Source organism: Peribacillus sp. NPDC076916 (genome assembly GCF_050269675.1).
Lineage (GTDB): Bacteria > Bacillota > Bacilli > Bacillales > DSM-1321 > Peribacillus > Peribacillus aracenensis.
This window is the reverse complement of record NZ_JBNNIU010000002.1, coordinates 1-57671: the sequence shown is the minus strand read 5'-3', so window position 1 is coordinate 57671 and position 57671 is coordinate 1. Positions and strand designations below refer to the sequence as shown.

Sequence of the window (57671 nt, the reverse complement as noted above, 5' to 3'; positions counted from 1 at the left end):
TGGAGGTAGGCGCTTTTGATCATTGTGTTCACAACCTTTTAATCGAATGAGTCGATAGAAAAAGAGGCTAGATCTCCTCTACCCTCTTTTTTCTATCTATCGTTTATTTTATTTATTTTTTTGGTGTCGTATCATCCATTTTCAAAACAGCCATGAAAGCTTCTTGCGGAACTTCAACTGAACCTACTTGTTTCATCCGCTTTTTACCTTCTTTCTGTTTTTCGAGCAACTTACGTTTACGGGAAATATCGCCGCCGTAACATTTAGCCAATACGTTTTTGCGCATTGCACTAATAGAAGAACGGGCGATGATTTTTTGCCCGATCGCCGCTTGGATCGGCACTTCAAATTGTTGTCTTGGAATTAGCTTCTTCAATTTTTCAACAATGACCTTCCCGCGTTCATAAGCAAAGTCCTTATGAACAATGAAACTTAAAGCATCGACAGTTTCAGAATTCAATAAGATATCCATCTTCACTAGCTTGGACGGTTTGTAGCCGATCAACTCATAATCGAACGAAGCATAGCCTCTTGTATTGGATTTCAATTGATCGAAGAAATCATACACGATTTCCGATAATGGAATTTCGTAATGAATGCTCACACGAGTCTCATCTATATATTCCATATCAATGAAGTTACCGCGTTTATTTTGACAGATTTCCATGATCGTCCCAACAAACTCCGTCGGTGCCATCATCGTTGCTTTGACATATGGCTCCTCGACCCGTTCGATCTTTTGAGCATCAGGCATATTAGATGGGTTATCCACTTTTAGGACCGTTCCGTCTGTTTGGACCACATCATAAATAACACTAGGTGCAGTGGTGATCAGATCGATTTTGAATTCACGTTCAATCCGTTCCTGGATAATTTCCATATGAAGGAGTCCAAGGAATCCGCAACGGAAACCGAAGCCCAACGCTTGCGATGATTCCGCTTCGAACTGAAGCGCTGAATCGTTCAATTCCAATTTTTCCAATGCATCCCGTAAATCATTGAATTTCGATGCGTCAATCGGGTATAAACCGCAATATACCATAGGATTCATCTTCCTGTAACCCGGCAATGGTTCTGTCGCGCTATTCACGGCACTTGTAATCGTATCACCAACAGTCGTATCACCAACGTTTTTAATGGATGCCGTAAGGAAACCTACATCACCGACGTTCAGTTCATCCAACAGCTGGGTCTTAGGGTTGAAGACACCCAATTCGGTAACATCGAATTCTTTGCCAGTTGACATCATTTTGATTTTGTCGCCCACTTTAACGGAACCCTCGACAACACGGATATAGGCAACTACACCGCGGTACGCATCAAACAGTGAATCGAAAATAAGCGCCTTGAAAGGTGCATCGGGATCACCTTGTGGAGCTGGAACCAATTCAACGACCTGTTCCAAAATCTCCTCGATTCCGATTCCTGCTTTAGCCGAAGCCAAGACTGCATCGGAAGCATCCAATCCGATCACTTCCTCGATTTCTCCACGCACCCGTTCCGGATCTGCACTCGGCAAATCAATTTTATTGATGACCGGAATGATTTCAAGGTTGTTGTCCAAAGCTAAATACACGTTTGCAAGCGTTTGGGCCTCAATTCCTTGTGCCGCATCGACAACAAGGACAGCGCCTTCACACGCTGCAAGGCTTCGTGACACTTCATACGTAAAATCGACATGTCCCGGTGTATCAATAAGATGGAAGATATATTCTTCTCCATCTTTCGCGTTATATTTCAATTGAATCGCATTCAATTTAATCGTAATTCCGCGCTCACGCTCTAAATCCATGGAATCCAACAGTTGACTCTTCATTTCACGCTGAGTCATGGCGTTCGTTTTTTCAATGATACGATCCGCCAATGTAGATTTACCATGATCAATATGAGCGATGATGGAAAAGTTACGAATTTTTGATTGTCTTTTTAATTTTTCTTCTCTATTCATGACGTTCACTCCCACTAGTCGACACAATACACTATTTTTTATTATATCAATAGAAAATGCAAGATTCAACAGAATAGTTACAAAAGAAGCATCATTGCAGGGCAAAGGATAAAAAAAGGCTGCATTCCGGATTCGGATGCAGCCTTTTGGCAGGGCACACTCAACTTATTACATACCTAAATCATATCAATTAGTGCTTGAAAGGCACCTGATATGGACTCTCCCAGCGTTTTGCCGATCGATGAAAAAAAGTTGAAGGCTTTCATTTCTTCAAGTTTTTCTTTTTTCGTCTCCAAATCATGACTTGTTACTTTTTCGCCAAGGATATCCGCTTCCATCTCCCCTTGGTCCGATTGGTTAATCATGAATGCACTATTCAAAGAGGGATCTTCATACCCCTTCATTTTTTTCATCCCGTCGTTCGCTTGCTGCATCCCAATCAGAACACCTAAAAATAATACGAGCACGATCCCTGTACATTTCAACCAAAATCGAACCATGATAAGAGAACTCCTTTCAAATCACTTCGCTTCCGAATCCCCGGTCGGGTTATCCACTGCTTTGGCATCCCAGTAAAATTCACTGAAAACATCGGTAAAGGCATCAACGGTCAAGTACATTTCTTCGAAAGTATTATCAACACCGCCAACTTCAATGAGCATGGCATTGCCTGTTAAATCTTGATTATATATACCATTATGGCTAGATCCGCCTTGTTTCATAACCCCTCGTGAAATACCTGGGTATTTTTTCTCCAGTGCTTTATGAAGCTTATTGGCAAGCGCGGCATTTTTTTCATAGTTCGGGTTATTACCCCCGATCACGAAAGCGATTTTGGCATATTCTTTACCTTTAATCGTAATTGTCGTATCTTTTTTCCTCTTTGAATCGCGGTGAATATCGATCAGATATTCTAAATCTTTATTATTGGCCAATGCCGTCTGAACAGACCTTCGGGATTCTTGATAGGATTTGGTAAAATTCAAGCCCTTATTATTCAGATTTCCCATGATATCCGTTTTATCGAGCGAGGAACCAATCCCCTTATCGGCCAGATCTTCAACCATCCGTTCACCGAGTTTCGTAATATTGATTTTAGAATGGTAGGCCAGGTCCGGATTTGTCACGCCTTTTAAATATGGAAGATATGACTCCCGATTATGACTATGGTAAATCTCGACCACTTTCCGTCCATTGGTCGTTTGTTTCGGCTGATTGGCCGCTCCTTTTTCGGGTTCTTCAATCTCATCCAGGTTTTGCAGGGATGCATCCCTTTCTTCATTCAGGACGTCTACTGGCGGCGAAGATTCATATGGCATATTCGTATAGTTCGTTCCTTCCCCAGCAACGAGGATTTCATTATCAAAAATCGAAAAGCCTGGCAGCTCCCTTCCGAGTAAACTTCGCGGGTCCTCGAGTGAAATGTTTGTCGAGACTTTTATCAATTGATTCGTGATCACTGATTCCCGCTTCCCTTCCGGCAGGGCATTAAAAAGATAATGGTTTTCATTGGCCAGCATCGAGAACAGCATTTTTCCCGAGAATTGGTTGGCTACAGTATGTACGGAATTAGAAGATATCCGATACTCCGGTCTTAGGGAGGTCATGACCCCACTGACTGAAAAAACAAAAAGAAGCAAGGCGAGAATACCTAGAAAAGTTTTTATTATTGTTGATCCGTGAACGGCTGTTATGATTCCTGGGGAATTTCTTCTTTTCATCCTTCCACCCTCTCTATAGCTTGTCTATTAATACCTATGACTTTGCTAGAAAGGGTAGAACACCATTTTTGGGCACTGAAAGTGATTTAACGTGTGTAGTAGCCGGCATTATCCTGATTTATTGAATGATGCAAGGCTGCATTTAAACCATTGGCTATCAAATTGGCCATATCCTCAATGAAAACATCGACTTCTTTCGGTGTAACCATTAAATTTTGACCAAGAGGTGACAGCACTTCATAAATCAATTTCCGTTTCTCTTCATCAGGGAGTACACCTATCATTCCCAAGAAGGTTTGGCGCTCCTTTTCACCTGGCATATCCTCTTCGGTCAACTTCGTTCGCTTCCCGAAACTGAATCCAGCTGGTGCCAACGATCGTGATGGTCTGTCCCCTTCATTCAGTTCCTTGCCAAAGTGCTTCAAAATATAATCTATCGTATCGCTGGCAATTGATACGGCATCCACGACGGTAGGTATTCCAATTGCTATAACAGGAACTCCCAGTGTATCCTGGCTCAATTCCTTTCGTTTATTTCCAACACCAGACCCTGGATGGATGCCTGTATCCGTAATTTGAATCGTGGAATTCACCCGTTCGATCGAACGGGCAGCCAATGCGTCAACGACGATCAGGAAATCAGGTTTACTTTTTTCGATGACTCCTTTAATGATGTCACTCGTCTCGATTCCCGTAATCCCCATCACACCGGGGGAAATCGCACTGACCGGCCGATAGCCTTCCTTGACGGACTCCGGCTGCAATTCGAACAAATGCCTTGTGACTACAAGGTTCTCAACGACTGCTGGTCCCAGAGCATCGGGAGTAACATTCCAATTACCAAGACCGACAACCAAACAGCTGCTTTCTTTGGTGATCTTATTCCGTTTCAAGAAGTAAGCCAGTTCGTTGGCGAACACCTTTTCCACCCGTTGCTGCGTTTCCGTATCCTGCTGGCGGATGCCCTGCACTTCGATGGTCAAATAACTGCCCTGTTTCTTACCGATTTCCTTTTCCCCCTCAGCCGTGACCTCGACCAAGGATACCTTCAGATCATCCACTTCTTTTTCCTTGATAATGACCCCTTCGATACGGGATACATCAACTTCCTCTACAACACCTTTATGTTCAAGGGCAATTTCCTTTGCTTCTATCGCCAAATCTGTACGAATTCCGTATTCTCTAAGGTCCAAATTATTTTCCATAACGGCCTCCTGATGTTTGAATTGTATCGAATCTAGTATTTTCAATAGTCTCTCTTAAACATTCTGTCATTTTTGCTTTTTTATTATTCATTTTTTTGGTACAATGAGTGATGACGAGATGAATTTATTCCCGAAATTATAATTCCTTTTCGATTCTCAGTCTGAAGTATTGCATATTTATGAGCAGTCTGATAGAATATCACTTGTGCTATTTGATATGGATTTGAAAAGTCGAGTTCATATAATCTCGATTTCTTTGTAGGAGGTGAACGGAATGCCAAACATTAAATCTGCTATTAAACGTGTGAAAATTAACGACAAAAAACGCGTTCATAACATTACTGTTAGATCAACTATGCGTACTACAGTGAAAAACGCTGAAGTTGCATTAGCTGGTGAAAACGTTGAAGCTGCTAAAGAAGCTCTTTTAACAGCTGCTGTGAAATTAGACAAAGCTGCATCTAAAGGATTAATCCATAAAAATGCGGCAGCCCGTAAAAAATCTCGTTTAGCGAAAAGACTTAACGCTCTTAACGCATAATGACAAAAAATAAACGATCCAATCGGATCGTTTTTTTTGTGCCGTTTTTTCATAAAAAAGGCGACAGGATATCTGCCACCTATTTTATCATCTAATTTTTAAAAGCAGCAGCTCAAGCGTGATTGCCTTATCCGCTTGGCCGGTCTTCATTTTATAATCCGCTTCCGCTAAGTCGTTCATGATGCTCAACAGCTCGCGTTCCTGGAATTTCCCCGTCTTTTCAAGTGCCAGCTTTACCCGGTAAGGGTGCACCTTCAGTTGACCAGCAATTTTTTGCTGGCTATAACCTTGACGGGAAAGCTCCTTCACTTGATACATGAGCCTGACCTGGCCTGCAATGACACTCAAGATCTTGATGGGTTCTTCATTCTGCCTGAGAAGATCGTGCAGAATCGTCATGGCACTCTCCATCTTTCGCTGTAACACATGATCAACAAGCGTGAAGATATTCTGTTCAAGGGATTTAGCAACCAGCTTTTCCACTATCTCGACCGTTATATGTTTATCAGCTTCTGCATAAAGCACCATTTTATCCAGTTCATTCGTCAGCATCATCAGATTCGTTCCTGCAAGTTCAAGTAAAAGCTCTGTAGCCTGCTCATCTATTTGGACTGAAGAAGTTTCGACCCTCTCCTTCACCCACCCCTTTAATTCATGATCACCAAGCTTCTTCGCTTCAACGAGAACCGCCTTACGCTTAAGCTCCTTGGTGATTTTTTTCCGTTCATCCAGTTTCTCATAAGGTGCGGTCAATACAACAATAGAATAAGGGACCGGGTCAGCCAAATACGCTTCCAGTCTTTTTACATTATGTTCAACTCTTGACTTCGTTTTTTCAGCTGTCAAAAAAAATGGGTTTTGCATGAAAACAAGGCGCCTTTCCCCGATAAACGGGAGGGTTTCGACATCTTCAAGCGCAGTTTCAACAGGCGTCTCTTCTAAATCAAATTGAGCAAAGTTAAAATCCATCTCATCTTCGTGAAGGATATTCTCGATCAATAGCTGCTTTGTTTCATTAATTAGATAGGCTTCTGTTCCATATAACAAGTATACTGGAGCGAATTGCCCTTTTTTTATACTTTTCCAAACGTCTAATACCAATAGAATCCGCCTCTTTACTATGTATTCTTCTCTAATGGTATAGGTGGATGGACCATTTGACAAGCTATAAAGGGAACTAACCCTTAAAAAGGGCTAGTTCCGGATCTATATGAACACTTTCAAGAAAGGCCCGGGTAATCTTTCTTGAAAGCGGGTAGTGTATTCATGTAGAACAAAAAATGAGCTTTTCACTTTCGCTTGCTTTGTTTGTACTTATATTTTGACCTCAAAAATCTAAACTATTTGTGTCAACTCTTGTCAGTAAAGGAAATGAAGAATGAAGCCTGTAGATTTTTTTTTGGTAATGTTTTATACTATTAGCAGAAATAGGAGGGGTAAATAATGAACGAATTCGAAAAGAATGTTCAGTCAAAAACAGATGACGTCGCTGATTCCGCTATAGGATTCATCGGTTCTTTTGTATTTTTCGCTGCCATGTTCACCATAGCTGTCGTCATTAAAGCTGTCGGATCCTGATTTCTTTAACTACATGCACTTATTTTTCCTGATGGAGGCTGCCGCTGCAGTCTCTTTCTTTTTGATTTTCTACATACTATGGGAGTATCTTCCGAAAGGTTCCACTGCTTTTGTAATACTTGTAAATAATAGAACCATCCTCGTCTGTCCTGAACACCTTTATGCCATTTTTCTCAAGATTCGCAATTACGTCTCCATGAGGGTGACCGTAGCGATTATCTTTTCCAACTGAAATAAGCGCCGCTTTCGCCTGTATCTGTTCAAGGAAGGCCGCGGAAGAAGAAGTTTTACTGCCATGGTGTCCAACCTTCAAGATATCCGCCTGCAACTGCGGAAATGTGCTCAATAATTCCCTTTCCCCTTCTTCTCCCATATCACCGGTTAATAACCAGGACAATCCCCCAAGCTCCGTGAATAGAACTATGGATGAATCATTCTTATTTTCCTCTTTCTTATATGGACTGAGAACAGCAAACGGCGCTCCTCCTCCCAACCAATTGTCCCCCCTTCTCAGTTCAGTCATTTTCAATTTTTTATCTCTTGCCACCGATACAAAATCCATATCCCCATATTGCTCTTCACTCCAGCCTCCAATGATGATCTCCCCAACTTTAAAATTTTCAATCAATTCTTTTGCACTTCCCATATGATCTGCATCCGGATGGGTTAAAATGAGTTTGTCCAATTGGTGGATTCCCTTACTTTTCAATAATGGAATGATGATATCATCCGCGGTGTTGAACTTCTTTCGCTTTTTTGCCCACGTGTCGATTGGAAATGTAATTTGCCCACCCGTATCGATCAAATAATTGCCGCGATTGAACGGCAGGATAATTAAAATGGAGTCACCTTGTCCAACGTCGATGATCTGCACTTCACCAAAAGGAGAGAACCTTTGTAAATTATATTGAAAAAGCAAAAGGACAATCATTATTCCGCACCAGATTTTACTTTTTTCAAAAGATATATCCCAAGTCAGGTATAACCCTAAAAGGGAAATAACAAGTAATACCATCATGATGAAAGATGGTTTTCCAAACGGAATGGAAGCCAGCGGCAAATCCGATGCTGCATCCGCAACTTTATTGCAGAGTACGAATGTGAAATTCAATAATGATATGAGGGGTTCCCCCAAGAGAGGCAGCAATAAATGAATAAGGAGGGAAATCAGCGAAAGCGGCAGCAATATGATGGAATAAAGCGGAACATACAATACGTTTAGAAACACGCCAAGAAAGGATACTTCAAAAAAGTGAAAAAGTAAAATCGGAAGGGCTGCCAATTGGCAGATGGAACTGATGATGAATAGCTGCGTTGTTTTCTTAGGATATTGTAAGAAAATGCTTGAAGACATGATAATGGAGAAAGTGACTGCGAATGAAAGCTGAAAACCTATATCATAGATCATATTAGGCCGAAAAAACAATAATGCCATATAAGTCAATCCGATTGCGGCACCCGCAGAGAGTCGTTTCTTGAATAACAGGAGCAGAAAGAAAAGCATAGCCATTAAACAGGACCTCACCACAGATGGACTTGCACCTGATAGTAACATGTAAACCGGAAGGAAGATTAAGATGGCCACCATCATTCTTTCCCGTGTAATCCCAACCCTGATGCCGAAGTAAAATAACATCCCCGTTAAAAAACTGACATGGAGACCGGAAATCGCAAGTAAATGAACTAGCCCCAATCGCTGGTAATTAGTAAGGTCGTCTTCATCTATATATGTCTGGTCGCCGAATATGAGAGCTGTGACAAAACCGCTTGATTCTTCTGGAAAGTGTTCCATAATATACGTAATTCCCTTCAGGCGCAAATTACGAATCGAAACCGGAATCGAGTTTTCAGCCTTTTTACATTCTTCAAAGGAAATGGAATCCGCTTTTAATATCCAATGGATGCCTTGGCGAAAAAGATAACGTTGGTAATCGAAACTGTTTTCATTCCTGTTTTTGTCGGGAATTTGCAATGTCCCTCCAGCCGGACATGATAAACCGATGCGCAGAAACCGACTCAGCTTTTCCTGTTCCAATTCGGTTGTGATTTTATAACGAAGCACTAGCCGTTCACCTTTCTCACCGCGCACGAATCCTTTTAACGAATTTCCATCTATATTCGGTTGGTCGGTAAATGTGATGATGAATCGGCTTTCCGTACCATGATAGGCAGTTTTGTTTAGGTGATCGGAGAAGGAGGCAGCCCCTAAAAATATCCCCATGATCACCAAATGAAAACATAGGGCCTTCACGCTTAACCCCACCGAAAAATAAAGGAAGCAGAGAAAAATAAGGATAATGATCAGCAGCCTTACATTTAAAAAAGAATGGGCCATAACACCAAATGTAGCCGAAACGGCTAGTAAGACAAGGTATCTAGCCATGCCTGCCCCCCGTCCTATTTAATTTTCAAATATTTGATTGGCCTGCTTTTCCAACTCCATTAAATCTTCTTTTGTCAGGTCTGTTCGTTCAAGCTGAGCCAGCAAGGAGAATACAAAGTCCTTTTTTTGTTTTCCATTAACATCGATGGCCCCTTTTGCTTCAACTTTCTCGGTCTTGACACCAGCCTGTTTGAATAATTCCAGGGCATATGGATGATTTTTGTAATCCTCCGCATAATAAACAGCCTTTATGCCAGCTTGGATGAGTGATTTACAGCACTGAAGACATGGAAAATGCGTTACATATATTTCTGCCCCATCAGTGGGCACCCCAAATTTCGCACATTGTAAAAGTGCATTCATTTCTGCATGTATCGTTCTGACACAATGATTATCAATTACATAACAGCCGTCATCAATACAATGCGTCCCTCCCGCAATGGACCCATTATATCCCCCCGCAATGATTCGGTTGTCCCTGACGATGGTTGCCCCTACAGTGAGGCGTGTACATGTGCTTCTTAAAGCTAATAAATGGCTTTGCGCCATGAAATATTGATCCCAACTAATTCTGTTCATGTTCTATCCCTATCCCCTTACCGCTAGAATGATTTTCTTCAATTTTACCCTCTTCCTGGCCATTTGTGTAGCATATTCAATCATTCATTTAACCGAAATGGAATCCCGTAACCTTTCAAACGTTTTATCGCCGATTCCCGTTACCTTCTTCAAGTCATCGACCTCCTTGAATTTCCCTACCGTTTCCCTGTATTCCAGGATCGCATTCGCTTTTGATGGTCCAATTCCCGTCAAGGTTTCCAATTCTTCCTGTGTAGCTGTATTCAAGTTCACCAGTCCTCCTGATGTCCTCCCAGAGACGGCATCACCAGACGGTCCGACTTGCATATTCTCCAACTTCCCCTCGTCTTCTTCACCTATTTCCGGAACATAAATGACCATTTGATCTTCAACGATTTGAGCAAAATTCACTTTATCTTTATCAGCCATGTCCGTAAAACTCCCCGCAGCCGAAATCAAATCGATCACCCGGTCACCTGCCTGTGCAGTGAATAGGCCTGGGGACTTGACCGCTCCTTTAACGTCCACTTTAATGATCTCAGGTTCGGCAGGCGTTTCCTCTTCACTTTGTTTAATTTCAGCATCTTTTGCAGTAATGGCAAAGATATCTTCCGTATCAGCCGGATCCTCCCCTTGTTGCAAAAAAAAGTAAATGCCTGCTGCCACAAATGCCACGGCAACAGTTACCATCATCAATTTCCGTTTAAAAATCGCTTCCATTTCTTTACCTCCTTGTTGGATTTCGCACGATACATTGTCATAGGACAGATTAAAAATACATAGTGTTTCTAGGAGAATCAATCGCTTTAAGTGAGAGGAGTTGATCGGAATTGAAGAAAATCGGTGTTATCGGAACCGGAAATATGGGAACCATTTTAATCGAGGCATGGCTGGAGGCAAAAATATTGAATCCGGCGGATCTAATCATTACAAATCGCACGCTTTCCAAAGCATTGGTACTGAAAGAAAAACACCCTGGTATCAAGGTTGCGGAAAGCGCAGCCGAAATCGTCCAACAAGCTGACTTTATCTTTCTCTGTGTAAAACCATTGCAAATTAACAGCCTATTACAGGAAATCAAACATCATATAAAAAGGGATCAGCTGGTTATTTCCATCACAAGCCCGCTTTCAGTCTCCCAGCTTGAATCCGCCGTGAACGCCCCTTGTGCCCGTTTTATCCCGAGCATAACGAACCGTGTGGGTTCAGGGGTATCGTTACTGAGCTTCAGCAAGAGCTGCAGTAAGGAAAAAGTGTCAGCTTTATTTGATTTGGCCTCTGCCATATCGGCACCGGTCATCATTGAAAACGATATCACCCGGGTAGCTTCCGATATCGTCAGCTGCGGTCCTGCCTTTTTCAGCTATTTAGCACAAGCTTTTATTGACGCGGCTTGCCAAACGACGAAGATAGATAAAGAAACGGCTACGACTTTGACTGAGAATATGCTGGTTGGCTTAGGGGAACTGCTCGGTAAAGGGGTTTATACATTGCCGACCTTACAGGAAAAGGTTTGTGTAAAGGGTGGAATAACAGGTGAGGGGATCAAGGTTTTAGAAGCGGAAACCGGGGAAATGTTCCATCATCTTTTTCAAGCGACACATGAAAAGTTTGCAGAGGATCTTCACGAAGTTGAAAAGCAGTTCGGCCATCCTTATTAATATTCGCAATCAATATCTTTAACTCCTTCTAAAAGTATAAAAAAGAAGAGGTCAGACCTCCGCTCGTACAAGTAAGATGTACGAACGGAGGCTCTTGACCTCTTTATCATTTACTGGCTACAAATAAGATTCTTTCGGTTTCCGCTACAAGCGGTGCGTCTTCAAGGTCCGCCAGAATTTCAGAAACCGTAAAACCTGCTTGCTCCAACCACTTTTTATATTGTTCAACCGGATAGGTCCGTTGATAATGCAACTCATCAAACCGGTCATACAGACCGCTTTCATCATCCCTTACGAAAAAACTTAAATCATGTTCCACACTGTAAGGTTCTTCACCTGGGAAGCAGTCCCATATATAGGATACTTCTTCACCATTGACAGCAAACGTATTATCACGAAAGATTTCTTCCATTTTATAAATGGAATGGACATCAAACAAGAATAATCCGCCATCCTTCAAATGCTCATGAACCCGGCTGAACGTCTTGACTATATCTTCCTCATTACGAAGGTAGTTCAGCGAATCACAAAAAATCGTGACACAATCAAATTGGCCAAGTCCTTCGAGTTCTGCCATATTCTGCTGGAAAAGCGGAATCGATAATCCAAGCTTAACCGCTTTTTCATTAGCAACAAGTAGCATTTCATCAGATAAATCCACACCGGTGACATCGAATCCGTGTTGCGCCAATTCAACGGTCATTTCCCCGGTTCCACACGCTAAATCCAGGACTTTCCTGCCGCCAATTCCGTACTGTTCCAGCTTCGCCGTAAGGATCATCAGCCATTTTTCATAAGGTGCGTCCTTCATCAGTTCATCGTATACATAGGCAAAGCGTTCGTACGTCATGAAGTCAGTTCACTCTCTAGATCTTCAAAAGGTGCATCTCCCCATAAACGTTCGAGGTTATAGTAATTTCTTTCATCCTTATGGAAAATGTGGGCCACTACATCGCCAAGATCAACAAGCACCCATTTCGCCTCGTCAAAACCTTCAAGACGTTTTACATTGATTCCTGATTCATCAGCTTTGCTCTTCATTTCACGAGCTATTGCTTGTACTTGTTTTTCAGAATTACCGTGGCAGATCAAAAAGTAATCCGCTACTAGGGAAATACCTTGCATGTTCAATGCCACGATATCCTCCGCTCTTTTATCGTCCGCCGCTTTTGCTGCAATTACAAGAAGTTCACGTTCAGTCATTACATCTTCTCCTTCAAATTCATGATCAAATCATTATATGTCTTAAATGTGTCAGGGTAAATTGCCTGATTTCTTTTCATTAAAAAAACAACTGTATTCCTTAAAGCCTGAATGACAGCATGATCCAAATTTTGCTTTGCCGTCTGCCTGACTTCATCGACACCGGGAAAAGAACGTCCCGGCTCAATATAGTCAGCAAGGTATACGACTTTATCCAATAGGCTCATGCCAACCCTGCCAGACGTGTGATAGGCAATTGCATCCAAGATTTCAGCGTCCTGAATGCCAGCTTCCTTTTTCACCAGATAAGCCCCGACAGGAGCGTGCCACAGCTCCATATTGTATTCAAGTAGAGCCTGGTCCATTTTTTCAGCGATTATTATTTGCTCCATTTCCTCTTTTGGACGAAATTTTGCATAATCATGGAAAATGGCTGCCAGTTCGGCTTTTTTGACGTCGGCACCATACCGTTCAGCAAGTTCTATCGCTGACTCGACCACACCCAATGTATGAATGTACCTGCGCTCGGTGATTTGTTCTTTGACCAGCGCCAATGCTTTCTCACGATTCATATAAACCATTCCCTTTAATATACTTCACCACTGGATCTGCTATTAAATATTTCACGGTTTTCCCCGTCCTTAACTTCCTTCGTATCATGGAAGACGAAATGAACATCTGGGGGACTTTCACCATCGTGATCGGGTATAAGGTCTTTTCGTTATATCCAGGGCGCTTCACACCGACGAAATTGACCATATGCACGAGCTCGTCGATACGATGCCAATTTGGTAAGTACTCAATCATATCTGCGCCAATTATGAAATAGAACTCATTGGTTGGCTCAAGTTCTTTCAGCAATTTTATTGTGTCATACGTATAAGATGTGCCTTTTCTTTCTATTTCAATACCCTCAATATAAAAAGATGGGTTTCCGGCTAGCGCGTTTTCCAACATGGCCAGCCTGTCCATATCGGTTACTTCCTCCGATTTTTCCTTATGGGGAGGAACGTGATTCGGCATGAACCTGATTTCATCTAGCTCAAGGGCATCCAGCACTTCATTCGCTATAATTAAATGCCCGATATGCGGAGGATTGAATGTACCGCCAAGAATTCCAATTTTTTTCATAGATAGGTTCCTTAAGGTAATTTAAGTTGTTTGTTTTCTTTTGATTCTTTATACAGCACAATTGTGTTGCCGATAATCTGAACCAATTCCGCCCGTGCACCTTTTGATAAAGAAAGTCCCACATCATCGCGGTCCTCTTCACAGTTTTGAAGGATGCTGACCTTGATTAATTCACGTACTTCTAGCGCCTCACCAATTTGCTTGATGAGGTTATCATTGACGCCGCCTTTACCAACTTGAAAAATTGGATTGAGGTGATGGGCCTTTGATCGTAAAAATCTTTTCTGTTTTCCTGTTAACATGTGTTACCTCCTAGTTTGTTCAAGACAATATCTGTCATTCTTGCTGTATCCGGCATAATGCCCGTCCATATCTCAAATGCGAGCGCAGCCTGGTTGATGAACATCCCCAAACCATTTTGCGTTTCCGCCCCTTTTTCCCCCGCTTCACGCAGCAGTTTGGTTTGAAGGGGGTTATAGATGATATCACTGACAATTGCACCGGTTTTAAGCTGGTCGACCTTTAACGGCGAATGATCCAATTCCGGGCTCATTCCAGAAGAAGTCGTTTGGATGATTAAATCATATTGTGATAAGCTTTCTTCCGCTTCGATAATCGAGAGTGCCTTCGATACTTTATCATATGGGCAATCAGAAACAAGCTGGGCCGCTCTTTCCTTTGTCCGGTTTGCAATATCAACTTGCTTTACCCCTTCTTTTACAAGGGTAAAATAAATCGCACGCGCAGCACCGCCCGCTCCGATCACTAACGTTTTTTTAGCCTTGATGTCACTTGATATTTCATCGCATAAAGATTTGAAAAATCCTTTTCCGTCTGTATTATACCCTATAAACCGACCATTTTTGTTAACAACCGTATTTACAGCCCCGATTGCAAGGGCCAGTTCATCCACTTCATCAAGGAAAGGAATGATTGAAGTCTTATGAGGAATCGTGATGTTAAACCCTTCTATACCAAGGGCTTTCATGCCTTTCACGGCATCGATCAAACCTTCTTTCGTCACATGAAAATGATGATAAACCGCTTCTATATTTTCTTTTTCAAATGCATCATTATGAATGTCCGGTGACATCGAATGTGCAATTGGATCTCCCATTACCCCATATATCTTTTTCATAGACTTGACGACCCCTATAATTAGATTAATGATTTGCGAACGATCACATTGACGCCCTTTGGAACATGTGCAACGATTTTCGCTCCCGGCTCATTGACCGTCACCCAGCCAAGACCAGAAAACACAATATCCATTTTACCATCTTTCAAGGAGAATTCATGTGGAATCAGCTTCGGAAACTCCTCGATTTGTTCAGGCCGTGGGGGCGTCAGTAATTCCCCGGCATGGTTTTTATACAATTCATCGGCATTTTCGAGTTTTGTACGGTGAATATTCAATTCATTCGAAAGGTAGCAAGTCAATGAACGCCTTCCGCCTGAGACATAGTCCAACCGGGCCAACCCTCCGAAAAATAGCGTCTGTGCTTCATTCAGTTGGTACACTCTCGGCTTGATTTCCTTTTTCGGCATAATCACCTTGAAGTCCCGTTTGTCCACATAGTGAGCCATTTGATGATGATTAATGATTCCCGGTGTATCGATCAACGCCTGTTCATCATCCAAAGGAATTTCGATCATATCCAAGGTAGTCCCTGGGAAGTGGGAAGTCGTGATGATATCACTTTCTCCGCTCACTTCTTTTATAAGACGGTTGATGAAAGTCGATTTCCCTACATTCGTACACCCCACCACATAGACATCTTTACCTCTCCGATACCGCTCAATCGCATCGGCCGCTTCAAGTATGTGCTTTCCCTTTTCCGCACTGACAAGCAGGACATCAACCGGGTTAAGACCCAATTCCTTGGACGATTGCTTCATCCAATTGATCAACTTGTTCGGTTTTACGGATTTAGGCAATAAATCAACCTTATTTCCGATCAGAAGAACATCATTTCTTCCTACAAATCGATGCAGGCCAGGCAGCCAGCTTCCATTGAAATCAAAAATATCGACGATTTTGACGATTAAAGAGTCGGTTTCGCCTACTTTATTCAAGATTTTCAAGAAGTCATCGTCTGTTAAGGAAACATCCTGAACTTCGTTATAATGTTTCAATTTAAAGCAGCGCTGACAAACGATGGTCTCCTTTTCCAGAGCTGATTTAGGGGCAAAGCCCAATTCCTTCGGATCTTCAGTCTGGACCTTCACACCGCAGCCGATGCACGCTAATTCTTGATGATTGTTCAATTGTGATCCTCCCATTCTATCATTCCTTTTCGTTTAAAAAACGCCATGATCTTTCTTTCAAAATAACGATTGATCCTTGTTCTGAATTCGTCGGTTTGTGCTACAGGGAGCACTAAGATCGTATGAAACCCGCCTCTGTTCCCTCCCAATACATCCGTCAATAACTGATCGCCGATTACCACCGTTTCTTCCAATTTCAACCCCATTGTCTTACGGGCCTTATGGAAAGCTCTTGCCATCGGTTTTCTGGCCTGGAAGATAAACGGAATGTGAAGCGGATCGGAAAAAGCCCGAACCCGATTTTCATTATTATTGGACACAATCGTCACTAAAATCCCATGATCACGCATATTGTCGAACCATTTGATTAAATCGGGGGTGGCAGTTGGCCTGTCCCATTCAACGAGAGTATTATCCAAATCGGTAATGACTCCCTTAATCCCTCTTTTTTTCAATTCTTGAGGATCTATATTAAAAATGCTTTTAACATGTTCACTCGGCAAAAATAATTTAAGCATATTGACACCTCTATATTTTCGTTAAAATTTACCGTCTCCATCATATCGAATTTTCATCACACTTTCAAAAATAATTAGGAAAGAAAGGCCGTCGGTAAAGAAACATCATAATGTATGTTTTCTGATATGGAAAGGCATTTTTCATTAAATACTGGGAAATTTGCAGTCTGACCAGAACAAAAGAACTAATTATTCATAAAAGATTTCGACAAAAATTTCATTTATTCAATCTGTGGATAACTTTACTAACATTTTCCATACTGATGTGCACCATTTCCCCTACCTTGTAAACAACTTAACCACAAGTTATCCACTTTCAACTGTGGATAACAGAACGATTGTTCTCCACGTTTATTTCTGATACAGTAGGGGTACATCAAGGAAGACTTATCAATATATGCAAGTAAGCACCAAATTATTCCCCGCAATCCCTACTGGAGGTGAGCAGCCGCAAATGGCGTTCTGATGCAAAAACTATCTGATGACCTGTTGCTTGAATCCTATTTTAAAGCACAGAATTTAAAGTTGAGTACCGATTTCATCCGCCTCATAGAAACGGAAATTCATCGAAGATCCCTGACACATAAAATCCGATCAATATTTTAATATGAAATACATAGGCTGACATCAATTGTCAGCCTCTTATTTTCATTTGAAGTTAGACGGCCCTCATGAATCCGATTGTTTCACCAACACGGACATCTGCGGGAATGGATATGTTTCCTTCAAGTTCGAAACTCCCTTTTTCAAAAAGAAGCACCACTGTGGACCCAAAGCTGAAATAAGAAAATTCCTGTCCTTTTTCCAATTCATCCGATTCATCAGTAATGACGATCGAATTTATGAACATGGCCCCGACTTTCACCATTGCCAGGCTTCCCGCTTCATTTTGAAGTTCAGTTATTGTCCGGTAATTTTTTGATAAAGGCTCTTTTCCATATTTCATCCCCCATTTATTAACGGGATACGATTTCCTTCCAAGGGTCCAACGTTTGACCACGGAACCCTTTATTGGTGCATGGATCCTATGGTAATGACTCGGGCTTAAGTATAGCACGAGATATTTGCCCCCTAAGTACTTTTCCAAAAGAAGCTCATCCCCGAGCATTTCCTCCATTGAATATACCTTTCCCTTAACGACGATATTTTTATCAGCGCGTATCTCCCCTGAATCCTCAAGAACACCGTCCACAGGACAAGCTACCGCAGAAGGAGCTGCCGTAATTGGCCTGGCACCCGCCTTTAACTGCCTGGTAAATAGCTCGTGCAGGCTCGTATAAGCTTTTACCTCCTTACCAAATTCCTGTTGATTAAGATTAAATGTTTTTACATAAAATAAAATTAAGGGCCTGCTCCAACGAGATTGGCTAAAATGCTTTAATAACCCTGATGAATACTGACCATTTGTCAGTTCAATAAGAATGCGATACAAAGACTGAAACAAATAAAACCACTCCAAAATGTAAAATTATTCTAAATTCCCCTTGCATAAATTGTGTTAAATAAAATATTATTATATAATAAATACTTATGTTTACTATATTTTGTTTTAATTTGTTTCATTTGAAAGGAGTGAAAAGATGTTTTTATTACACGCCCTAGATCAATCCATTAAAAAATTGAAAGCACAAACAGCAAATATACTTACTTTAATTAATTTATCCCTTGGTGGATTTGCGATAATTGCCGTAATGCACGGCCAATTGAATTTAAGCCTGTTATTAATTTTCCTGGCTGCCCTTGCAGATCGCTTTGACGGTATGGTTGCTCGGAAATTCAACATTGAATCGGAATTGGGTAAGCAACTTGACTCGATGTGTGACATCATATCCTTTGGAGTCGCACCAGCTCTATTATTATACCAAGGAATATTAATAGAATTCGGAGCACCTGGCACACTCTTCACGGTTTTCTATATTGGCTGTGGCGCATTTCGTCTCGCCCGCTTCAATATAAGTGAAAGCAATGGATATTTTACAGGAGTGCCAATTACGGTTGCGGGCTGCATCGCTACTTTAAGTTATCTAGCCATCCCGTATTTCCATCCGGTCTTTTTCTTATCCCTCATGATTATATTATCATTACTTATGGTCAGTCCATTTAAATTGAAGAAAGTTTAAATAAGAAAGGCGGATGTCCTATACCGGACATCCGCTTTTTTCATTCATATTCCCTCCGAAAACCCATCTCAAGCTTTTCGGACCAGGGGGTCGGTCAAGCGCAAGAATTCTTCTACATCCTCCATACAGGCATTGACCGCTTCTTCCCAAAAATCCCGGGTCTTCAAATCGACGCCTAAATGTTTCTTCGCCAAATCCTCGACCTTCATCGAACCGGTATCCTTCAATAGAGCGATATATTTTTCTTCGAATCCCGCTGGTTCTTTCAGGGCATTCGCGTATATGCCTAATGAGAATAAGTATCCGAATGTGTACGGAAAATTATAAAATGGTACACCTGTAATATAAAAATGGAGCTTTGAAGCCCAGAACGTTGGATTATAATCACTTAAAGCATCGCCATAAGCTTCTTTTTGTGCCTCGACCATCAGTTCATTCAACCGTTCGGCACTGACATACCCTTGTTTCCTCTCATCATAAAACCTTGTTTCGAACAAGTAGCGGGCATGGATATTCATCAATAATGCCACGGATCGCTGGATTTTATCTTCTAAAAGCACCAGCTTTTCTTCCTCACTGGCAGCTTCCTTCACAGCTGCATCCGCAACGACCATTTCAGCAAAAGTAGAAGCGGTTTCAGCAACGTTCATGGCATATGACCGATTCAATGGATGGATCTCCCTCATTGCATATGAATGGAATGCATGTCCCAATTCATGGGCCAATGTCGATACATTGGATGGGGTGCCCGAATACGTCATGAAAATTCTTGATTGCTTATTTAATGGAAAGCCGGTGCAAAAACCGCCTGGTCTCTTACCTGGTCTGTCCTCCGCTTCAATCCAGCTGTCTTCAAAAGCTTTTTGGGTGAAGTTTGCTAATTGAGAGCCGAACTTAGAGAATTGCTGTATGATGAATTCTGCACCTTCTTGATAATCCATTACTTTGGTCTCTGCTGTAACAGCGAGCGGTGCATCCAAATCCGCCCAACTTAATTTATCCAAATCCAGTAACTCCGCTTTCCTTTCTAAAAACCTCACAAGCGGCTCCTTATGATCGGCGATTACATTCCACATGCTTTCGAGGGTTTCTTTTTTCATCCTCCCTATTTCAAGAGGCTCTTTCAAAATATCATCCCAGCCCCGTTTTTCATTCACACTGAGACGAAATCCGGCCAAATGGTTCAAAGTCCGGGCAAAAAGGTCACTTTTTCCCTCCCAAGCCTGTTCCCACGCAGTAAATAATTCTTTCCGGTTCCTTTCATCAGGATCGGAAAATTTATTCGCCGCTTGGCCTACAGAAAGCTTTTCACCTTTATAAGGGATGGTCATTGAACCGACGATCGTATCATACATTTGGCTCCAACCTTCGAAACCGTCCATGGCCAATTGAGTGATTAATGATTCTTCCTTCACGGAAAGCTTTTCCTTTGCCTTTTCCCGACGTTCATTCAATACGAATTTCAATTCATTCAATGGTTCTTTTTCGAGGATTTTTTTAAAGAAAGCATCATCAAGCTGTATCAACTTTTCATCCAGCTTGCTTAACACCATTTTTAGTGAAGCGACTATCTTCATTTGTTTGATCCGCAGCTGACCGGCCTTTTTATCCTGTGCATTTTGAGCTTCAAGGCAGCCGATGAATGCACTTGCCTGCGTGGATTTCATATTTGTATTTTTAAAAAGATCAAATGCCTGGATTAAACTGCTCTCATCATTTCCTTCAGGATTGATATTGCTTACAATTCGGTCTAATTCTTTTACCTCGTCGTTTATTTCATCTAAAAAAATCAGGAACTCCTTAGAAGAGCTTCCTCCTTTAAAAAAGATATCCAAATCCCATGTCAAAGAATATCCCATCATGCATTGCCCCCTTTTTATCACTAATCCCATTATAGAGGTAAATGCAACATTTTTCTAATTAAAAGGAATTTTCAGTATTTTGTCGGAACATTTTTCTATATCCCGGATTAAAAGCATGTTATGATGTATATATTCTTGGGAAAGGGGCGGTTGATTCATATGAAATTCTTCATTCACATGTCTGCCATCATCCTGCTCCTTTGGACACTGCCCATACAGTTCCATCATCATGCACAGCAGCTAAACATTGAGGAACATACCGATGTTCACCATTGGGATAAGGCCGACAAGAAACAGCCTTTCGTGCCTTCCTTTAGTTCCTGGCAAACACTTATCATTATTCTCTTTTTCGAATTTTCCATTTTGGGTTTTCTTTATTTTCACTCAAATCTTCGCCGACGATATCTCAGCCCTGTTTTTTTCCAGGCGAATTACGTAGCCTTACGCTCTGACATTTTATAAAAATTAAAATGGAGGAGTGATTCATATGTGGTTTCGCTTTATTATGATAGGGTTCTTATCTTTAACCGCTTCACGCATGTTCCTTTTTCAAGGAATCGAGATTTATCACGCTTTTGCAGATATGATCAGAAATAAATATTAAAAAAAAGAGTGCGGGGAAATTTTCCCGCACTCTCTTTGCCTTTTACCATCCTATCCTTTGGCTTTCTTTTCCTTCTCTTTTTCTGCTCTGTAAAATTCGTGGAACATCTTCATTAAGGCACGTTTTTCGATCCTTGATACATAACTGCGGGAAATGCCAAGCTCTTTAGCGATTTCCCTCTGGGTTTTTTCCTTTTTCAAATCCAGTCCGAACCTGCCTACAATGACTTCCTTTTCGCGTTCATCCAAAATATCAATATACTTTTTCACTTTTTCAATTTCCATATTGAGCTGAATCGTATCGATGACATCTTCCGATTCCGATTTCAGTACATCGATTAAACTGATTTCATTTCCTTCTTTATCTTGACCGATCGGATCATGCAGGGAAATATCTTTCTTCGTTTTCTTTGTCGCCCGTAAATGCATCAAGATCTCATTCTCAATGCATCGCGCCGCATATGTGGCCAGCTTCGTACCCTTCCCATCCGAATAACTCTCAATGGCCTTTATCAAACCAATTGTCCCAATCGAAATCAGATCCTCTGTATCTTCGCCCGTATTCTCGAATTTCTTGACGATATGGGCAACAAGTCTGAGATTATGTTCGATCAGGATGTTACGGGCATCACCATCTCCCTCGCTCATTAGCTTCAGATATCTCTTTTCATCCTGAGATGACAAGGGCTGGGGAAAAGCGTTGTTTTTCACATAGGAAACGAATAAGTAAAATTCTTTGATAATATAACCAACAACTGTAAGTATTCCGGGCATTGGTTCCATCCCCCGTTTCTTTGGCTTCCCTATTTCATACCTATGCAACAGTGGGCTTGTTCGTGTCTGTCCCACTAAAAGAAATAATGAATGGTGTTAAATGTTCAAACCAGCCTGGTTGTATTCCCAAACGAACGAAGGAAAATGTTCATATAATGATAGGGAATTTTTTAGGGAAAGGGGGTTTTTTACGATGGGATATAACTATGGACCATACGGATGCAGCTATGGTTATCCGGCTCCTGCGCCTTGTTATGCAGGGCCCGGCTACGGCTTTGGTTATGGCCTGTTTATTGTCCTCCTGATTTTATTGCTCATTTTCGGGTTTTGGTGGCTGCCGGGATGCGGATGTGGTTTTGGAGGTTCAGGTCCGTGCTGCTGATACAGGCAAAGAAAAAAACTCGGCCCGAGTGCCGAGTTTTCCCATTTACATATTCACTTCTAACGTTGCAGTTCCGAATTAAGCAGCGTCATAACCATTAATCACCATACCTTCACTTTATCATGTTTCCAATGGCCTTTTTCCGCTGTATAACCATGACAATGCTTGAGTTGCACTGGCAGATCCGTTAGCCGGTATCCTTCTCCTGCCAATAGCAACGCTTCTCTCCTTTTACATATAACAAGTTCAACATATTAACCTCCACCTTTCTTAATTTTTTTTGAACGGAATACCAACCTCGTATATTTTTTAGAAAAAAGGACGATGTTTCAACGCTTTATCTAGATGTTCTTCTCGAATCTTTTGGATTCTCTCCTGTTGCAAACATTCCTCGGCAGTCATTTTTTTCATTTTAATCGTGATTGTGAAAAAAAGCATATTCAGTGTCATAATATCACCTCCTTTAAGGGAGCGGCCCAACAAAAAGGCATAAAAAGGCCGCAGAAAGTTACGTCCTCCTGCGGCCTTTTTTAGAAAATATAAAAAGGCCGCAGGATAAAACACTTCTCCCTGCGGCCGTTATGTCTGAATGATTAATAAAGCCAAATTGCTTTAGAAATATTCCGCTTGGCACAGGTCGAATGTTATGTGATTGTCAATTGAAACGGACCGGCTAATAGTGGCGACTCCATATAGATACAATGTCATTTTCTTCGACCTCCTTTGGAATATTTTTTATTACTTGGTAAGTATATCCACAAATTCGATATTTGTAAACGGTTTTTGCCTATTTTTTTGAAATTTCCATCTTTTTCCCCATTTTCAAGAGCTATTATTACCTAAAAAGGCAAGCAGTATGGTAAATCTGCCCCTATTGGGAAACAACGTTAGTAAAAAAAACCTGATTCCATTAAAGAATCAGGTTTGCTTCTATTATTGTAAAGAGTCTTGGTCATCCATTTCGGCCAAAGTCTTTTTGTATTTTTTGGATAATGAGAAAAATACTATGGACATGCACAGGAACGTTATGGTCGCTCCCATATAGACATATGTGTCAATCATCGCTTTGTCGCCAGAGGGAAGGATGGTTCCTAAATAGAAGAACGAACCCACACATAACAAAGTGATCGCAAATTGTTTAAAATCGACCATTTTCGAACGCAGCAATGCAACCGTTTGTTTTTTGCGGTTTTTCATGCCATTCCACCTTCTTTCAAGCTTATAAGATATCGATATCTCATTCTACCATATTTATTCCAAATGACAGGGGTGTAAATAATGGCAGTCAGCAATGAAGCGGTCCTTCTCCGATTATCCTTGCAGCGCTTGTTCCAAGTCTTCCAATAAGTCTTCAACATCTTCCAGACCTACTGAAATACGAATCAACCCATCCGTTATTCCTAGCTCTGCACGGCGCTCAGCCGGAATGGAAGCATGTGTCATCAAAGCCGGAATGGAAATTAAGCTCTCCACTGCCCCCAGACTTTCCGCAAGCGTAAAGAATTTCACTTTATTCAAAACGGATTCGGCTTTTTCGGCACTGCCAACGTCAAATGAAACCATACCGCCGAATCCACGCGATTGTTTTTTGGCAATATCATGATTTGGGTGGTTTTCAAGACCTGGGTAATAGATTTTCGAAACCTCTTTATGCCCGGATAGGAAACGGACGATTTCAGATGTATTTTTTTCATGTTCTTCCATCCTGATTCCCAGCGTCTTAATGCCTCGCATAAGCAACCATGAATCCTGAGGCCCTAGCACGCCGCCTGTAGAGTTTTGGATGAAATGAAGGTCATTGCCAAGATTCTCATCATTCACCACGACAAGACCCGCTACAACATCGCTGTGTCCCCCCAGGTACTTCGTGGCGCTGTGAAGCACGATATCGGCTCCAAGTGAAAGCGGATTTTGCCAGTATGGCGTACTGAAGGTATTATCCACAATGGTGAGGATACCGTTTTCTTTAGCTATTTTCGATACTTCTTCCAGATCGGTGATTTTCAATAATGGGTTGGTCGGTGTTTCAATGAACAATGCCTTCGTATTGTCCTTTATCTCTTTTTCGATCGAGTGGATGTCACTCGTATTGATGAACGTAGCTTCCACCCCGAAGCGGTTAAGCACTTTAGTGATGACCCGGAAAGACCCTCCATAAACGTCATCGGTCATCAATACATGATCACCTTGACTGAACAGCATCATAACCGCGGTCATCGCTGCCATTCCTGATCCGAAGGCGAAACCTCTTTTTCCTTCTTCGAGATCCTTGATCAATTCTTCGAGGGCATGGCGGGTTGGGTTGCCCGTACGGGAATATTCGTACCCCCGATGATTTCCCGGACCATCCTGTTTATAGGTGCTCACTTGATAAATCGGCACCGAAACCGCTCCTGTTTTTTCATCACCAAAAATGCCGCCATGGATCAATTGTGTTTTCTTTCTCATTTCATATACCTCCCTGATAAATTTTTTTGCTTAAGTATCGTTCACTGGAATCCGGAAATATGACGACGATATTCGACCCCCGGGGGGCCTTTGCTGCTTCTTTCATGGCCGCTGCAAAGGCCGCACCTGAAGAACTGCCGACAAGTAGGCCTTCTTTAATCGCCAATTCCTTTACCATATGGAAAGCATCACGATCGCTTATCGTATGGATTTGGTCAAAATACGTTTCATCCATATAGGCAGGTAAAAATTCCATCCCGATCCCCTCTGTTTTATGGGGTCCTGCCTTGCCGCCGTTTAAAATCGACCCTTCTGGTTCGACTATGACCGTTTTGACAGCAGCGTCCTTTTCTTTTAAATATCGCGATGTTCCCATGAATGTCCCGCCCGTCCCGGCACCGGCTACAAACACATCCACATCGCCTTCCATCTGTTCCCATATTTCAGGTCCCAGCGTTTTATAATATGCATCAGGATTGGATGGGTTGGCGAACTGCTGGGGACAATATGATCCCGGAATTTCAGCCAGCAGCGCCTTAGCCTTTGCGATTGCTCCTGTCATTCCTTCCTCTGTCGGTGTCTGGATCACATTCGCTCCAAGGGCACGCATCAATTCCTGTTTCTCGGCACTGAATTTCTCCGGAACGCAAAATATCACGTCCACTCCACTGTTTATCGCAGCCAACGCCAAGCCAATCCCAGTATTTCCGGCAGTCGGTTCGATGATCGTCCCGCCCTTTTTCACCTTCCCAGTCTGTAACGCTTGGGCTAACAGTTCTTGACCAAGCCGATCCTTCACACTGCCTCCCGGATTAAAGTATTCGAGTTTGGCAAAGATACGGACCTCATCCGGAAGCGGGAAATGGGTGATTTCCATCATCGGCGTTTTCCCTATCAACTCATGAATATTTTGAAAGACTTTCATACTCGGACATCCTTTCATAGTTATCCTACCAACTTAATGCGAATTATGCAATAAAGAATGATCAGCAGAAAGGCTTCCGCTGATCACTTACCATTCATTTCATTTTTTCAACCATTTTCAAAATCAGTGCCGCTGAATGGAGAGCCGCAGTTTCCAGGAATTTATCAAAGGAAATATTGGACTCCTTACCTGCGATATCCGAAAGGGAACGAATGATGACAAATGGTGTCTTGAATTGGAAGGCTACCTGTGCAATGGCTGCCGCTTCCATTTCCACCGCGTATAAATCGGAGAATTTCCCTCTGACAAATTCAACCCTGTCAGGATCATTCATGAAGGAATCCCCCGTCACGATCAACCCTTTTGCCACTTGTATATCCTCGATTTCTTTTGCCGCTTCTTCCGCTATCGCGAAAAGCTTCTCATCCGGAGTGAAAGCTGCAGGCAGCTGAGGGACTTGACCGTATTCATATCCGAAAATCGTCACATCGACATCATGATGGCGCACTTCCGAGGATATGACCACATCCCCTACATTAAGTGCTGGATGATAACCGCCGGCAGAGCCAGTATTGATGACCGCATCCGGTTTGAATTTTTCTAACAGGATCGCAGTGGACATTGCCGCATTCACTTTACCGATTCCCGATTTAAGCAAAATGACCTCGACACCATTCAATGTGCCTGTATTGAACTCGGAACCGGCAATGGTCACCTGCTCCAAACCTTCCAATTTATCACGTAAAATCGTAACTTCTTCTTCCATTGCTCCGATTATGGCTACCTTCATTAGTAAAAACCTCTTCCTATAATTTTTCCGCCTCCATAATCCAGACAAATTGATTGCAGCGTTCGAAGTTCACCTTATATCCGTTTGCTTCAAGCACTTTTTCCAAAAAAGGAATCGTAGTATAATATTCGGTTTGCAAATCGTTTGCCAAATTATGAAAGCCTGCCTCGCTTGCATCTTGAATCGCTTGTTCATGCGCTTCCCTTGATTGATACATCGTATCCGCAAACACTATTTTACCACCAGTATTCAGTAACTTTCCATAGTTGGCTATAGCTTTTTCTTTTTCTTCATCGGTTAAATGATGAAACGCGTACGTACTCACGATCGAATCAACCTGTTCCGGCTTCGGAAAATCGATGAAATCGCCATCCACAACTTCTGTTCTTCCGTCCAGCTTGCTTACCGCTATTTCCCTCATCGCAGGTGAAGGTTCTATTCCCGATACCTTCAGGCCTTTCTTCAAAAGTCTTTCCGTCAAGTTCCCGGTACCTACTCCGAACTCCAGCACATGGCCATGAGCCCGATCCGTGACGCTGTCCAATATACTATCATAATGTTTAAATACCTCTTGATACTCAATATCGTGTCCACCAACCGTTTCATCATACGATTTCGACCACTCTTCAAATAAATCTATAAATTCTCTGCCCATTTTTAATCACCTTTTATGATAAGATAATAAAACCTATAAGCATAGTATGAAATAGACACTGAAACAGTTCTTGTTTTTAGGCAAATCATTCATTCGGTTCAGATTCGGCCAAAATGGTGTTAAACTATCAGTAACTGAATGTTGGAGGGGAACAGTCATGAGTTTTCAACTCGACTTAAACTTATTCGAAGATAAAATAGAATTTTTTGAGGCAGAGAGCATTAAGAATCTTGAAGAAAAAATCCAATCACAAATTGAAATCAATAAAGCAATCATGCTTCAGGTGGAATCCGTGTCACACCAAATGTATGTAAGTGAAGAAGGCAGACGTTTTTATAGTGCAGTCGTCCACTTTAAAGCAAAAAAGTGATCACCATGAAAAACCCCCGAAAGTGAAATTCCTTTCGGGGGTTTTCTTATATAATTTTTGACCATTACCTTTTATCGTTTGTCTTCAGCTCTTCGACTTTTACAGGTTTCCAACCTGATCCGTCCACCCATTCAATATAAACGCGGTAGGTTTTAGGATTATCGCCTTCAGAAACGGTACCGATTGCCGTGCTGGGCGAACCGCCGTTTTGCAGCCACCATAGCTTCATGCTGCCTTCATCGATTCCAGCCCCGCTTGCTATGGCTTTACTCATTTCATTCCAATCGACCGAGCCCTTTTCGAAGCTTGTAGTGTGCTCCCCGGATTGCTGAGTTCCAACTGGTTTCCAGCCCTCACTCGTATATGTAGCCGCAACATTGCCATCGCCGCTGCCGTCCACTTCCACAAGTTCGGCATCTCCTGCTTTTTCTGGATCTGCACCATCTTCAGCTTTATCTTCTGCATCTTCCTCGGTTGCTTTACTATCTTCTTCTCCTGAATCTTCTTCTTTTGCTTTACTATCTCCTACTGCGTCTTCCTTCTCAGAATCCGTTTCTTCTTCTTTGCCAGATGGCTTGTCCGCTACTTTCCCCGAATCTGTATCGGCGATTTGCTTTGGCTCAGTCGTGGCTTTTTTTGAATCCGTGCCATCATCACTTAAGAAAATCGAGACTGCGACAATGACGATTAAAATGGAAACGATGGTGATTGCAATATTATATATTTTATTTACTTTTCTTTTTTGATCTCTCTGATTGAAACGTGAGCCCAAGGTCCATTCCTCCCTTACCATTTCTTACTGCCTCATTTTAACATGATTTAGCCCGAGATAGAAGGGAAGGGTTTCCTACACTTTTCGTCAATTCTCGTTTTTGTCCTGGTCCTTGGAGTACAGGACTTTTACAATATCTGAAAAAAGGGGCGTCATGCTGGAACTGTTTTCCTTCGTTTCAAAACTTACGGTAACAAGAGCATATTGGGGATCTTTATATGGAAAGTAGCCCGCAAACCATTTATTCAGCTGCCCTTTTTCGATATTGGTCTGAGCCGTTCCAGACTTGCCAGCGACCTCCACAGGCAAATCCCTCAACGATGCGCCCGTCCCTTTCTCTTCCGTCACGACCTTCCTAAGAAGATGCTGCATCTTCATCGTTGTATATGGAGACAGTGTCTCGCCGCCAATACTTTGATTCGGAAAATCGACTACGGTCGTACCATTGTTAAATTCGACTTTGGATACGGCTTTGACCTGTTCCTTCTTGCCGCCGCGGGCAATCGTTGCCATCATATTCGCTATCGCGAGCGGTGTCGTTTGGACATCCTGCTGGCCAATTGCTGTTTTGGAAATCATTTTAGGATCTTTTTTTAAATCGTCATCATGCCAGACCTTCCCGGTTTGTTCATGATGCAATTGAGTCACTTCCGTGTGATAGACGTCCCCTTGCCAGCCCGATTCACCAACAAGCCCTAACATTTTTGCATATTTGTCCAAAAATTCGGGATCCTTCTCTGCTATTTCCTGTGACAATTCGGCAAAAGTCCTGTTGCAGCTCTGGGCAAAGCTATTTTCAAAATTCAGCATGCCCAGTTCCCTCTGTTTATCCGTTTTGCCGTCTATCGTCAAATTACAATTGAATGTCCTGGTGGGACTGGCGGCTTCATAATCGATGGCAGCTGCTGCCGTGACCGTTTTAAAGACGGAACCCGGCGTTTTTTGAGTCAGCATCATATTGACGGCACCTTCGCCATTCGGATCTTTTATATTAAGCGCCGGACGTGATACCATTGCGACGATTTCACTTTTTTCGATATCGATCAGTACGAGACCGCCCTTTTTTATCCCGCGTTCATCGACGAGCTTCTCCGCTTTCTCCTGAATTTCTTTATCGATCGTCGTCACGACCTTCACCGGGTAAAGCGGATTTGCAGGTTCCACATATTTAACATCGACACCGAACATCGGGCCACCACTGGCGTCCACATGAAAAACGAGCTTGGATTCCCCAGCGGAAAGCAAGAACTCATCGAAGGTCCTTTGCAACCCCGTATTGCCTATTTTCGTTTCAGGAGATAAATTCATGTCCGGATAACGTTTTTTCTTTTCCGCATCCGATATATTCGTCGTTCCGATCAATTGCGCTGCAGGGGTTTGATCAGGATATAATTTCTCATTCACGGCAAAAACCCCGGGAATCTTCAATTCATTGATTGCCTTCGATTGACTGGGCGTCAACTCTATCGGTTCATCCCCGCCAAATACGAATGGTTCATCCGCTTGTTCTATCGCCCGTTTTAACTCCGCTTCCGATTTGCCTATTATCGAGGCCACTTCTTCTATGGGCCATGTCATTTTTTTTAAAAATGGAAATAGGACGAGCGTCGGGATTTCTTCATGTGCAAGCGGTTCACCATTTCTGTCATAAAACTTTCCGCGTCCATCATCAATCTTTAATATCTGTGAACGCTGATTCACGCTTGCTTCTAACAGGTTCACATCATGCTTTGAAAAAGATTCTGTCGATACAAGTTGGATGTAGGCAAGCCTGCCTATGAGCATCAGCATGAAAGTGGTCAAAAAAACAGCCAGCAACCTCATTCGTTTCTTTTTCATAAAATACACCTCGTAACCATTGTTGACGAGGTGCGAATTTTTAAACAATTATGAACAAATTTAACGCGGCACTTTTTTGATAAAAAAGAGGATGCCCCAAGGACACCCTCTTTTGCTTTTATTTAGTCGATGGATACAATCTTCACGCTCATTTCGCCGCCAGGTGTCATGATCGATACCTTGTCGCCGACCCTTTTCCCCATCAGACTTTTCGCGATCGGTGAATCATTGGAGATTTTCCCTTCGAATGGGTCCGCCTCAACGCTTCCTACGATGGAATATGTTTCTTCGTCTCCATTTGGAAGTTCCACGAATGTTACCGACTTCCCTAGAGAAACTGTATCTGTATTCGAATCATCGCCCTCAATGATTTTTGCATTGCGGATCATGTTTTCGATTGTTGTAATGCGTCCTTCAACGAAAGCCTGCTCTTCTTTTGCGGAATCGTACTCTGAGTTCTCGGAAAGGTCCCCAAAACTGCGGGCGATTTTGATTCTTTCCACCACTTCTTTACGTTTAACCGTTTTTAACTGTTCCAGTTCCTGTTCAAGCTTTAACTTACCTTCTTTAGTCATTGGATATTCTTTTTCAATTGCCAAAACCCTTCACTCCTTCAAATTCTTTACAGCAAGCTTTCGCTGTGACAAGTTTATGTACTATATAGTGCTTAACCCTGAAATCGAGTCAAAATATATAATTGCGCGACTTAAAAAGTACGCGCTTCGATACTAAGAAACAATCCGTTCCTTAGTATATAAACCGACTGCTGAGCAGCCGGTTCGTTCTGTATCAAGAATAGAGTATTGCGTTTTCCAACATTTGTCCAGTCTTTCCCAATAAATAAATGGGATTATTTAAATAAACGGAGGAAAATAGCACCTATCATTATTTATGCTATGTTATTACAAAAAAGACTTTTGTTCAAGGATTGTTTGAATTTTTGTCACCATAAGGTCAATCGCCACATGGTTCTGACCGCCTTCTGGAATGATGATGTCGGCATAGCGCTTCGTCGGTTCTATGAACTGATTATGCATCGGACGGACGACACTGATGTATTGCTCGATGACGGAATCTATGGAACGGCCGCGTTCTTTAATATCACGGGTCATCCGACGAAGGATCCGCAAGTCTGCGTCCGTATCAACATAAAGCTTCATATCCATAAGGTCCCGGAGGCGCTCATCTTCTAGCACAAGAATCCCTTCAAGGATGATGACATCCTGGGGCTCCACTGTGATGACTTCTTCTGAACGCGTATGGATCGAATAATCATAAACGGGTTTTTCTATCGTTTCATAGCGCAGCAATGCGTTAATGTGATCGATTAGTAAATCATTATCAAATGCAAGCGGATGATCATAGTTCGTTTTCAAGCGCTCTTCAAAAGGCAGATGACTTTGATCTTTATAGTAATAATCTTGTTCGATCATCAAGATGGAATGTCCTTGAAAGAATTCAAAAATGGAACGGGTAACACTTGTTTTACCTGATCCCGACCCTCCGGTAACTCCGATGACCACTGGTTTCTTTCTTGTCATATCAATTCTCCTTCCGCATCATATTGTTCACATGAACTCTATTATCTACTTGAATGCGGACAATTTGAAGCGGATGGCGGGCTGCCTCCAGCTCCTTACCTGACTCATCCCAGATCGTACCGATTTTTTGAGTGAAGTTTTCGATTTCCGGTCCAAAAAACTCCACTTCATCCCCAGGCTTGAAGAAATTACGCTGCTGCATGGTAACAATTTTAGTTTCCTCGTTGTAATCAAGCACCAATCCTGCGAAGTCGAAGCGAGTCTTTACGGTATGATTCCCGAACATTTGCTGTTTATACCCAGGAATTTCCCCTTCCATGAACGATGATGCCGTCTCACGATTCGCACATTTATCAAGCTCTTCCAGCCATTCTTGTTTAACCTTGAAATGGTCAGGATCGGCACAATACGCATCAATCACTTTACGATAGACGCTGACAACTGTTGCAATATAATGAATCGATTTCATTCTTCCTTCGACTTTTAAGCTGTCTATGCCAATTTCAATCATGCCTGGCAGTGATTCAATCAGCTTCAAGTCTTTTGGACTCATTGCGAATGGAGCATCATCTTTATCGAATAAAGCCTTTTCCCCGTCTTGATCCAACTCATATAAATCATAATCCCAACGGCAAGACTGACAGCAGCCGCCGCGGTTCGAATCACGCGCCGTCATATGGTTCGAAAGGGTGCAGCGTCCAGAATAGGCAATGCACATGGCCCCATGAACGAAAGCCTCGATTTCGATATCGACCTTTTCCTTCATTTCACGGATTTCATCAGCACTCGTCTCCCGTGCCAAAACGACACGCTCCAAGCCTTCCTCTTTCCAATACTGAACAGCCTTCCAGTTCGACAGCGATTGCTGTGTGCTTAAATGGATCTCGACGTTCGGAGCGACCCTTTTACATGTTTCGATGATTAATGGGTCGGCGACGATGATACCATGAACCCCAGCCTCCTGAAGACCTTCCAGGTATTCATCCAGACCATCGATATTTTCATTATGTGCGAAGATATTGGTTGTTACATATACTTTAGCACCATACTTATTAGCGAATTCGACGCCTTCCTTCATTTCCTCAAACGTGAAGTTGCCTGCATTGGAACGAAGACCATATTCCTGGCCGCCAATGAACACGGCATCCGCGCCGTAATGGACGGCAATTTTTAATTTTTCAAGGTTGCCGGCCGGAGCCAGCAATTCCGGTTTTTTTACAATGACTCTCTTTCCATCAACGATCTTGGAAATTTTATCAGCAATAGCATTCAAGGCTATTCCTCCTCTTTCTCTTACCCTTTTCTTTAATAAACCGATTCTTTAAAGAAGAACCCGGTATCCAACTCACGGTTATCCGGCTGAACCGCTTTGACTTTTTCAAAAAGTTCCGCTTTCACATCATCATAGCGGTCAGGGTCTTCAGCACATACGTCAATCGCTTCCCGATATAACTTTGTCATTTCAATGATATATTCGGGTGTTTGTAATAATCCTTCGATTTTCAGTGAATCGATTTCCGCTTCAATCAATTCCTGTAGTTCATCGATCATGCACATATCATTCGGACTCATGATATGTGTACCATTTTCATCTTCATAAATCGGATATTTATTTTCACGTTCCTTATCATGCAAGAACATATTTCGCTGTTCCTTCCGATTTTCCACTTCCAATGCCTTTCCTTGGTATTCAAAGTAATTACCAAGGAGCGTACGCTTCGATTGGAACATGCATGTCATGCCATGCACTTGGACTTCAATCTCCACTTCGGCATTTTCCTTCATTTCCACTATCTCGTCCAGACTTATCTCACGGGCAGCAACGGCACGGACAGCACCGCGTTTCCCCCAATAATTACATGTGTACCAGTTCGTTACCGTCATCTCTGTATTCCAGTGCAGGGGCATATCAGGTGCCACGGCACGGACAGCCATCAAGACTGCGGGATCACCGAATATGATCCGGTCGGCACAAGCCTCTTTAAGGAATGTGACGTACCCTTCAAGCTCGTCCACTTTTTCATTATGGAAAATGGCGTTCATCGATACGTACACTTTCTTGCCCGCGGCATGTGCAAGCTCAATCGCCTTCTCCACATCTTCACGTTTGAACTCCCCTGCCAGCCTAAGCGCATAACGTTGTTCGCCAATGACGAAGGCGTCAGCGCCAGCATCGATGAGTTCTGTTATATGATCGACACTTGTCGGAGTCACAAGTAATTCAGGCTTTTTCATTTTTGTCACCTCTATGTTTACTAATGGCCACACCATCACCAATCGGCAAAATTACGGTATCGAAGTTGGGATGGTCATGTAACCAGATGTTAAAGTCCCTTATTTTTTTAATAAGGGCTCGCTTTCTTCTCGTCATTTCCATTTCTTCAATGTTTTCGGCAACCAAGCCTTTGAATAAAACATTATCGGTAATGATAATGCCAGCACCAGCAAGGAATGGTTCAAACAGTTCAAAGAATCGCTTGTACTGCCCTTTAGCTGCATCAACGAAGATGATATCAAACGGCCCGTGTTCCATCACTTTCGGTCCCGCTTCAAGGGCATCCCCTTCAATGAGGGTGATCCTTTCCGACAGTCCCGCCTTCTTGAAGTTAGCCCTTGCCTGCTCAATACGGGCTTCATTCCGTTCAAGTGTGACGATTCGGGCTTCCGGAAGGGTCTCAGCCATCCTAATGGCCGAATAGCCAATTGCCGAACCTACTTCCAATATCGCCTTTGGCTGATGAAGCCTTAAAATCTGAAGCAGCACCTCAATGCCTTCGGGCTCCATGATTGGCACATTATTTTCCATCGCAAAATCTTCCAACTCCTTAAGCAAACCCGTACGCTCCGGAATTAAGGAATGAAGATATTGTTCTATTTTTCCGTTCAAAACGTTTCCTCCATTTATAAGGAAAACAAAAGCGCTTGGTCAGTAACATGAAAAAATTGATTGGACAATTTCTTCACAAGGAGCTGAAACAAGTATGCTTGACGATCTACATTTCCTTATCTTTCAAAATAAAACCCGGCATTCGCCGAGTTACGTCACCGATAAGAATCGGATCAAAAATTCACTTGTACTATTCTATCATAAAAACAAGGGGAAAGTAATATCTCTCCCCCCACAGTCTCATTGCTATTTTTCATTTAGGCTGTTTTCGCATACATTGTTGCTAACCAAGTATTTCGGTGTGGTTGATTTCCTCTCCATTGCCCGCTTTCCGCGGGGCGGGCGGTGAGCCTCCCCGGCGTAAACGCCTGTGGGGTCTCACCTGTCCCGCTGCTCCCGCAGGAGTCTCGCACTTCCGCTCCGATCAACCTTAAATCGTTTCGTTTTAAAAACAACAATCTTTACGAAAAGAGCTTTCATTTATTTATTGGAAATATGCTCTGCCTTTTTGTTATTGTGGTCATCCAAGGTCTTGGAGTAAAGGACTTCCCCTTCAGGTGTGGCCAAAAAGTACAGATAATCCGTTTTCTCAGGTTTCAGTACCGCATCGATCGATGTCGTTCCGGCATTGGCTATCGGCCCTGGCGGCAGCCCCTTGTTCTTATACGTATTATAAGGGGATTTCACCTCAAGGTCTTTATAATATACCCTGCTCTTATGTGAACCCTTCGCATACAAAACAGTCGGATCCGTTTGAAGCGGCATACCTTCCTCAATACGATTGTAAAAGACGGAAGCTATTTTTCCGCGATCGACTTGCGCCGTCGCCTCTTCTTCGACAAGCGAAGCGAAGGTCAGCATCTGGTGCACGGAATAACCGTTCTTGTCCATTTGGCTCTCGTAAGCCTGCAATGTTTCTTCGGTTTTCTTCAGCATCTCGATGACGATCGACTCCAGGGTCGGCTTTTCCTCATAAAAGTCATAAGTAGCCGGGAAAAGGTACCCTTCAAGCGGATATAAAACCTTTTCATTTTCAATTTCCGACGTCAAGAGCTGCGGAAATTTCTCTTGCATGGAATTTACGAACTTTTTATCATTCAATTTCTTAAAGACCTTTTTCGGATCTTCACCCGTCTTCACGGCGATGATATCAGCAATTTGGATCAGCTGCTTTCCTTCAGGAATCGTTATCTTCATTGCAGCTTCCTTCATTAGTTTTCCGGTTTTGATGCTTGTGACGATATCCTTAATAGGCATGGAAGGTGATAATTTATACTCCCCTGCCTGAAAACCGGATTCATTGCGGAATTTAATATAATATTTGAATACGCGTGCGTCCTTGATTATTCCCTGCTCTTCAAGCAACGTTGAAATTCCGTTAACGGAAGAACCGATTGGGATTTTCACTTTCTTGATGGTATCATCATCCGGATCGACTGGCTTCATGGCTGAGTTGATATATAAAAAGCCCACAAGACCAACGATCCCAATTAGTAAAATAAGCGAAGCTATCGTAATCATGATGATTTTACGAACCAGCTTGGCTTCTCCTTGCTGTTCTAACAATTTCATTTGGATATGTTCCTTTTTAGATAATTTTTTATCTTTTTCATCCATTTTCATTCCCCCTGCAAACTCACACCAACTACAGAATGGTTTCTTGGTGATGCTTTCTCTAATTAATCTTCGCTTCGAACATTATACTAAAATCAACAAATAATTACATGTTTTTTGCAAAACTACATTCATTAATACTCTATTTATGGCAAAAATGCACTTGTTTTGTCAATATTCAGATGTTATTTAACAGGAATATAGTGATATCATAATTTCTTCAGCTTAAAAGATGCGCTCTAATTTTTTTCCCTGCATGTGTTAGGAATTTCAGGAAATGACAGGAATATTCATGTAGGAATGGTACTATTCATTTAAGATGAGGGAAGGTGTGAAGGAGTTGGATAATTCTTATTTTGTAGGTTGGGGGACATTGGCACTCATAAACGCCGGACTTGCTCAAGGAAAAAATAGAACGGCATTGAATTGGTTCTTGCTATCCTTATTTTTGGGTCCGCTCGCTACATTTATACTGTTATTCGCAAAGAAAAGATAAGGGGTTACCGGAACATACATGAACATTTATGGAGGCGGGTTCAGACTGAAAATCGAATTTGAATACGGATTTTGAAGGGTTGTACAAACGATGGTTTTCACTTTAGGCACTCGCTTTCCCGCAGGAATCTCGCACACACATTTCAATCACCTTGTCCTTTTGTCAAAAAAAAACCGGCCTTTAAGGCCGGTTTTTTTCTAATCTTATTCTTCTTCTGCTTCTTCTTGGTCAAGGAATGTATTTAACATTTCTTCAACAAGATCCCATTCTTCTTCTGTTTCGATCGGTGTAAGTTCACCATCTTTATTATCTTCGCTTGGTACGAATGATGAAGCGTGGATTTCAATTTCTTCCTCGTCATCTTCTGCAGACATCGGATAGTAAAGTACATAAGATTTGTTGAATTTATCTGAATCGAATGTGAAAAGGATTTCGCAAAGCTGCTCGTTTCCGTTTTCATCTACTACTGTAATGTTGTTTTCGCCGTGTTCCATTAGTATTCACCTCATATTGAATTTGTTTGTCTGTCCAAGAATCCTTGCAGAATCATGACAGCAGCCATTTTATCAATGACTTTCTTGCGTTTGCTTCGGCTCACGTCCGCCTCAAGAAGGACACGTTCAGCCGCCATAGTTGTCAACCGTTCATCCCAGAGAAACACCGGCAGCTTGAATTTGTTTTCTAATCGTTTAGCGAAATCTTGGCTGATTTCGCCTCGCGGTCCAACAGTCCCATTCATGTTTTTAGGTAAACCGAGGACAATTTTAGAAACATCATGCTCTTTTATAATTTCATTGAGGCGTTTAAAGCCGAAGTCATTTCCAGCTTCGTTAATTTTGATCGTTTCCAATCCTTGTGCAGTCCAACCCATCGCGTCACTCAGGGCAACGCCTATGGTTTTTGAACCTAAATCAAGTCCCATTGTGCGCATTAGTATTCCTCTCGGTGGTTCTTAAGATACGATTTAACCAATTCTTCGATGATTTCATCGCGTTCAAGCTTACGAATAATGTTCCGAGCATCCATATGGCGCGGGATGTAGGCCGGGTCACCAGATAATAGATAACCGACAATCTGGTTTATAGGGTTATAACCTTTTTCCTGAAGTGCAACATATACTTGAGACAGTACTTCTTGTACATCTCTTTCGAATGGTTCTTCGGGAAAATTAAATTTCATCGTTTTATCAAAGGAACTCATTAACATGCACCTCTCCTCAGCGTCCAGAATCCACTATTACCTACATTGTACAACACTTTCCATTGATTATGAAATCGATAAGACCCATTCTTCAACAAAATTAAGTGCTGAATCCAATTTTTCAGGGTCTTTTCCGCCGGCTTGGGCCATATCTGGACGGCCGCCGCCGCCACCGCCGCAGCGGGAAGCAACTTCTTTGACCAATTTACCAGCATGGAAACCGCGATCGATGTAATCCTTGGTCACCCCGGCAATCAAATTGACTTTATCACCTTGGGCCGAACCTAATACGATGATGACAGAATCGAGCTTTTGTTTCAAATCATCCGCCATGGCACGCAGATTATTCATGTCGGTAGCTTGAACCTTTGCCACCAATACTTGAACCCCATTTACTTCTTTTACGTTAGAAACAAGGCTGCTTGCTTCGATATTGCTTAATTTTGCAGTAAGGCTTTCATTCTCACGATGAAGATCCTTCACTTCTGCCAGTACCGTTTCAATTCTTGAAGGTACGTCTTTCAAGTTTGTTTTCAATTTAGCAGCTGCGTCCTTCAAGACACCGATTTGCTCAGTCATCAATTGGTATGCCCCGGCACCCGTTACCGCTTCTATACGGCGAGTCCCAGCTCCGATGCCGCTTTCGGAAACGATTTTGAACAAGCCGATTACCGCTGTATTCGGAACATGGACACCGCCGCAAAGTTCTAGGCTGTAATCACCTATTTGAACGACACGGACAACCTTGCCGTATTTTTCGCCGAACAAGGCCATAGCGCCCATAGCTTTTGCTTCATCGATGTTTTTATAGTCCGTATTCACTTGTAAGCTTTGCCAAATCTTTTCATTTACAATCGTTTCGATTTGTTCAATCTCTTCCGCCGTTATCTGACCAAAATGAGAGAAGTCGAAGCGAAGGCGCTCAGCCTGTACGAGTGAACCAGCTTGGTTGACATGTGTACCAAGCACATCTTTCAACGCCTGATGCAGAAGGTGCGTCGCTGTATGGTTTTTCGTGATATGGATGCGGTTTTCTTGATTTACCGCAGCGACGATATTGGAATCTGCTGTTAAAGTGCCGGCAGTAACCGTTACACGGTGCAGGTTTTGGCCATTAGGGGCTTTTTGGACATCATGGACATCAACCTTCACGGATTCACTGGCCATCGTTCCTATATCGGCTATTTGTCCGCCGCTTTCCGCGTAGAAAGGAGTCTTGTTCAGTATCACTTGAACTTCTTCTCCTTCTTCTGCCTCCGTTACAAGCTCGCCATTTTTTACGATGGCAGCAACTTTGGCTTCGACAGCTACTTGATCATAGCCGACAAATTCACTTTCAACTTTTATATCGCCCAATACCCCGCCTTGGATTTGCATCGAATCCACATCTTGACGCGCTGAACGGGCACGTTCACGCTGTGCATCCATCTCTTTTTCAAATCCGGCTTGATCGACCGTCATGCCTTCTTCTTCTGCATATTCTTCCGTTAACTCAATCGGGAAACCATATGTGTCATATAAACGGAATGCATCACTGCCCGGAATGGTCGTACCGCCTTTTTCCTTTTCCTTTTTAATGACTTCAGAAAGGATGGACAGTCCATCATTCAGGGTTTCATGGAAGCGTTCCTCTTCATTTTTGATTACTTTTGCAATGAACTCTTTATTCTTGAGGACTTCAGGGTAGAAGTCTTTCATGATTTCGCCTACGACCGTCACAAGCTCAAACATGAATGGTCGATTGATGTTGATTTGCTTAGCATATCGAACCGCTCTGCGGAGTAAACGGCGCAATACATAACCGCGGCCTTCGTTGGATGGAAGAGCCCCGTCACCTACTGCAAAGGCTACCGTACGAATATGGTCGGCAATGACCTTGAAGGCAACATCTTTTTCTGTATCGGCACCATACTTCACATCGGAAATCTCTTCGACTGCCCGGATGATCGGCATGAATAAATCTGTATCATAGTTCGTCGCTACATCTTGAACGACGGAAGCCATACGTTCAAGGCCCATTCCTGTATCGATATTCTTCTTTGGAAGAGGTGTGTAAGAACCATCAGGATTATGGTTGAATTGAGAAAACACAAGGTTCCAGACTTCCAGATGACGTTCATTTTCCCCGCCAGGATATAGTTCCGGATCATTAGGATCATCGCCATATGCCGGTCCCCGGTCATAGAAAATCTCTGTATTCGGGCCGCTTGGACCCTCACCGATATCCCAGAAGTTTTCTTCCAGGCGAATGATCCTTTCAGCAGGAACACCGATTTTCTTATTCCAGAGTTCGAATGCTTCATCATCTTCAGGATGGATCGTTACAGCCAATTTCTCTTTGTCGAAGCCAATCCATTTTTCATCCGTCAAAAACTCCCAAGCCCATGTAATGGCTTCTTCTTTGAAGTATTCACCAATGGAGAAGTTTCCGAGCATTTCGAAAAACGTATGATGACGTGCCGTTTTCCCCACGTTTTCAATATCGTTCGTACGGATGGCCTTTTGGGCATTTGTGATCCTTGGATTTTCAGGAATCACCCGTCCATCAAAATATTTCTTTAACGTCGCCACCCCGGAATTGATCCAAAGCAGTGATGGATCTTCATGAGGAACCAATGACGCACTTGGTTCGATGTTATGGCCTTTTTCACTAAAAAAATCTAAATACATTTGGCGGATTTGAGCACCAGTTAAATACTTCATATATATCCTCCTTTTAAAATTATGTAATTTTGAGCACACAAAAAACCCCCATCCCAAAAACAGGGACGAGAGTTGACTCGCGGTACCACCCTGATTATGGACGCAAGAATTCACCTAGGCCCATCACCTTCATAAAAGCCTTAACGCGGCATGACGGCAGGTATTAGCTGCTCTCAGGACTAGCTTTCTGCTGCTCTTCACCTGGCAGTCCCTTTCAGCCTGGGGGACCCCTCTCTTTTAGATGGACTTCAGCATACTTCATCCTTCAACGAATTATCTTATGTAATGGATTATATTCACAAGACTTTTATTTGTCAATAAGGGGCGGCTTCTTTCTAAAGTGAACGCGGGCATGAAGTACAAAAACTTTCAACACAGCCAAGAGGGGAATCGAAACGACCATGCCCACGATACCGCCTATTTCGCCCCCGGCCAATAATGCAAGCATGATGAACAAAGGATGCATATGGAGGCTTTTACCGACTATTAACGGTGACAGGATATTTCCCTCAAGAAATTGAAGTACGAGCACGATGACCGCGATGATCAACACCATTTTAACTGACATTGTCGCTGCGATGACCACTGCGGGAATGGCCCCGATAATCGGCCCGAAATACGGGATGACATTCGTTATACCGATTATCGCCCCCAATAGAAGCGGATATTTCATTCCGACTATCCAGAAGAGCAGCGAGGAAATCAAACCGATCACGACACAAACGATGATTTGTCCGCGGATATAGCCGCCAAGCGACGCATCCACATCACGAATGAAAGCCCGTCCCTGCTTGCGCCATTTTTTCGGGGTCATATACCATGCCATTTTTTTTAACACAGTGAAATCCTTTAGGATATAAAAAGCAATGAATGGAATCAACGCAATCAGGACGATGAAATCAATCATCTTCATTGCATACTCCATCGCCTTTTCAGGTATACCCTTCAGCCAACCTTCGAAAAGGGTGACACCTTCTTCGAATCTTTCATGAATTCCGAACGGCCAGGCCGCCGTTTGATGATTGAGCTTATCAATCCTGCCCCGGTACTGTTCAACCAGTTCCGGCACGCTTTCCGACAGCTCGCGAACCTGGCTGACGATCATTGGAATACCTTTATAAACAGCAAAGCCGATCCCTCCGAAAAACAACAAATAGATGATCGTAATCGAAAGCCAGCGACGCATCCCTTTCTCATTTAAATATTCCACTACAGGGTGCAGCAAGTAACTGATGAACGCACCAATCAAAAAAGGCAGCAGTACCGTCACGCATACAGTAACGGCAGGTCCCCACATGGGTTTGAGTTTCATAAAAATATAGATAACGAAAAATAAGAGCAATAAAAAACCCAGGCGATAAAACCATTTTAAACGAATACTCACAATAAACACCTCCCGCTCATTTATTCTTCGAAAGGCGGAAGGTTTTCATACATAAAAAAGAGTGCCCTCATTAATTCAGGACACCCATTCCTGCTATAATAATGATTTTAATCTTTTGCGTATTTTCTTCATGTTCCGTTTGATCATCTTCGAGTTCATCAAGTCCGAACCCATATTCATTAGAGTATTGCGTGAACGTCTAGCCATTTGCAAACACCTCTTCCGTTAATTACATACTGAAGCGGCGGTCATTTTCCTCAAACAAATCGTCCAATGAGCTTAAACTTCCATCTTCCTCGACCTGATGCGTATTAATGAGCCCTTCGGATAGGGTCATTTCAATAAAGCAATTCCAACAATAATATTGATTTACACCAATCTTCCCGACATCTTTACTGCGGCAATTCGGACATTTAATTTCCAAAATGGACACCTCACTGTTCATAAACTGAAACAATGATGGTATCCTTCCCTAATGCTGGCGGCTGTTTTGATTCTATCACTGTCGACTCAGAGAAAAACCCATCCGTTGTTTCATACGCTATAATCGTGCCCATTTTCTCCTTGAAATATACATCCTGCAGTAAACCAAGTTCTTCACCCATTTCTGAAAAGAGCATGCGTCCCAATAACTCGTCCTTCGATAGGCAAATGGAATCCGCAGGCACTTTACTTAAGGCAGAATCTTGTTGCCTGATCACGATCCCATCCGGACCGAATGAAGAAATGCCGTCAAGTTCCAAATGAAAAGCTCTTTTGAACAATGCTTGTTGATGAACGACCAACCCTGTTACTTGTCCCATTTCAGAAATTGATAAATCGTGGACCGTGCCGATTCTTTCTCCTTTGATCGTAAAAACCGGCATTCCTTTCAATAAAGAAAACGTCCGCAAGGTCATCCCGCCTTTCCGAACATTTTTATTATCTCTTTCCTGCTGAAAATAGATGTGCTGAAAGGTTTTCCATTGTTGGTCCAACTTCCTTAAAATACAGGGACCAAGCATAAAAAAAAGACCGGTTTCCCGGTCAGACCCACTGCTTTACCATCCTCTGCTGGCACCTCCGCCACCGGAACTTCCTCCTCCGCCGCCCCGTGGACCGCCGCTTCCGCCTCCACGGCCGCCGCCTCCGCGACTGATGAATATCAAAAGGATATTGATTAGCGTTTGAAGGAAAAATCCTTTAAAGAACTTGGCATCGAGGATGAATACGATGATGACAACGATGATAATCAGGAAAATCTGTAAACCTGATGGCTGAAAGTTTTCTGACTCGGGCTGAACGGAAAGATCTTGATAAAACTCGTCACCTAGGTTGTATTCTTTCGTGACATCGTTATATACGGCCTTATAAGTTTCCGTCAGGGCCACATCATATTTACCCTCTTTCAGCGCAGGGATAGCCACATCGTCCAAAATCTGTCCAGATTTTATATCGGTAATGGCCCCTTCCAAACCGTACCCCACTTCAATACGGATTTTCTGTTCTTCCATGGCCAGCACAATAAGGACTCCATTGTTCAGCTCGGCATCCCCAAGCTTGAATGATCTCAATGCCTCGACCGAGTACTCCTCGATCTCGGATCCTTCCATCGAATCAACCGTCAAAACGGAAATTTGTGCTTTTGTGGCATCATCCAATCGTTTCCCTAGTTCGATGAGTTCGGATTTTTCCTGTTCACTCAGGACTCCGGCAAAGTCCTGAACATAAATATCCCCAATTGGTTCAGGAATGTTAGGTTGTGCTGCGGCCACGTTTGCTAAACTGAACGTGAGAATGAAGAATAGCGCAAACACAGCGAGTTTTTTCATTATTTATCGCTCCCGAAATCAACCTTTGGCGTTTCTTTTTCTTGATTGGTCACTTCAAAATATGGTTTGGCATCGAACCCGAACGCTCCTGCCATCATATTCTTCGGAAAGCGTTTAATCATTTTATTATAGTTGGTAACTTCATCATTATAGTCTTTTCGGGCTACAGTCAGCCGATTTTCCGTTCCTTCCAAACTATCCATGAGACCCTTGAAGTTCTCATTGGCCTTTAAATCCGGATAGTTCTCAACAACCACCAAAAGCCGGCTCAAGGCCCCGCTCAATTCTTGGTCGGCTGCAATTGCATCTTCAGTCGAATTGGCACCGGCCAGCTTCGAGCGTGCATCGCTCACCGCTTTAATGGCTTCCGTTTCATGCGAAGCATAACCCTTCACCGTTTCCACAAGATTCGGAATCAAATCCGCTCTCCGTTTTAATTGGTTATCCACCTGTGACCATTTATTATCGACGTCTTCACTTGCACTTACAAGGCCGTTGTACGAAGATGCACCAAAGATGACCAATAAAACGACAACGACTATTCCTATTATCCAACCTTTTTTCATCCAATCCCCCCTACTCTTTCACAAAAAAGTTATATTCTATAGTTCCACCAGAACTATGAATTTTAAACAAAATTCATCAAATAGAACCAGCTACATAAAATCATATGGCGTGACATTCTCCATCCCGATCATCGGATCAGCATGCATGAGAATATCAAGATAACTTGATTGTTGATGTACCTCTTCCTTTTCCGCCGGCATTTCTTCTTCACTCAAAATCTCTTGCAGCTTTTCACGCAAAGTCGTTTTTCGGCGCATCTCATCATTCCGCTCGATCCCTAAACGGAATGCATCTTCTTCGCCACATAGGATCAAGAAATTTTTACTGCGGGTAATTGCCGTATACAATAAATTACGGCGGAGCATCCGATAATAACTTTTCACTACAGGTAAAATGACAATGGGGAATTCACTTCCCTGCGACTTATGGATGGAGCAGCAATAGGCATGTGTTATCTGGTTCAAGTCCTGTTTCGTATAAGTCACTTCGATGCCTTCGAATGATATGATTACTTTATCGACATGATCGGTATTTTCTTTAGCGAACAAGATGGACACGATTTCACCCATATCGCCATTAAAGACCCCCTCCTCCGGTTGGTTCACCAGTTGAAGCACCTTATCTCCCGTTCTGTATATCACATCTCCGAATTTTATTTCCCGCCTCTTCTCATTCGCATTGCTATTGAACACTTCCTGAAGCATTTTATTCAGGGCATCAATCCCGGCAGGCCCTCTATACATGGGAGCCAGCACCTGTATATCCTTGGCCGTGAAGCCTTTCGTCCTCGCATTGGCAACCACCTTCTCGATTACTTGGGGGATTTGACCAGTTTGGCAGCGAATGAACGATCGATCTTCTTGCTGTTTCGTGACATCATCCGGAAGCCTTCCTTTTTTGATTTCATGGGCCAATTCAATGATCGATGAGCCATCAGCTTGACGATAAATATGTTCCAGACTGACAGTCGGTACACAATTCGATGCAAGCAAATCCTTTAAAACCTGCCCAGGTCCAACAGATGGCAGCTGATCTTCATCACCAACCAATATCACTTGGACATTTTCCGGCAGAGCTTTAAACAATTGATGGGCCAGCCACGTATCCACCATGGAAACCTCATCGATGATCACGATACGGCCATCCAGCTGATTATCCTCATCATGGGAAAAGCCTTCGCTCCCGTTCCACCCCAGCAAACGGTGAATCGTAACAGCCGGGAGCCCAGTCGATTCGGCCATTCGTTTCGCTGCACGGCCAGTAGGGGCCGCAAGTACGAATGGAAATGGATCGCTTCCTTCTTTTTTATAATCATTAATGTCCATGGATACACCATGCAGCTCTGCATATAGCTCAACGATGCCTTTGATGACTGTCGTCTTACCGGTACCAGGTCCGCCCGTCAAGATTAACATGGGTGATTGCAGGGCTGTTTGGATCGCTTCCTTTTGGGCCGGTGCATAAGATACATCCAGCCGTTCTTCAAGCTCTCCAAGTGCCAGCAAGAACTCCGATTCCGGGAACTGGTCCTCATACTCGGTTTGAGCAAGCAGTCTCTTGATGTTCATCACGATTCCCTTTTCCGAATAGAATAGCGAAGGCGGATAAATTCGTTGATCCTCGACAACTATTTTCCCCTCTTGCGTCAATTCGATTATTTCCGAGGAAATGTTCGTAAACTCAATACGATCCCGTTTATTTTCCTCCAGAAGACGTTTGACAGCCTCCAATAGCTGCTCGGCTTCTATGTAGATATTTCCGTCCTGAAGGCATTGTGATTCAAGCGTATACAAACACGCAGCCTTGATTCGATCGGGATGGCTGCCGGAAATGCCCAGCTGATGCCCAAGCTCATCCGCCCTTCCAAAGCCAATCCCTTCAATATCCTCAACAAGCTTATACGGATTTCCCTGAACCATCGTGATTGTATCCTGCTTATACATTTGATATATCTTCATCGACAGCTGCGGACCGAAGCCATATTGATTCAGGGCAATCATCACCTGCTCCAGCCCTTGATGCTCGACCAATGTATCATAGAGACCCTTTGCCTTTTCCCCGGATAGCTTCGGGATGTCATCAAGTAGCGAAGGCTGAGCCAGAATTTTTGAAATTGCCTTTTCACCCAGTGTCTCAACAATGCTTTCAGCTGTTTTTTTCCCGATGCCCTTAAAAAGGTCACCGGATAAATAACTGACGATTCCTTCCTTGGATTGAGGCAGATCCTTGCGAAAATGCTCTACATGGTATTGAAGGCCAAAACGCGGATGTTCCTTCATGGCCCCATAAAAAATATAGATCTCATCCTCATGCATCCTTGGAAAATAACCTGTTACGACCGCTTCCTTCTCTTCATAATTCAGATTCGTTTCATGCACGCGAATTCTTACAACCGAGTACATGTTTTCTTCATTATGAAAGATCGTCACTAAATGACTTCCTTTCATGAACATTTTCTCTTCTGAAAACAAATCCAACGAATCTTGCTGGCTCAACGCTTCTCCCCACCTTTCCATGCATATGCCGTTTATTTACTCAGCATTCATTTCTTCCATCAGTTTCTTTCCGTGCGCAGCAAGCATATGGTCTGGCTGTGCTTCCAAAGCCTTATCAAAATAACCCATCGCTGCTTGCGCATCCTCACGGTACCCTGCAAACGCAACCCCTAAATTATAATAAGCATCCGCATGGCCCGGATCCTGTTCCACAACTAAATTCAGTTGATTGATCAATTCATCATACAATTCCGCATTGGCAAGACAAAGCGCATATTGGAATCTCGCATCAACGTCCTCGGGGCTCAGCTCCACCGTTCTCTGTAAATAAGGCATCGCCAATTTCGGTTGATCTAACGCCATCAAGGTCAATCCAAGCATGAAGTAGGCATCGCTGTTATCCAGTCCCAAACGGATTGCCTTTTCAAACATATCCTTCGCTTCGACCAGTTTAGAATCGGTTTCATAATATAAGTTTCCTAATGAATAGTAAGCCGCTGCTGCATTTTCATCCAGCTCAATCGCCTTTTTGTAAAACTTGACCGCTTTATCCGTTTCACCCACGGCAGTCAATACATTCCCAAAGTTTATGTAGGCAACAGGCTCATTCGGATTTTCCTCGATCGCCTCATTAAAAACTTTCGCCGCTTCTTCGTATTTCCCTTGCTGCATAAATTCAATTCCTTGTTGATTCTTATCCATATCCATTCACACTCCATTTTTATATTAAAAAGTATAGCATAAGCCAGTGGTCGAATTCAGGCGGTACACCCGCAATCCAAAAGAAGTCCCCAACCGCAAACACAGCTGGGGACATGCTTATTTTACCCTACGTAAGTCAGTTTTTCACCTTTTTTAAATACTTCATCAATCGTACCGCCGCCAAGGCACACTTCACCATCATAGAATACGACTGCTTGTCCAGGCGTGATCGCGCGGACTGGTTCGTCAAAGATGACTTCGACATCACCATTTTCCAATACCTTCACCTTAACCCCGCTATCCACTTGACGGTACCTGAACTTTGCCGTACATGTAAATTCATCAGCCGGTATATGTTCCGCTACCCAGCTGACATTTACTGCACGAAGGGAATTCGAATACAGCACATCATTATCAAAGCCTTGACACACATATAAAACATTGCGCTTCAAGTCTTTTCCCGCAACAAACCAAGGTTCGCCGCTGCCGCCAATCCCCAGACCGTGGCGCTGACCGATGGTGTAATACATCAAACCATCATGCTTGCCCATCACCTTGCCATCCATCGTGACCATATCACCGGGCTGAGCTGGGAGGTAATTGCTTAAAAACTCTTTGAAATTGCGTTCACCGATAAAACAGATTCCGGTGGAATCTTTTTTCGTTGCCGTGGCAAGGCCTGCTTCCTTCGCAATTTCACGGACTTCCTTCTTATCAATGTGCCCAAGCGGGAACATGACTTTTTCCAACTGTTCTTGAGTAAGCTGGTTCAAGAAGTACGTTTGATCTTTATTATTATCAATACCGCGAAGCATTTTGTATTCGCCATCCCGGTATTCAACCTGTGCGTAATGACCTGTAGCCACATAATCGGCACCAAGGCTTACAGCATGTTCAAGGAAGGCCTTGAACTTGATTTCCTTATTGCACATTACATCCGGATTTGGGGTACGGCCCGCTTTATACTCATCCAAGAAATAAGTGAAAACTTTATCCCAATACTGCTTTTCGAAATTGACCGCATAATAAGGGATGCCGATTTGATTACAAACGGCAATTACATCATTGTAATCTTCCGTTGCCGTACAAACTCCGTTTTCATCTGTATCATCCCAGTTCTTCATGAAAATCCCGACCACATCATAGCCTTGATTCTTCAATAGCAGGGCTGACACAGAAGAATCCACGCCTCCTGACATACCCACGACTACACGGGTGTCCTGTGGTGCTTTTCTCATTCTGTCACCTCATTTATTTAAAGCGGGAATTATCTTCCCACTAATCTATTAACGATTTTCACGGTGGTTTCAGCCGCCTGCCTTACTTCCTCTTCCGTATTGTTCAGACCGAAGCTGAAACGAATCGAATTCTTCGTCCGCTCCGAATCTTTCCCGAACATCGCCACAAGCACATGCGACGGATCGATTGACCCAGCAGTACAAGCGGATCCGCTCGATACAGCAACACCTGCCAAGTCCATATTGACGAGCATCGATTCCACATTCGTACCCGGAAAACTGACATTCAGCAAATGCGGCAGCGACTGTTCCATAGATCCGTTAATTTCATATTGTACATCCGCCTCAGCAAAGACGGCAAGCAATACGTCTTTAAATCGCTTGTATTGCTCCTTTTTCTTTTCCATCGTGCTTTGTGCAATTGAAACAGCTTCTGAAAAACCGGCAATTGCCGGCACACTCTCCGTACCAGCACGGCGCTTGCGTTCTTGTTCACCGCCATATAATTGCGGATTCAGCTTCAAACCTTCACGCATATAAAGAAAACCGATTCCTTTGGGACCGTTGATTTTATGAGCGGATACACTCAGCAAATCCACTCCCAACTCGCGAACGTCGATAGAGGTCAAACCATATGCCTGAACCGCATCCGTATGGAAAATGGCTTGATGCCCCTTAAGCAGCTGTCCAATTTCAGCAATCGGCTGGATCGTTCCAACCTCATTATTGCCGAACATGACTGAAACCAATATTGTGTCGTCCCGCAATGCCGCCCTTAAATCGGCAATTGAAATAAGCCCCGCTTCATTCACAGGTAAATACGTGACCTCAAAGCCAGACTTCTCAAGGTATTGGCATGTATGCAAAACCGCATGATGCTCGATCTCCGTCGTAATGATGTGCTTCCCTTTTTCTTTATAAGCATTCGCAACACCTATGATCGCCGTATTATCAGCCTCGGTTCCACCGCTCGTGAAAATGATTTCATTCCGCCCCGCACCGATGCTAGCCGCAATACTCGAACGCGCCACATCCAAAACATGACGCGCCTCCCGCCCGAAAGCATGAATGCTCGATGGATTTCCGAAGTCATGGCTCATGACTGTCATCATCCTATCGATCACCTTCGGATGCATCGGTGAAGTAGCAGCATGATCTAAATATATTCTGTCCACTTTTTTGTCGCCTCCATTAAAAAACGCAAGCGCCTACATAATAGGCGCATTGCTAATCAATTAAATATAGTACATATAAGAATCGATTTCACCCGTATCCTTGTAGCTCGCCAAATCCATAAGCGTCGTATTATCCAATACATCCTTCACGGCATCGCGAATCCTGATCCAAAGCTGGCGCTTAACCGGCTCCTCATCCTCAATTCCTTCAACAGGGGTAATCGGCCCTTCCAATACACGAATGACATCACCCGAAGTAATCTCCTGGGGATCTTTAGACAGGACATACCCGCCATACGCACCGCGGACACTCTTCACCAACCCCGCATTACGAAGCGGTGCAATCAATTGCTCCAAATAATGCTCCGACAGATTATGCGTCTGGGCAATCGATTTCAAACTCTTCGGTCCTTCTCCATAATGTTTAGCAAGCTCGATCATGATCGTCAAACCATAACGGCCTTTAGTAGATATCTTCATACATATACACCTCAAATTATTTATCCGTTTCTAAATTCTTTTGAAATTATAGCATATTCCCGCCGGAAATGCATTCACCCGCCCTCCATTTGTCAAATTATCCTATTGGAGAGGTAGGATAAATGAAAGAAAAGAATGGCATGCTTTCAAAAATTGAGGAATTAAATAACAAATATAACGAAAACGATTATCTAATTTACCGATGGTCACATTCCTTATATCCCCAAGCCGCTAGAGAATGATAGAATTACGATTACCCCCTCCGAACCGGAGTATTCTGCATTTTCCCTGGAGCAGCAATCAAGAAAGCGGATTTTCCGTACCTATTTGTACATTTCCCTTGTTGCTCACATTTCAGCACTTCATGACTTTCTATACCTTTTTAAACCTGCCATTACAAACCAGCCTCATTCAGGCCAGACTAAAGGCAGAGTTTATCTATTAAATTCCCTCATCGAAGGATAGGTCGATTTATCTCCTTACAGCACAAATTAAATCCCCAAAGGAACTGCCATAATCGAATTCGCCTTCTTTTACAGCATAATCAGCGCATTTCCCCCATCAGTTGTGATACCTTATATAAAAAGGAGAGGTGCGCAATGAATATAAAACCGCTTGCTTTCCGGATGCGGCCTCGGTCGATTGATGAGATCATCGGTCAGGAGCATCTGGTCGGTGAAGGAAAAATTATCGCGAGGATGGTGAAAGCCAAACAGCTTTCATCCATGATCCTGTATGGTCCGCCGGGAATTGGCAAGACATCGATTGCAAGTGCGATTGCCGGAAGCACGAAGTTTGCTTTCCGGACGCTGAACGCGGTGACCAATAATAAAAAGGATATGGAAATCGTGGCAGCGGAGGCTAAGATGTCCGGGAAAGTGATTCTGCTGCTCGATGAGGTTCATCGACTCGATAAGGCGAAGCAGGACTTCCTATTGCCTTATCTCGAAAACGGGATGATCACCTTGATTGGTGCAACAACCAGCAATCCCTATCATGCCATCAATCCGGCCATCAGAAGCCGGTGCCAGATTTTCGAGCTCAAATCATTGGATACCAATGATATAACCAAAGCCCTGGAACGGGCACTTCATGATGAAGAGCGGGGGCTTGGTGCGTATAAAACCGATGTCAGCCTTGATGCCCTCACCCATTTCGCGACCGCTTCGAACGGAGATGTCCGCAGTGCCCTTAACGCTCTTGAGCTCGCCGTCATTTCCACCGAACCCGATGAATCCGGAACCATTCATATAGATCTGCAAATTGCCGAGGAATGCATGCAGAAAAAAAGCTTCTCACATGATAAGGATGGAGATGCCCATTATGATGTACTGTCGGCTTTCCAAAAATCAATTCGCGGCAGTGATGTGAATGCAGCCCTTCATTATTTGGGGCGCTTGGTCGAAGCCGGTGATCTTGTCAGCATTGCCCGCCGCTTGGTAGTCATCGCTTACGAGGACATAGCTCTTGCCAATCCGCAGGCTGGTCCCAGGGCCCTCGCTGCAGTCGAAGCCGCTGAACGACTCGGTTTTCCCGAAGCCCGGATTCCACTTGCCAACTCAGTGATCGAGTTATGCCTATCACCTAAATCAAACACGGCCATTGTCGCAATTGATGCAGCGCTTTCCGACATACGCAGCGGTCATAGTGGAGATGTACCAGATCATCTTAAGGATGCCCATTACAAAGGAGCCACAGATCTCGGACGAGGCATCGACTACCTTTATCCCCATAACTACGAGAATGGCTGGGTGAAGCAACAATACTTACCGGACAAACTGCGCAGCAAAAAATATTACAAACCGAAAAAGAGCGGGAAATTTGAACAAGCCCTTGCCTCGGTCTACGAAAATATCGAGAAGAAAAAATAACTCCGGATCACTTCAGATCTGGAGTTTTTTTGTGAAAAATGAAAACTTTTAACATGCCTTTTGACAAAAAACTCCTCCCCTTGAACATTCACCATCAATGATGCCAACTTTCGTCGAAAAGTGTACAGCTACATTCCATATCGGCACAGTCAAGATTTCTACTTTTCGAACACCATTTCGAAACTTCCTTCTATTAAAATCCCGATTAGATGAATAATTCCAGAGAATTCTAGATATATTGACCTGGGAATTTGGAGACCGTAAAAAACAACCTATATCCAAACAGTAAGCCATTGTGTCCAAATCATCCACAAGCAGTATGTACAACCGTCAGCCAAACGCTCCGGCCAGACCTTTAACTCTTAGGCTAAATTCCATTTGAATTGCCTTGCTTGGCCAATCCTTCCCGGAAATTAATCCGCAATCTGTTAAGGTTTCATCAGCACGTACTTAGTAAGAGGATATGTCAATTACCGTTGCTAACGGCATGTCCCTTTCCATAAGAAGGCACAACAACTTCTAGTTGCTGTACCTGTTTAGTCAATCTTCTTCTTTATAAATACCCTTCGAAGCTTTAATCATATTTTCCAGCCACATTTTCTTAAATACATTCACACGGCGAGGACTCCTATCCTCCTCTTCCTCCGTTGAATTTTCAGTTTCCTCTGCGGCCTCGGAAAGGATTTCATTTGAATTCCCTTCATCTGCTGAACTTTCCGTTGAACTGCTTTCATCTGATGAGCTTTCCGTTGAACTGCTTTCATCTGATGAACTTTCCGTTGATTCACTATCATACGATGAACTCTCCGTTGATTCACTCTCGTTCGATGAGCTCTCCGTTGATTCGCTCTCGTATGATGAGCTTTCCGTTGATTCACTTTCGTACGCTGAACTTTCCGTTGAATATTCCATTTATTCTTAGCCTCCAATATATTTTATCCTTAGGGATATCCATACTGCATATCTAATAGGAACTTGGCTTATTACCCACTTTAAAGTAATCTTCTAATTTAAATATTTATTAAATCCGATTAGCTTTCCGTCGATTCATCCTCGTCCGCTGAACTTTCCGCTGATTCACTTTCGTCTGCTGAACTTTCCGCTGATTCACCCTCGCCCGCTGAACTTTCCGCTGATTCACTTTCGTCCGCTGATCTCTCCGTTGATTCACTTTCGTATGCTGAACTTTCCGTTGATTCACTCTCGTATGCTGAACTTTCCGTTGATTCACTCTCGTATGCTGAACTTTCCGTTGATTCACTCTCGTATGCTGAACTTTCCGTTGAATATTCCATTTATTCTTTAGCCTCCAATATTCATTATTCTTTAGGGATATCCGTACTGCATATATATGCGCCTTCTTTCTAATAGGGACTTTCCTAATCACCCATTTTAAAGTAACACTCCATCCATTTTGCAAAATTCAGAAAATATGTTTTGACTGGTCAAATTCATTAGATTGAAAAACTTCTATCCTTGCAAACAAAAAAATAACCTCGGAATCTTTTTCGAAGCCACTTTATTATTTTTCCTTCATATTAGCTATGAATGTCCCTTAAGCCAACCGAACACCGATTTCCCGCTACTTTCGTGAAGAAAGCCCTCGACATTTCCCTTTGCGATGATCTCGCCATCCTTAATCAGAATGACTTCATCAAGGATGTTCTCATGATAACCATTTGCCTCACAAAGTCGATGTAAGACAGCAAGTTACATCGACGAACCACTAAAAGCCGGTACAGCCCAAATATCATCACTGAAGTGATACAAAAAGAGGCTGAATCCTTTCGAGTTCATGAAACACTCCCCATAAAAACATCATAAACATGGAAATGACAAAAATTACCGCCGTCATAATATTTTACGACCAAACAGCATCGCTGCAGACTGGGGAGGGATTGTAAATCCCCAATCACATCTTCCCTTCATAATCTAAACATTTAAAAATCAAAGAGAATATAATAAATGGCTGTAAGATCCAGATTATAAAAAGACTTGCAATCTCTAAATATCTGAATGTAAACAAAAAAATAAACACTAGGCCAAATTACACAACAAACAACGAAAAAAGTGTAGATTTCTCAATCGGTCACTGCATTAAACTTTTAATGAATCTAACTTCCTACCCCCTCAGATCTGTTCTAATCACTAGTAAACAACACACCAAAATATGTCAAAGGTATTATAAAATAGTAAATTATACTATTCTTTTATTATGAAATTAAATATAATAGATGAAGTGGTTACAAAAAGAGGAAGGAAGTAAAATATGAGACATGAAAAAAAGAAGAAAAAGAAACGGACATGGCTGAAGGTAGTCGGGATAATTGTCCTACTTTTCATATTAGCTGGGGGAGCTTTTGCCTACTCCGTATGGAATCATCTGACTAAAACTGTTGACACGATGCATACACCAATAGACCGTACCACGGATAAACGAACGAAAGACCTTGCCCTATCAGATCAGGAGCCATTCTCTATGCTCATGCTTGGTGTCGATGAACGTGATGGCGACAAAGGGCGTTCAGATACAATGATCGTCTTGACAGTCAATCCACAAAAGAAATCGGTCAAAATGCTAAGCATTCCGCGTGATACACGGACCGAGATCGTCGGTCATGGTACACAGGACAAAATCAACCATGCATTTGCCTTCGGCGGAGCGAAAATGTCCATGGATACCGTTGAAAACTTCCTTGATATCCCAATCGACTATTATATGAAGATCAATATGGAAGGCTTCAAGGATATCGTTGACGCAGTCGGCGGCGTGACCGTTCAAAACGATCTGGACTTCACCTCCGATGGCATTCATTTTGCAAAAGGAACGCAGACCCTTAACGGGAAAGAAGCCCTTGCCTATTCAAGAATGAGACATGATGATCCAAGTGGTGATTTTGGCCGTCAATCCAGACAACGTGCCATCATCGAAGCAGTCATCAAGGAAGGCGCAAGCCTTTCATCCTTGACGAAATACGATGAAGTCTTCGATGCACTCGGTAATAATATCCAGACTAATTTGACGTTTGATGACATGATGGACATCCAAAAGAACTACAGAGATGCAAGCAAAAGCATTACCCAATCATCCATAAACGGCAACGGAACGAAAATCGACGGAATCTACTATTATATTGTGTCGGATGAAGAAAAAGAAAAGGTTCAATCCGAATTAAAAGAACAATTATCCATTAAATAAGAAAAAATGAAAGAGCTGTCCGGACCCGCATCCTGACAGCTTTTTCATTTTCCCCGTCCAATATTCTGACAAAAAACGAACACCAATTGTAGAGATTTGTTGGAATTTTTGTTGTTTATTAGGCATTAAAAGACGGTATAATCTAATATGAGCTGAATATTCCATCTCCCCTTGCCCTTTCATCACTAGACTCAATTATTCTTTGGACCTGGAATTCCACAACCAACTTTCATCAACTATCATAAATAAACCAAAACAAAAGGAGTGTATTTAAATGAAAATCAAAGCAGGCAGCTGGGCTATGCTAAGCACACAGGACAAAATGTTCATTCTGAAAGCCATCAGTGATCGTTCAAGAATGAAATATGTTTCATGAGAAGTAAATCTATCCGGCACTACATGAGAGCATCACCTCTCCCTTTTCAATAAAACGAACTTGAGCCTGAAAAAGGAGAGGAATCTATTCAAACCGATAATCCCATAACAAACGCCATTCGCCTTTTTCTTTGACGACATAGCAATTTTGTTCCAAAGTAAACATTCCATAGCGAGAATTGAAGACCTGTGTAACTGGAACTTCATAGGCCGTTTTATGCAGCCTTCCACTCTTATCCAACTTCCAGTTCTTCACTTTCTTAGAACGGCCTACATCATACTGAAAGGACTCCACATCCATATGCTGTAAAAATACATGTGACCGATTTTGCACATAATCTGCCCGATCCGGAAACCGCTGCTTCATTTCAGAACTTAACAAATCCCAGGATTTCCCGAACTCCGCTTCACTTTCATACTTATAGAAATCTTCAACCACGCTTTCTGATCCGCTCGGAAAAAGAAAAATGATACAAGCTCCTGCAACTAAAACCATGAGAATAGCCGTCAATACTCCTATCGGAATCTTACCTTGTCTCCTCACCCTCATCACCCTCACAGGTTATCTTTCATTTATATATATAAATGAAAACCATAAAAAAGAAGCATGTTGTAAGACATGCTCCTTAAGTATATGTATCTGAAATGATTTCTAAGATTCAATGACGACTTCTCCATCGATAAAAAAAAAGAAGATGACCGTCGCCCATGAAACGAGCAAAATGGGGACTAAGTATCTACGGATCATATACTATCAGGTTGTTCTATGATCCCGCTTAATTTCTCCTTAATCTCTTCCACAAGTTCATTTACAGAAACAGCTTGTCCAGACTCACCCTTGGCAAAAGTGTCTTTTAAAATATCAAAAAAATCCATTAGAAATTTCCACTCCAATATATAATTGAGCCACTTTTTCATACTGTTGTCCTAATCCTTTTTTCAAAAATAAGGAATATAGCTCATATCTTTGATAATCACATATATTGTAGGGATTGGCAAGCAGAAACTAGTTTAAAAACCAAAAATTTACCCAATTTTAACATTTCTGAAATATCACTTAGGAATGAATACTAGTTAGTTTTAGGTAAATACGTGTCGATATAAAAAAACAAAAAAGGACCGATTCCTCAGCCCCTTCCAACCCAAGATTATGATTGCCCCATAAAATAAGTCATTAATGAAATCAAAACTAAAATAATAGTGATATAAGTCCCAATAAAAATTTTCTTACTTCTCTGTTTCTTTTCATATACTTCCTCGAACGTAATGAATTTGTTTTTTGTCATCAAATAATCTCCTTTTACTCTGATGGCAGCTATCTGACATCTTCTTTTGCGAAGTGCCTCGGCTTAATCTCTATAGTGTAGTATCGGCTCATCACTACTAAAATTTAAGTATTATTAACTATTTTTTATAGGCAATGTTTCTTAAATTCACAGAAAGTTAAGACTAACGCATTATGTACAATTGGAATTAGTATAGTTTCATGGACACATTTTAGTTAAGTCCTTACAATGATTTTTGAGAGGATGTGTCCGTCTTGGGACGTAAGAATACAGGTAAAAAATATAATAATGAATTCAAGAAGACTATTGTAGATCTTTATCACTCGGGTAATTCAGTTAAAGAATTAAGCGGCGAATATGGCGTATCAGAA

Annotated in this window: 61 protein-coding genes (1 of these 61 running past the window's edge); 9 read left to right on the top strand and 52 right to left on the bottom strand. The window is 42.6% G+C overall.

Annotated features, from left to right (window positions below):
* From hemW to gpr, 5 genes are all read right to left on the bottom strand, one after another.
* A protein-coding gene (gene hemW, locus ACQKFG_RS05220; RefSeq protein ID WP_342614174.1) for a radical SAM family heme chaperone HemW crosses the window boundary here: on the bottom strand, nucleotides 1–23 show its 5' end (the start). It extends 1129 nt beyond the left edge of the window; only the first 23 of its 1152 coding nucleotides appear in the window; it begins with the start codon at nucleotides 21–23; the stop codon falls past the left edge of the window.
* Nucleotides 24–112: 89 nt separating this feature from the next.
* Complete coding sequence (gene lepA, locus ACQKFG_RS05215; RefSeq protein ID WP_098369760.1) at nucleotides 113–1948, bottom strand: translation elongation factor 4; 1836 nt, start codon at nucleotides 1946–1948, stop codon at nucleotides 113–115.
* A gap of 176 nt (nucleotides 1949–2124) precedes the next feature.
* Nucleotides 2125–2448, bottom strand: coding sequence for a YqxA family protein (locus ACQKFG_RS05210; RefSeq protein WP_098369759.1), 324 nt, complete (start codon nucleotides 2446–2448; stop codon nucleotides 2125–2127).
* 21 nt (nucleotides 2449–2469) lie between these two features.
* Nucleotides 2470–3669, bottom strand: coding sequence for a stage II sporulation protein P (spoIIP, locus tag ACQKFG_RS05205; protein ID WP_342614175.1), 1200 nt, complete (start codon nucleotides 3667–3669; stop codon nucleotides 2470–2472).
* An 86-nt stretch (nucleotides 3670–3755) separates the two neighbouring features.
* A complete protein-coding gene (gene gpr / locus ACQKFG_RS05200; RefSeq protein ID WP_192205648.1) occupies nucleotides 3756–4874 on the bottom strand; it encodes a GPR endopeptidase in 1119 nt (372 codons plus the stop codon).
* Between the two features lie 274 nt (nucleotides 4875–5148).
* Here gpr and rpsT point away from each other — a divergent pair, with 274 nt between their 5' ends.
* Nucleotides 5149–5415, top strand: a complete 267-nt coding sequence (gene rpsT, locus ACQKFG_RS05195; RefSeq protein WP_034308554.1) for a 30S ribosomal protein S20 — start codon at nucleotides 5149–5151, stop codon at nucleotides 5413–5415.
* Nucleotides 5416–5502: 87 nt separating this feature from the next.
* Here rpsT and holA read toward each other — a convergent pair whose 3' ends face one another.
* Nucleotides 5503–6516, bottom strand: a complete 1014-nt coding sequence (gene holA / locus ACQKFG_RS05190; protein WP_192205650.1) for a DNA polymerase III subunit delta — start codon at nucleotides 6514–6516, stop codon at nucleotides 5503–5505.
* A gap of 342 nt (nucleotides 6517–6858) precedes the next feature.
* Here holA and ACQKFG_RS05185 point away from each other — a divergent pair, with 342 nt between their 5' ends.
* Nucleotides 6859–6993: a YqzM family protein gene (locus tag ACQKFG_RS05185; RefSeq protein WP_034308559.1), complete on the top strand. Its 135-nt coding sequence runs from the start codon at nucleotides 6859–6861 to the stop codon at nucleotides 6991–6993.
* 76 nt (nucleotides 6994–7069) lie between these two features.
* Here ACQKFG_RS05185 and ACQKFG_RS05180 read toward each other — a convergent pair whose 3' ends face one another.
* The 3 genes from ACQKFG_RS05180 to ACQKFG_RS05170 all read right to left on the bottom strand — a co-directional run bounded on the left by ACQKFG_RS05180 (nucleotide 7070) and on the right by ACQKFG_RS05170 (nucleotide 10675).
* Complete coding sequence (locus ACQKFG_RS05180; protein ID WP_427556838.1) at nucleotides 7070–9376, bottom strand: DNA internalization-related competence protein ComEC/Rec2; 2307 nt, start codon at nucleotides 9374–9376, stop codon at nucleotides 7070–7072.
* 18 nt (nucleotides 9377–9394) lie between these two features.
* Nucleotides 9395–9955, bottom strand: a complete 561-nt coding sequence (locus ACQKFG_RS05175; protein WP_192205654.1) for a ComE operon protein 2 — start codon at nucleotides 9953–9955, stop codon at nucleotides 9395–9397.
* 84 nt (nucleotides 9956–10039) lie between these two features.
* The gene (locus tag ACQKFG_RS05170; RefSeq protein ID WP_342614178.1) at nucleotides 10040–10675 is read right to left on the bottom strand and encodes a helix-hairpin-helix domain-containing protein; all 636 of its coding nucleotides are present in this window, start codon (nucleotides 10673–10675) and stop codon (nucleotides 10040–10042) included.
* Between the two features lie 110 nt (nucleotides 10676–10785).
* Here ACQKFG_RS05170 and comER point away from each other — a divergent pair, with 110 nt between their 5' ends.
* Nucleotides 10786–11616 (top strand): late competence protein ComER, encoded by an 831-nt coding sequence (gene comER / locus ACQKFG_RS05165; RefSeq protein WP_228467468.1) that lies wholly within the window; start codon nucleotides 10786–10788, stop codon nucleotides 11614–11616.
* A 106-nt stretch (nucleotides 11617–11722) separates the two neighbouring features.
* Here comER and ACQKFG_RS05160 read toward each other — a convergent pair whose 3' ends face one another.
* Genes ACQKFG_RS05160 through ACQKFG_RS05125 form a run of 8 tightly spaced genes read right to left on the bottom strand, consistent with a single transcriptional unit; the run spans nucleotide 11723 to nucleotide 16736 of the window.
* Nucleotides 11723–12466 (bottom strand): class I SAM-dependent DNA methyltransferase, encoded by a 744-nt coding sequence (locus tag ACQKFG_RS05160; protein ID WP_427556833.1) that lies wholly within the window; start codon nucleotides 12464–12466, stop codon nucleotides 11723–11725.
* Nucleotides 12463–12819 carry a ribosome silencing factor gene (gene rsfS, locus ACQKFG_RS05155; RefSeq protein WP_034308569.1) on the bottom strand — a complete coding sequence of 119 codons (357 nt, stop codon included), beginning with the start codon at nucleotides 12817–12819 and terminating at the stop codon, nucleotides 12463–12465. The genes ACQKFG_RS05160 and rsfS overlap by 4 nt, the downstream gene beginning before the upstream one ends.
* On the bottom strand, nucleotides 12819–13391 hold the full coding sequence (gene yqeK / locus ACQKFG_RS05150; RefSeq protein ID WP_192205660.1) for a bis(5'-nucleosyl)-tetraphosphatase (symmetrical) YqeK: 573 nt from the start codon (nucleotides 13389–13391) through the stop codon (nucleotides 12819–12821). The genes rsfS and yqeK overlap by 1 nt, the downstream gene beginning before the upstream one ends.
* Nucleotides 13381–13950, bottom strand: coding sequence for a nicotinate-nucleotide adenylyltransferase (locus ACQKFG_RS05145; protein WP_192205662.1), 570 nt, complete (start codon nucleotides 13948–13950; stop codon nucleotides 13381–13383). Before ACQKFG_RS05145 ends, yqeK begins: the two co-directional genes overlap by 11 nt.
* Before the next feature lie 11 nt (nucleotides 13951–13961).
* On the bottom strand, nucleotides 13962–14252 hold the full coding sequence (gene yhbY / locus ACQKFG_RS05140; protein ID WP_076365174.1) for a ribosome assembly RNA-binding protein YhbY: 291 nt from the start codon (nucleotides 14250–14252) through the stop codon (nucleotides 13962–13964).
* Complete coding sequence (gene aroE / locus ACQKFG_RS05135; RefSeq protein WP_427556828.1) at nucleotides 14246–15088, bottom strand: shikimate dehydrogenase; 843 nt, start codon at nucleotides 15086–15088, stop codon at nucleotides 14246–14248. Before aroE ends, yhbY begins: the two co-directional genes overlap by 7 nt.
* A 20-nt stretch (nucleotides 15089–15108) precedes the next feature.
* Nucleotides 15109–16218 (bottom strand): ribosome biogenesis GTPase YqeH, encoded by a 1110-nt coding sequence (gene yqeH / locus ACQKFG_RS05130; RefSeq protein ID WP_427556825.1) that lies wholly within the window; start codon nucleotides 16216–16218, stop codon nucleotides 15109–15111.
* Nucleotides 16215–16736, bottom strand: a complete 522-nt coding sequence (locus ACQKFG_RS05125; RefSeq protein WP_192205677.1) for a YqeG family HAD IIIA-type phosphatase — start codon at nucleotides 16734–16736, stop codon at nucleotides 16215–16217. Before ACQKFG_RS05125 ends, yqeH begins: the two co-directional genes overlap by 4 nt.
* 465 nt (nucleotides 16737–17201) lie before the next feature.
* Between ACQKFG_RS05125 and ACQKFG_RS05120 the strand changes: the two genes are divergently transcribed.
* Nucleotides 17202–17342 carry a sporulation histidine kinase inhibitor Sda gene (locus ACQKFG_RS05120; RefSeq protein WP_034311351.1) on the top strand — a complete coding sequence of 47 codons (141 nt, stop codon included), beginning with the start codon at nucleotides 17202–17204 and terminating at the stop codon, nucleotides 17340–17342.
* A gap of 52 nt (nucleotides 17343–17394) precedes the next feature.
* Here the strand turns inward: ACQKFG_RS05120 and ACQKFG_RS05115 are convergent, their stop codons facing one another.
* A complete protein-coding gene (locus tag ACQKFG_RS05115) occupies nucleotides 17395–18180 on the bottom strand; it encodes a phosphatidylserine decarboxylase (RefSeq protein WP_342614180.1) in 786 nt (261 codons plus the stop codon).
* Between the two features lie 136 nt (nucleotides 18181–18316).
* On the opposite strand from ACQKFG_RS05115, the gene pssA reads away from it, so the two are divergent.
* The gene (pssA, locus tag ACQKFG_RS05110; RefSeq protein WP_192205680.1) at nucleotides 18317–18856 is read left to right on the top strand and encodes a CDP-diacylglycerol--serine O-phosphatidyltransferase; all 540 of its coding nucleotides are present in this window, start codon (nucleotides 18317–18319) and stop codon (nucleotides 18854–18856) included.
* 68 nt (nucleotides 18857–18924) lie between these two features.
* Here the strand turns inward: pssA and ACQKFG_RS05105 are convergent, their stop codons facing one another.
* The 8 genes from ACQKFG_RS05105 to ACQKFG_RS05070 form a co-directional block, all read right to left on the bottom strand.
* The gene (locus tag ACQKFG_RS05105; RefSeq protein ID WP_369619740.1) at nucleotides 18925–20715 is read right to left on the bottom strand and encodes a M3 family oligoendopeptidase; all 1791 of its coding nucleotides are present in this window, start codon (nucleotides 20713–20715) and stop codon (nucleotides 18925–18927) included.
* Between the two features lie 657 nt (nucleotides 20716–21372).
* Nucleotides 21373–22095: an RNA polymerase sporulation sigma factor SigK gene (gene sigK / locus ACQKFG_RS05100; RefSeq protein ID WP_048682796.1), complete on the bottom strand. Its 723-nt coding sequence runs from the start codon at nucleotides 22093–22095 to the stop codon at nucleotides 21373–21375.
* A 691-nt stretch (nucleotides 22096–22786) separates the two neighbouring features.
* Complete coding sequence (locus ACQKFG_RS05095; protein WP_144549897.1) at nucleotides 22787–22927, bottom strand: YrzI family small protein; 141 nt, start codon at nucleotides 22925–22927, stop codon at nucleotides 22787–22789.
* Nucleotides 22928–23410: 483 nt separating this feature from the next.
* Entirely contained in the window at nucleotides 23411–23674 is a 264-nt protein-coding gene (locus tag ACQKFG_RS05090) for a YrhC family protein (protein WP_192205682.1), read from the bottom strand.
* Nucleotides 23675–23788: 114 nt separating this feature from the next.
* On the bottom strand, nucleotides 23789–24925 hold the full coding sequence (locus ACQKFG_RS05085) for a bifunctional cystathionine gamma-lyase/homocysteine desulfhydrase (protein WP_214789868.1): 1137 nt from the start codon (nucleotides 24923–24925) through the stop codon (nucleotides 23789–23791).
* Nucleotide 24926: 1 nt separating this feature from the next.
* On the bottom strand, nucleotides 24927–25850 hold the full coding sequence (locus tag ACQKFG_RS05080; RefSeq protein ID WP_427556819.1) for a PLP-dependent cysteine synthase family protein: 924 nt from the start codon (nucleotides 25848–25850) through the stop codon (nucleotides 24927–24929).
* A gap of 94 nt (nucleotides 25851–25944) precedes the next feature.
* Nucleotides 25945–26640 (bottom strand): 5'-methylthioadenosine/S-adenosylhomocysteine nucleosidase, encoded by a 696-nt coding sequence (gene mtnN, locus ACQKFG_RS05075; RefSeq protein ID WP_098369738.1) that lies wholly within the window; start codon nucleotides 26638–26640, stop codon nucleotides 25945–25947.
* Between the two features lie 16 nt (nucleotides 26641–26656).
* Entirely contained in the window at nucleotides 26657–27295 is a 639-nt protein-coding gene (locus ACQKFG_RS05070) for a class I SAM-dependent DNA methyltransferase (RefSeq protein WP_192205688.1), read from the bottom strand.
* Nucleotides 27296–27452: 157 nt separating this feature from the next.
* Here ACQKFG_RS05070 and ACQKFG_RS05065 point away from each other — a divergent pair, with 157 nt between their 5' ends.
* Nucleotides 27453–27665, top strand: coding sequence for a DUF2536 family protein (locus ACQKFG_RS05065; protein WP_048682770.1), 213 nt, complete (start codon nucleotides 27453–27455; stop codon nucleotides 27663–27665).
* Between the two features lie 64 nt (nucleotides 27666–27729).
* Here ACQKFG_RS05065 and ACQKFG_RS05060 read toward each other — a convergent pair whose 3' ends face one another.
* The 8 genes from ACQKFG_RS05060 to mltG all read right to left on the bottom strand — a co-directional run bounded on the left by ACQKFG_RS05060 (nucleotide 27730) and on the right by mltG (nucleotide 36321).
* Nucleotides 27730–28437: a YrrS family protein gene (locus ACQKFG_RS05060; RefSeq protein ID WP_342614182.1), complete on the bottom strand. Its 708-nt coding sequence runs from the start codon at nucleotides 28435–28437 to the stop codon at nucleotides 27730–27732.
* Nucleotides 28438–28524: 87 nt separating this feature from the next.
* The gene (locus ACQKFG_RS05055) at nucleotides 28525–30276 is read right to left on the bottom strand and encodes a peptidoglycan D,D-transpeptidase FtsI family protein (protein WP_427556813.1); all 1752 of its coding nucleotides are present in this window, start codon (nucleotides 30274–30276) and stop codon (nucleotides 28525–28527) included.
* Between the two features lie 122 nt (nucleotides 30277–30398).
* Entirely contained in the window at nucleotides 30399–30875 is a 477-nt protein-coding gene (gene greA / locus ACQKFG_RS05050) for a transcription elongation factor GreA (RefSeq protein WP_192205694.1), read from the bottom strand.
* 303 nt (nucleotides 30876–31178) lie between these two features.
* A complete protein-coding gene (udk, locus tag ACQKFG_RS05045; protein ID WP_034308619.1) occupies nucleotides 31179–31817 on the bottom strand; it encodes a uridine kinase in 639 nt (212 codons plus the stop codon).
* Between the two features lies 1 nt (nucleotide 31818).
* Nucleotides 31819–33090, bottom strand: coding sequence for a peptidase U32 family protein (locus ACQKFG_RS05040; RefSeq protein ID WP_353872244.1), 1272 nt, complete (start codon nucleotides 33088–33090; stop codon nucleotides 31819–31821).
* A gap of 32 nt (nucleotides 33091–33122) precedes the next feature.
* Nucleotides 33123–34052: a peptidase U32 family protein gene (locus tag ACQKFG_RS05035; RefSeq protein WP_427556809.1), complete on the bottom strand. Its 930-nt coding sequence runs from the start codon at nucleotides 34050–34052 to the stop codon at nucleotides 33123–33125.
* Nucleotides 34039–34704: an O-methyltransferase gene (locus ACQKFG_RS05030; protein ID WP_081395487.1), complete on the bottom strand. Its 666-nt coding sequence runs from the start codon at nucleotides 34702–34704 to the stop codon at nucleotides 34039–34041. Before ACQKFG_RS05030 ends, ACQKFG_RS05035 begins: the two co-directional genes overlap by 14 nt.
* A gap of 480 nt (nucleotides 34705–35184) precedes the next feature.
* Nucleotides 35185–36321: an endolytic transglycosylase MltG gene (gene mltG, locus ACQKFG_RS05025; RefSeq protein WP_427556806.1), complete on the bottom strand. Its 1137-nt coding sequence runs from the start codon at nucleotides 36319–36321 to the stop codon at nucleotides 35185–35187.
* 328 nt (nucleotides 36322–36649) lie between these two features.
* On the opposite strand from mltG, the gene ACQKFG_RS05020 reads away from it, so the two are divergent.
* Nucleotides 36650–36814, top strand: a complete 165-nt coding sequence (locus ACQKFG_RS05020; RefSeq protein WP_192208355.1) for a hypothetical protein — start codon at nucleotides 36650–36652, stop codon at nucleotides 36812–36814.
* Nucleotides 36815–37017: 203 nt separating this feature from the next.
* Here ACQKFG_RS05020 and ACQKFG_RS05015 read toward each other — a convergent pair whose 3' ends face one another.
* The 14 genes from ACQKFG_RS05015 to cymR form a co-directional block, all read right to left on the bottom strand.
* Complete coding sequence (locus ACQKFG_RS05015; protein WP_063232962.1) at nucleotides 37018–37308, bottom strand: DUF1292 domain-containing protein; 291 nt, start codon at nucleotides 37306–37308, stop codon at nucleotides 37018–37020.
* An 11-nt stretch (nucleotides 37309–37319) separates the two neighbouring features.
* Entirely contained in the window at nucleotides 37320–37745 is a 426-nt protein-coding gene (ruvX, locus tag ACQKFG_RS05010) for a Holliday junction resolvase RuvX (RefSeq protein ID WP_034308633.1), read from the bottom strand.
* Nucleotides 37745–38014 (bottom strand): IreB family regulatory phosphoprotein, encoded by a 270-nt coding sequence (locus tag ACQKFG_RS05005; RefSeq protein ID WP_034311358.1) that lies wholly within the window; start codon nucleotides 38012–38014, stop codon nucleotides 37745–37747. The genes ruvX and ACQKFG_RS05005 overlap by 1 nt, the downstream gene beginning before the upstream one ends.
* Nucleotides 38015–38080: 66 nt before the next feature.
* Nucleotides 38081–40717: an alanine--tRNA ligase gene (gene alaS, locus ACQKFG_RS05000; RefSeq protein WP_342614186.1), complete on the bottom strand. Its 2637-nt coding sequence runs from the start codon at nucleotides 40715–40717 to the stop codon at nucleotides 38081–38083.
* A 307-nt stretch (nucleotides 40718–41024) separates the two neighbouring features.
* Complete coding sequence (locus ACQKFG_RS04995; RefSeq protein ID WP_427556801.1) at nucleotides 41025–42101, bottom strand: AI-2E family transporter; 1077 nt, start codon at nucleotides 42099–42101, stop codon at nucleotides 41025–41027.
* A 229-nt stretch (nucleotides 42102–42330) separates the two neighbouring features.
* Entirely contained in the window at nucleotides 42331–42546 is a 216-nt protein-coding gene (locus tag ACQKFG_RS04990) for a hypothetical protein (RefSeq protein ID WP_063233024.1), read from the bottom strand.
* Nucleotides 42536–42994 carry a PRC-barrel domain-containing protein gene (locus tag ACQKFG_RS04985; protein ID WP_370662555.1) on the bottom strand — a complete coding sequence of 153 codons (459 nt, stop codon included), beginning with the start codon at nucleotides 42992–42994 and terminating at the stop codon, nucleotides 42536–42538. Before ACQKFG_RS04985 ends, ACQKFG_RS04990 begins: the two co-directional genes overlap by 11 nt.
* A 147-nt stretch (nucleotides 42995–43141) precedes the next feature.
* Nucleotides 43142–43912, bottom strand: a complete 771-nt coding sequence (locus tag ACQKFG_RS04980; RefSeq protein WP_192205816.1) for a TPM domain-containing protein — start codon at nucleotides 43910–43912, stop codon at nucleotides 43142–43144.
* Nucleotides 43912–44478: a LemA family protein gene (locus ACQKFG_RS04975; RefSeq protein WP_192205818.1), complete on the bottom strand. Its 567-nt coding sequence runs from the start codon at nucleotides 44476–44478 to the stop codon at nucleotides 43912–43914. The genes ACQKFG_RS04980 and ACQKFG_RS04975 overlap by 1 nt, the downstream gene beginning before the upstream one ends.
* A gap of 90 nt (nucleotides 44479–44568) precedes the next feature.
* A complete protein-coding gene (gene recD2, locus ACQKFG_RS04970; protein WP_342614188.1) occupies nucleotides 44569–46974 on the bottom strand; it encodes an SF1B family DNA helicase RecD2 in 2406 nt (801 codons plus the stop codon).
* A 36-nt stretch (nucleotides 46975–47010) separates the two neighbouring features.
* Nucleotides 47011–47676 (bottom strand): tetratricopeptide repeat protein, encoded by a 666-nt coding sequence (locus ACQKFG_RS04965; RefSeq protein WP_342614189.1) that lies wholly within the window; start codon nucleotides 47674–47676, stop codon nucleotides 47011–47013.
* Nucleotides 47677–47798: 122 nt separating this feature from the next.
* Nucleotides 47799–48914: a tRNA 2-thiouridine(34) synthase MnmA gene (gene mnmA / locus ACQKFG_RS04960; protein ID WP_349727949.1), complete on the bottom strand. Its 1116-nt coding sequence runs from the start codon at nucleotides 48912–48914 to the stop codon at nucleotides 47799–47801.
* Nucleotides 48915–48943: 29 nt separating this feature from the next.
* Nucleotides 48944–50089 carry a cysteine desulfurase family protein gene (locus tag ACQKFG_RS04955; protein ID WP_427556794.1) on the bottom strand — a complete coding sequence of 382 codons (1146 nt, stop codon included), beginning with the start codon at nucleotides 50087–50089 and terminating at the stop codon, nucleotides 48944–48946.
* Between the two features lie 60 nt (nucleotides 50090–50149).
* On the bottom strand, nucleotides 50150–50569 hold the full coding sequence (gene cymR, locus ACQKFG_RS04950; protein WP_034308657.1) for a cysteine metabolism transcriptional regulator CymR: 420 nt from the start codon (nucleotides 50567–50569) through the stop codon (nucleotides 50150–50152).
* Nucleotides 50570–51168: 599 nt separating this feature from the next.
* Between cymR and ACQKFG_RS04945 the strand changes: the two genes are divergently transcribed.
* Nucleotides 51169–52440, top strand: coding sequence for a replication-associated recombination protein A (locus ACQKFG_RS04945; RefSeq protein WP_342614192.1), 1272 nt, complete (start codon nucleotides 51169–51171; stop codon nucleotides 52438–52440).
* Between the two features lie 540 nt (nucleotides 52441–52980).
* Here ACQKFG_RS04945 and ACQKFG_RS04940 read toward each other — a convergent pair.
* The gene (locus ACQKFG_RS04940; RefSeq protein ID WP_427556791.1) at nucleotides 52981–53352 is read right to left on the bottom strand and encodes a hypothetical protein; all 372 of its coding nucleotides are present in this window, start codon (nucleotides 53350–53352) and stop codon (nucleotides 52981–52983) included.
* Between the two features lie 119 nt (nucleotides 53353–53471).
* Nucleotides 53472–53735: a hypothetical protein gene (locus tag ACQKFG_RS04935; protein ID WP_427556789.1), complete on the bottom strand. Its 264-nt coding sequence runs from the start codon at nucleotides 53733–53735 to the stop codon at nucleotides 53472–53474.
* A gap of 974 nt (nucleotides 53736–54709) precedes the next feature.
* On the opposite strand from ACQKFG_RS04935, the gene ACQKFG_RS04930 reads away from it, so the two are divergent.
* Nucleotides 54710–55639, top strand: a complete 930-nt coding sequence (locus tag ACQKFG_RS04930; RefSeq protein ID WP_342614195.1) for a LytR family transcriptional regulator — start codon at nucleotides 54710–54712, stop codon at nucleotides 55637–55639.
* A 460-nt stretch (nucleotides 55640–56099) separates the two neighbouring features.
* On the opposite strand, the gene ACQKFG_RS04925 is transcribed toward ACQKFG_RS04930, so the two are convergent.
* Together ACQKFG_RS04925 and ACQKFG_RS04920 are read right to left on the bottom strand one after the other, a co-directional pair.
* Complete coding sequence (locus tag ACQKFG_RS04925) at nucleotides 56100–56558, bottom strand: hypothetical protein (RefSeq protein ID WP_427556785.1); 459 nt, start codon at nucleotides 56556–56558, stop codon at nucleotides 56100–56102.
* A gap of 200 nt (nucleotides 56559–56758) precedes the next feature.
* Complete coding sequence (locus tag ACQKFG_RS04920) at nucleotides 56759–56890, bottom strand: hypothetical protein (protein WP_427556782.1); 132 nt, start codon at nucleotides 56888–56890, stop codon at nucleotides 56759–56761.
* Nucleotides 56891–57671: the final 781 nt, after the last annotated feature.

Excerpts from the sequence above, each read along its gene's own strand:
- ACQKFG_RS05170 (WP_342614178.1), bottom strand. The coding sequence starts at position 10,675 with ATGGAAGCGATTTTTAAACGGAAATTGATGATGGTAACTGTTGCCGTG.
- mnmA (WP_349727949.1), bottom strand. The coding sequence starts at position 48,914 with ATGAGAAAAGCACCACAGGACACCCGTGTAGTCGTGGGTATGTCAGGA.
- ACQKFG_RS05175 (WP_192205654.1), bottom strand. The coding sequence starts at position 9,955 with ATGAACAGAATTAGTTGGGATCAATATTTCATGGCGCAAAGCCATTTA.
- ACQKFG_RS04930 (WP_342614195.1), top strand. The coding sequence starts at position 54,710 with ATGAGACATGAAAAAAAGAAGAAAAAGAAACGGACATGGCTGAAGGTA.
- ACQKFG_RS04975 (WP_192205818.1), bottom strand. The coding sequence starts at position 44,478 with ATGAAAAAAGGTTGGATAATAGGAATAGTCGTTGTCGTTTTATTGGTC.
- gpr (WP_192205648.1), bottom strand. The coding sequence starts at position 4,874 with ATGGAAAATAATTTGGACCTTAGAGAATACGGAATTCGTACAGATTTG.
- ACQKFG_RS05090 (WP_192205682.1), bottom strand. The coding sequence starts at position 23,674 with ATGAAAAACCGCAAAAAACAAACGGTTGCATTGCTGCGTTCGAAAATG.
- spoIIP (WP_342614175.1), bottom strand. The coding sequence starts at position 3,669 with ATGAAAAGAAGAAATTCCCCAGGAATCATAACAGCCGTTCACGGATCA.
- ACQKFG_RS04935 (WP_427556789.1), bottom strand. The coding sequence starts at position 53,735 with ATGGAATATTCAACGGAAAGTTCAGCATACGAGAGTGAATCAACGGAA.
- rsfS (WP_034308569.1), bottom strand. The coding sequence starts at position 12,819 with ATGACTGAACGTGAACTTCTTGTAATTGCAGCAAAAGCGGCGGACGAT.
- ACQKFG_RS04980 (WP_192205816.1), bottom strand. The coding sequence starts at position 43,912 with ATGAAAAAACTCGCTGTGTTTGCGCTATTCTTCATTCTCACGTTCAGT.
- ACQKFG_RS05180 (WP_427556838.1), bottom strand. The coding sequence starts at position 9,376 with ATGGCTAGATACCTTGTCTTACTAGCCGTTTCGGCTACATTTGGTGTT.
- sigK (WP_048682796.1), bottom strand. The coding sequence starts at position 22,095 with ATGCCCGGAATACTTACAGTTGTTGGTTATATTATCAAAGAATTTTAC.
- mltG (WP_427556806.1), bottom strand. The coding sequence starts at position 36,321 with ATGGATGAAAAAGATAAAAAATTATCTAAAAAGGAACATATCCAAATG.
- ACQKFG_RS05005 (WP_034311358.1), bottom strand. The coding sequence starts at position 38,014 with ATGAGTTCCTTTGATAAAACGATGAAATTTAATTTTCCCGAAGAACCA.
- ACQKFG_RS05065 (WP_048682770.1), top strand. The coding sequence starts at position 27,453 with ATGAGTTTTCAACTCGACTTAAACTTATTCGAAGATAAAATAGAATTT.
- pssA (WP_192205680.1), top strand. The coding sequence starts at position 18,317 with ATGTTTTTATTACACGCCCTAGATCAATCCATTAAAAAATTGAAAGCA.
- ACQKFG_RS05080 (WP_427556819.1), bottom strand. The coding sequence starts at position 25,850 with ATGAAAGTCTTTCAAAATATTCATGAGTTGATAGGGAAAACGCCGATG.
- ACQKFG_RS05035 (WP_427556809.1), bottom strand. The coding sequence starts at position 34,052 with ATGAAAAAGCCTGAATTACTTGTGACTCCGACAAGTGTCGATCATATA.
- cymR (WP_034308657.1), bottom strand. The coding sequence starts at position 50,569 with ATGAAGATATCTACTAAAGGCCGTTATGGTTTGACGATCATGATCGAG.
- ACQKFG_RS05185 (WP_034308559.1), top strand. The coding sequence starts at position 6,859 with ATGAACGAATTCGAAAAGAATGTTCAGTCAAAAACAGATGACGTCGCT.
- ACQKFG_RS05015 (WP_063232962.1), bottom strand. The coding sequence starts at position 37,308 with ATGGAACACGGCGAAAACAACATTACAGTAGTAGATGAAAACGGAAAC.
- ACQKFG_RS05160 (WP_427556833.1), bottom strand. The coding sequence starts at position 12,466 with ATGACGTACGAACGCTTTGCCTATGTATACGATGAACTGATGAAGGAC.
- alaS (WP_342614186.1), bottom strand. The coding sequence starts at position 40,717 with ATGAAGTATTTAACTGGTGCTCAAATCCGCCAAATGTATTTAGATTTT.
- ACQKFG_RS04940 (WP_427556791.1), bottom strand. The coding sequence starts at position 53,352 with ATGGAATATTCAACGGAAAGTTCAGCGTACGAAAGTGAATCAACGGAA.
- ACQKFG_RS05105 (WP_369619740.1), bottom strand. The coding sequence starts at position 20,715 with ATGGGATATTCTTTGACATGGGATTTGGATATCTTTTTTAAAGGAGGA.
- ACQKFG_RS04965 (WP_342614189.1), bottom strand. The coding sequence starts at position 47,676 with ATGGATAAGAATCAACAAGGAATTGAATTTATGCAGCAAGGGAAATAC.
- ruvX (WP_034308633.1), bottom strand. The coding sequence starts at position 37,745 with ATGCGCACAATGGGACTTGATTTAGGTTCAAAAACCATAGGCGTTGCC.
- ACQKFG_RS05085 (WP_214789868.1), bottom strand. The coding sequence starts at position 24,925 with ATGAGAAAGAAAACACAATTGATCCATGGCGGCATTTTTGGTGATGAA.
- ACQKFG_RS05120 (WP_034311351.1), top strand. The coding sequence starts at position 17,202 with ATGCAAAAACTATCTGATGACCTGTTGCTTGAATCCTATTTTAAAGCA.
- ACQKFG_RS05095 (WP_144549897.1), bottom strand. The coding sequence starts at position 22,927 with ATGACACTGAATATGCTTTTTTTCACAATCACGATTAAAATGAAAAAA.
- aroE (WP_427556828.1), bottom strand. The coding sequence starts at position 15,088 with ATGAAAAAGATATATGGGGTAATGGGAGATCCAATTGCACATTCGATG.
- ACQKFG_RS04945 (WP_342614192.1), top strand. The coding sequence starts at position 51,169 with ATGAATATAAAACCGCTTGCTTTCCGGATGCGGCCTCGGTCGATTGAT.
- rpsT (WP_034308554.1), top strand. The coding sequence starts at position 5,149 with ATGCCAAACATTAAATCTGCTATTAAACGTGTGAAAATTAACGACAAA.
- ACQKFG_RS05055 (WP_427556813.1), bottom strand. The coding sequence starts at position 30,276 with ATGAAAAAGAAACGAATGAGGTTGCTGGCTGTTTTTTTGACCACTTTC.
- ACQKFG_RS04920 (WP_427556782.1), bottom strand. The coding sequence starts at position 56,890 with ATGGATTTTTTTGATATTTTAAAAGACACTTTTGCCAAGGGTGAGTCT.
- ACQKFG_RS05070 (WP_192205688.1), bottom strand. The coding sequence starts at position 27,295 with ATGGGCAGAGAATTTATAGATTTATTTGAAGAGTGGTCGAAATCGTAT.
- ACQKFG_RS05125 (WP_192205677.1), bottom strand. The coding sequence starts at position 16,736 with ATGCTTAAATTATTTTTGCCGAGTGAACATGTTAAAAGCATTTTTAAT.
- ACQKFG_RS05210 (WP_098369759.1), bottom strand. The coding sequence starts at position 2,448 with ATGGTTCGATTTTGGTTGAAATGTACAGGGATCGTGCTCGTATTATTT.
- ACQKFG_RS05145 (WP_192205662.1), bottom strand. The coding sequence starts at position 13,950 with ATGAAAAAAATTGGAATTCTTGGCGGTACATTCAATCCTCCGCATATC.
- lepA (WP_098369760.1), bottom strand. The coding sequence starts at position 1,948 with ATGAATAGAGAAGAAAAATTAAAAAGACAATCAAAAATTCGTAACTTT.
- udk (WP_034308619.1), bottom strand. The coding sequence starts at position 31,817 with ATGACAAGAAAGAAACCAGTGGTCATCGGAGTTACCGGAGGGTCGGGA.
- yqeK (WP_192205660.1), bottom strand. The coding sequence starts at position 13,391 with ATGAATCGTGAGAAAGCATTGGCGCTGGTCAAAGAACAAATCACCGAG.
- mtnN (WP_098369738.1), bottom strand. The coding sequence starts at position 26,640 with ATGAAGGTAGCCATAATCGGAGCAATGGAAGAAGAAGTTACGATTTTA.
- yhbY (WP_076365174.1), bottom strand. The coding sequence starts at position 14,252 with ATGTTAACAGGAAAACAGAAAAGATTTTTACGATCAAAGGCCCATCAC.
- ACQKFG_RS04990 (WP_063233024.1), bottom strand. The coding sequence starts at position 42,546 with ATGAACAGTGAGGTGTCCATTTTGGAAATTAAATGTCCGAATTGCCGC.